Genomic DNA, 56,735 nt, shown 5'->3' on the forward strand with positions numbered 1-56,735 from the left:
AAGGCCTTTTTGCTATGGGCGGTTTTTACCCACTAACCCCGATGGTTGCACACCAGAACCAACACAAAGCCCAGTCTCACGACCGCGCGTTGGTGTTTTTAGCGTGTTAAACAGCCAGTATTAGCATTTATCTGCAGGAAGAGAACTAAAAATCCTGTCATTTCCTCCATTTTCTATCTATATCAAGCCCTTATCTGATGGATTACTGGCTATTTTAACTGGTTTACTTTTGGCCAAACTCTGTTCATGGCGCGCGATTAGGGTTGTATCTCGCTTATAACTCGGTAGAGTAAGGGCATCTTGAGTTTGCCTGTCCCGCGCCGAGTTTGCCGGGTTCCAGGTGTAACTTGGCCAGTTTTTATCAACCTTAAGTCAGTGGTATCGATATGGAACAAGTAAACAAGTCCACCTTCAGCGATGTACTGGAATATGTGCGTATGTCCCGTCGCCAGAACAAACTCAAGCGTGAAATTGCGGATAACGAGAAAAAGATCCGTGACAACCAGAAGCGCGTGCTGCTGCTCGACAACCTGAGCGACTACATCAAGCCGGGCATGAGCATTGATGATGTGCAGGCAATCATCGCCAACATGCGTGCCGACTATGAAGAGCGCGTGGATGACCACATCATCAAGAACGCCGAGCTTTCCAAAGAGCGTAAAGAGCTGAGCACCAAACTGAAGGGCATGAGCTCTCACAAGTAAGCGTTCAGCTTTTGCTTAAAAGACACCGGCCACTGGCCGGTGTTTTGTTATCAGCTCTGATCTCTGCCACTCCTGCAACAATCGGCTCCCCTTTTTAGAATTGCCCTGTTACCATCACTACAAAGCGGTCAATAGTTTCAAGCCATTGACTTGAAAAGACTAAGCTTGAGTGAAACACAATAAATTGCGCAACCATGGTGGGGCTGATATGGGCGCATCAGAACAGACGGATTTGACACAAGTGGCATCTCAAGATTCATCTGTCCAGACCTCGGACGGGAACCCAAAGCGCAAGCGTCGTCCCTGGTGGCGTTGGCTGTTCTGTTTTCTCTTTTTATTGTGCCTGGGGGCGGTGATCGCTCTGGTTGGCTATGAGATGAAAACCTCGAAGCTGCAATCTCAGGAGATCTCCCGCTATGCCGCCAAGCTCACCTATCAGGTCGAGCCAGGCCAGAGCAAGCAGATCGCTTTCCCTGAGGATGGCCCGTTCGACAAGCGGCTCGGCTATGTGCAACTGCCGATGATGCAGGAGCGTTTGCTTCAGCGGGGCTATGAAGTCAGCAAGCAGGTGCATTTCTCCGACGCGCTCTATGACTACGCCAGTCGTGGCTTCTTCGTGCCCTATACCGAGAAGGTGCAGGCTGGCCTGACGCTGCACGATTGCCGCGCAGAACCTTTCTATCAATTCAAGTATCCGACCCATCACTATCCGGATTTTGACTCCATTCCGCCTCTTGTCATCCAGTCGCTGCTGTTTATCGAGAACCGCGACTTGCTGAGCAACGAAGAGCCGTTGGCCAACCCGGCGGTCGACTGGCCCCGTTTTGCCAAGGCCGCGCTCTCTCAAGTGGGCAAGGCGCTCGATATGCAGGATCAATCTGCCGGTGGCAGTACCCTGGCGACCCAGGTGGAGAAGTATCGCCACTCGCCGGATGGCCTGACCCTGTCGCCGACCGAGAAGATCCGTCAGATGGCCTCTGCCAGCGTGCGGGCTTATCGTCTCGGGCCGGAAACCCTCGAAGCGCGCAAACTGGTCGCCTGGGCCTACCTCAACTCGGTACCGCTCTCGGCTGCGCCGGGATATGGTGAAGTGCATGGTCTGGGAGATGGTCTCTGGGTCTGGTTTGGTGCCAATGTCGATGACGTGAACCGTCTTCTGGACCCCGCCCGCAACCAGAACACACCGCTGGCCGAACAGGGGCTTGCCCTGCGTCAGGTCGTCTCGCTGATGATTGCGCACCGCCGTCCCTCTTACTATCTGGCTCAAGGGCGAGAGGCATTGGCTACCCTGACCGACAGCTACCTGCGCCTGTTTGTGCAGGAGGGAATGATCACGCCACCTCTGATGGAGGCGGCGCTCAAGGCCAAGATTACGTTTCGTGACTTCCTGCAGTCCCCGGCTATCACCCGGGTGAACAACAACAAGGGGTTGCAGGTTGCCCGTACTCGCCTGAGCCGTCAGCTCGGAGTACAGCTCTATGACCTCGACCGGATGGATCTGACCGCCGATACCAGCCTCAACATGCCGCTGCAGAACGAAATCTCCCGTTATCTGCAACAGCTGGCCGACCCGACGTTTGCCGCTCAGGTAGGGCTGTTTGGTGAGCGCCTGCTCTCGCCGGAGAAGACCGGCGATGTGCGCTACAGCTTCACCCTGTTCGAGAAGTCGCCGGAAGGGTTCAAGGTGCGGGTGCAGACCGACAACACCGATCAGCCGTTCGATATCAACGAAGGTTCAAAGCTGGAGTTGGGCTCAACCGCCAAGTTGCGGGTGCTGACCACCTATCTGGAGATCGTGGCCGAGCTGCACGACAACTATGCCGGGATGCCGGTCGAGAATCTGCGCAAGCTGGCTGCCGTCTCTCAGGACAACCTCAGCCGCTGGGCCATCTCCTATCTGATGACGGCTCAGGACAAGAGCCTGCCTGTGATGCTGGAAGCGGCGCTGGATCGCAAATACTCCGCCAGCCCCAACGAAGGGTTCTTTACCGGTGGCGGCATGCACACCTTCAACAACTTCCGCCGCGAGGATAACAATCGTATTCCGACGTTGCGTGACTCTTTGCGTGAGTCAATTAACTTGCCCTTTGTACGGCTGATGCGCGATATCGTGCGCTACAGCCTCTACAAGGAGGGCAACCGTGCCCAGTTGCTCAAGGATGACAAGGATCCCCGCCGTCAGGAGTATCTGGCCAAATTTGCCGACAAAGAGGGCCAGACCTATCTGCTGCGCTTCTGGCGCAAATATCGCGGCAAGACTCCCGAGGAGCAACTCGATACCTTCCTCGACGGTCTCAAGCCGAGTGCGGTACGTCTGGCGGCGGTTCACCGCTACCTGATGCCGGAAGCCAGCGAAACCGCATTTGCTGCCTTCCTGGCGGAGCGGTTGCCGCGAGAAAAGCTGAGTGCCAAGCGGATTAATCAGCTCTACGTCAGCTATGGACCGGGCAAGTATTCACTACCGGATCAGGGCTACATCGCCCGGGTTCACCCGCTGGAGCTGTGGTTGCTGGCCTATCTCAAGGAGTTCGACAAGGCCACCTTTGCCGATGCGGTGGCAGCCAGTCGTGACGAGCGGCAAGAGGTCTACAGCTGGCTGTTCAAGACCCGTCATCGCAGTGCCCGTGACAGCCGGATCCGCACCATGCTGGAGGTGGAAGCCTTCCTCGATATCCATCAGCGCTGGGCCAAGCTCGGTTATCCGTTCGACCATCTGGTGCCTTCGCTGGCGACCGCGTTGGGTAGCTCCGGTGACCGTCCGGCTGCACTGGCCGAGCTGATGGGGATTATCCAGAATGGCGGTGTCCGCTCGCCAACCCTGCGTATCGAGCACCTCTCGTTCGCCAAGGGGACGCCCTTCGAGACCGAGTTTGAGCCGCAGCACACCGAGGGTACCCGGGTGATGCCAGCAGAGGTGGCGGCCGCCCTGCGCAGTGCGCTCTCCAAGGTCGTTGAAGGGGGCACGGCAAGACGTATCGCCGGAGCCTTTACCCTGCCGGATGGCACTGTGCTGCAGATGGGGGGCAAGACCGGGACTGGGGATAACCGGATTGAAACAGTGGGCCGTTATGGCAACGTGACCAGCTCGCTGGCGCGCAACCGCACCGCGACCTTCGTTTTCTATCTGGGTGAGGATCACTTCGGTACCCTGACCGCCTATGTACCGGGTAGCCAGTCTGACAAGTTCCGTTTCACCTCGGCGCTGCCGGTACAGGTGCTCAAGGGGATGGCTCCCCTGTTGATGCCCTACCTGCAACCGGGCTCCCATACCCAGTGTCTGGCGAACCAGTGATGCGCACGAATTACCGCTCATCACGCAGATAACTGACCAGAAAAAACGGGGAGGCTGACAGCCTCCCCGTTTTTATTTCCTTATCGGGCGCCGCTGCGCTCGATTGCGATCAGGCATTCAGTACGAACTGCTCGATCACCTGAGCCACACCATCTTCATCGTTGCGGGCAGTGGTGTGCTGGGCGAGAGCCTTGATCTCGTCGGTGGCATTGCCCATCGCAACCCCGAGGCCTGCGTATTCGATCATGTGGCGATCGTTGCCCGCATCCCCGACGCAGATCACCTGATCGGCGGTCAGGCCAAGGTGCTCGGCCAGTGCGGCCACGCCGGTTCCCTTGTTGCTCTGCTTGTTCATGAACTCGAGGAAGAAGGGGGCACTCTGTACCACGGTATAGCGCTCATAGAGCTCTGCAGGCAGTCGCTCGATGGCCCGGGAGAGCTGGGGCGGCTCGTCGATCATCATCACCTTCATGATCTGCTCGTCGGCAGGCAGGGTGGCGAAGTCGATCAGATTGATCGGCATGCCGATCAGGCGAGATTCGTGCTCGGTGTAGGTACTGACACGGGGGCTGATCAGTCCACGGGTGACCGAGAAACCGTGGACGTTCACCTCCAGCTCGTCAGCCAGTCTGGCTATGGCGCTGGCGTCACTGCCGGTCAGCAGCTGGCTGCGGATGATGCGCTGATCGGCAACCTGTTGCACCAGGGCGCCGTTGTAGCAGATGACATAGTCATGCTCTGTGGTGAGGCCGAGCTCTTCCTGATAGCGGCTCATCCCTTCCAGCGGCCGGCCGGAGGCCAGCACTACGGTGACTCCTTTGGCACTGGCGGCCGTGATGGCGGCGTGGGTGCGGGGAGTAATCTGGCCCTGCGGGTTGAGCAGGGTGCCATCCATATCCAATGCGATCAGCTTGTACATCTCTCACTACCTGAGTCTGGCTGGCCCGCCCGGTGGGGCCAAGGAAGTGGCGAGTGTAGCGAAAATCGACGGCGGGATCACGGTCGATGCGGATGGTTCACCTAGCTGTGCCCCTCGTAAGGGGTCATCTCCAGCTGCTCGTCGTGAATAGTCAGGCGGGTAGGGCCTCGGGTGATGGTGACTTTGCGTTTGAAGCAGGCCATCTCGACCTCGATGCCGGAAAACAGATGCTGGGTGGCGATCACCTCCATTTGTGCCATCAAGCTCTGCATCTCTTCATGGTTTATCGTGATCTGTTCGTGGATGAGGGTCAGCTCTGCCAACTGGTGATCCCGGATTGGTTTGAGTTTGCGCAGGGTATCCGGATTGCGTTTATCGCTGGGCAGTTGCAGCAGCCTCATCACCAGCGCCTTGATCTTGTCGAGTTGAGCCTGGCACTCCTGCTGACGAACCTTCAGCTGGATCTCCTGCTCCTTGTGGGTGAAATAGCCACCGAGGATCTGCAACCGGGTATGGTTGGCGGCCTCGGCCCCCAGGCTGGGGGCCATGATGAGACGGTTGGCTATGCTGGTGCCACCCAGCAGGGTGCCTTTGCGCATGCTGCTGTCACCCACCTTGATATCCTGCCCGCTGCGGCTATAACAGTGGCTGAGCTGACTCTGGATCTGGATGTCGCCCCCAGCTTCAAGTTGCGCATACTGGGCGTAGCTGGCGTGGATCTCCCCCTGCGCATTGAGCTGACAGAGGTACTCCCCTTGCTCGTTGCGGCGGCCAATGATGCCGTGGCGAACCGTGATGCTGCCGCCGGCCTCGATCACGCCCCCTTCAATAAATCCACCGATGACGATATCGCCGCTGACCCGCACCTTCATGCCCGGATTGACGTCGCCATTGACGATCAACCCCCCTTCAAAGGTAATGTGGCCGTGACGAACATCTACCTGTTTGACGGTGAGCACCTCATCCACCTTCATGCCCGCTTTCTCCTGACAGGGCAGGCCTGCCCGACCGGCGATCAACAGATCGGGATCGTCGGGGGAGATAAAGGTGCCCTCGCCAGCGCTCATCGGGCTGTCCTTGCCATTCTTGGCGGGCAGCTCCTGGCCTGTCACGGTAAAGCCGGGCACTCCCTGGGTGGCCGGATGACGTCGCATCAAAGGCGCCCCGGCTTTGACGGTGACGATGGAGCCGAGATCCCGCAGGTCGACCTTGCCATGATCCAGTTCCTGTGGTTTGAGGATCCGTTCGGCCGGAGTCTCCACCAGCCGCTCGTAACGGGTGTCCTCACCATTTTGTGCAGGTTGACCACGAGCGATGACCAGCTTGAGCAGGGTGCCGGGGGATGCCTCCCTGGCGGACTGGATGGCGGCGGTGAGCAGTTGCTCACTCACCCCCTGTTTGATTTCGCTGATGGCGATCGCCTCTTTCAGCTGTTCCAGCGTCACATACTTGCCCCCCCAGTCGGCAGTGATCTGGGCGATGGCGCTCATGCGATCCTTCTCCACTATTACGGCGAGTCGGGCATCCTGACGCTTGCCGATGGGGATGGGGTTGGCGGGGACGGGGGCGGCAGGGTTGGTGAGCAGGGTATTGAGCAGGCTGATGGCCTGTTTGATCCCCTCGGGCAGCGGCTGATAGCGGCGACAGTTGGAAGCGAGCAGCAGAGCCTGCACATCCTGTTCCGTGACAGGTTTGGTGAGACCGGCGGCAATCCGCAGGCAGACCAGTTCCATATCGCTTGATAGCAGCAGCCACTCTTTGCTTAACACCGCATCTCCTTGCCTGGTGGGGAGAGGGGCGCTCGGTTTTCCCCTCTACTGTCATTTAATCTCTCTGTGATGAATAAAGCGAGTCGCCAACCCTGAGAGTGGGCAGTATTCAGATATTTCTTCTGAATGGTCAATGAATTGAGGTCGGATCGGTGACAAGAGACGGATAAATCGTGGTCGTATAAATGGCGTTCTGTTCGGTGATGACGCCAAGAGGGATGCCGGAGAGTGACCGGATATATCAGCCAGCGGCATGGCCTGCACGGGCCGGGTGAGGGATTGTGGTTAACCGCCGCGTTGTGTCGTTCTGTCCAGCGTGAGGTACTTGCCGAGTACCGGCTCGTCCAACAGGTGGCGGCGCAGCATGTCGAGGGCGGCAAAGGCGAGGATCTTGCGGCGGCTCTCCGGGTCGGGGTGGCTGACCTTGACTGTCTGACCGATGTGCATGCCATCGGCGCTGAGCAGCAGTGGCACTCCCTCTGGCCCCTCTCGCCCTATGGTCAGTTGCAGGCCCGCATCGGTCGTCGGTAGCTGCGCCAGCTCATCGGCCAGTTGTGTACTGAAGTTGGCCTCCAGCCGGGAATGGCCGTGACAAAGCGCCAGCAGGGCGCCGCCACTCTCTCCCTCCAGCAGAAACAGCGGCCTGCCTTGCAGCAGCGCGAGGATCTGCTGCGCCGGTTCCGTATCTCCGCAGCCAGCCAGCCAGGGGCGGACCGTATCCAGCAGTCGGCGCTCGGCACTCTCCATATCAGCGGCACTGGCGCCGTGGCCGATCAGTTTCAGCTCGATAAGGGGCATGGAGGATCGGTAACCCAGCTCGATACCCATCGGCCAGGGGGCGCCATCCAGCATATCGCTGAGGGCCGACTCCGAGACGCCGAAGGTGTAAAAGCGACGCAGCTCGGTATCGATCTGTGCCCCGGCCAGCTGTTTGAGGCGCGGCAGAATTTGCTCGCGCACCATCTGCTTAAACTCGAACGGCACGCCCGGGGTGAAGAAGAGCTGGCTCTGGCCACTTCGCACCACAAAGCCGCAGGCGGTGCCGACCGGGTTGTCGAGGATCTCGCACCCCTGTGGCAACCAGGCCTGTTTGGCATTGCTTTGTGCCATGGGGCGGCCACGGCTGGCGTAGCGCGCTTCGATGGTAGCGAGCCAGTCGGGGAAGAGGGTGAGTGGCTGGTCAAAGGCCTCGGCGGCAGCCTGAGCGGTCAGGTCGTCGGCAGTGGGCCCGAGTCCGCCACACACCAGCACCACCTCGGCGCGGCTGGCACTCTCTTGCAGCACCGTTTTCAGGTCGGCGAGGTTGTCACCCACCGTCAGGCGATGGCGCACCTGCCACCCCTGTTCCAGCAGCAGAGCGCTGAGCCAGGCCGCGTTGGTATCCACCACCAGACCTGTCACTATTTCGTCTCCGGTACTGATGATCTCGATACGCATGGCAGGCTCCTTGGATTAAACAGGTGGCAATGGTTGGCCTCGGGCCAACACAATCAGGCTTTGTTGTGCTCGAAGTAGTAGCTGATCCGGGTTCGCGGATTGAGGTACTCGAACACGGCGGGCGGCAGCCGTTTGGGGTGGATCACCTTGGCGATCGACAGTTCGGCTTGCTGCAGGTCGATGATGGCGGCTTCCTGACGGGGAATGCGCGGATCGTACACCAGCACCGAGGGGTAGAGCAGGCGGGAAGCGTTGACCGACATCACCAGCCCAACCTGACCGTTGGAGAGTTGCACCACGCTGCCGGGGGGGTAGATCCCCATCAACCGGATCAGCATGCTGAGGTATTCCGGATTGAACTGCGCCTTGCGCTGCTTGTAGAGGCCGCTCAGGGCCGAGTAGGGCACCTTGGCCTGCATGTGGCAGAGGTTATCGTACTCGTTGATCAGCGACACCATCTGGGTGAGCTGATCGAGCTGGCCGCCCTTGAGCCCTTCCGGCCCGCTGCCATCGAGATATTCGTGGTGGTGCAGCACTATCCCCTTCGCTTCCGACGGGAAATCCTTGGCCAGATTGAGCAGATCCAGCCCGTAGCGCGGGTGCTGGGCCATCAGGTTTTGCTCCGGTCTAGTGAGCGGCTCGGTCTTGCGCAGGATCTGGCTCGGGATCTTCAGTTTGCCGATATCGTGGAACAGCGCCCCCATACCGATATGGCGGATCTGGTCGGCAGACATGTTGCACTCCTTGGCCAGCAGCATGCTGAGTACGCTGACGTTGAGGGAGTGGAAGTAGAGGTTGTTGCCATCCTCGCTGTCGGAGACCAGATGGAGCACCATCTCGTCCACCGAGAGCAGCTGTTCTGTCATGGCGTTGACCAGCTCCTGCGCCTCGCCGATGGCATTGAGGGGGCGGGACTGGAGCTTGCTCATCACGCTGCGCACCTGGGCCAGCGACTGCTGAAACTGTTTCTCGCACTGCTGCAGGTTGCGACGATACTGCTGCAACTGCTCGATGCGGCGGTCCTTCTCCTGCTGCATCTGAGCCTGGCGCTGGGCGGCGTCTGCGCTCTCTTGTGGTTGAGGCTGTACCTGATTGAGGGGCTTGGGCGGAACGTCGCTCTTGTCGGGAATGATGGTGACCAGTTTCAGACCGAGTCGGCGGATCAGCTCGATCTCCTCTTCATTCTTGATCTTGAAGCTGGAAAACAGGAACGGGTGTTCGCGCCACCCCAGTGGCAGGGAGACATAGTTGCCGACTTGCAGTCGATCTACGGAAATCTTGATACCGGTCATTATCTTGGATGCAGGGGAGATACTGAGCCGTATGCTAGTCAAAGGCGAGAGTGAATACAAAAGGTATCTGATGACAGGGTGGGAGCTTTATTATAGGCTTCTGGATGTCCAGACATATTTACCGATGCAGTACAGGGAGTAAGCATGCCGATCAAGATCCCGGATCAGTTGCCCGCAGCCGAAGTGTTGGGGCAGGAGAACATCTTCGTGATGACGGAATCCCGGGCCGTCACCCAGAACATCCGCCCGCTGCGGGTACTGATCCTCAATTTGATGCCCAAGAAGATTGAGACCGAGATCCAGCTGATGCGGATGCTCTCCAACTCGCCGCTGCAGGTGGATGTGGATCTGCTGCGCATTGATGACAGGGAGTCAAAGAACACGCCGCAGGCCCATCTCGAGAACTTCTATCACGACTTCGAGCAGGTGCGTGGCAACAACTACGACGGCATGATCATTACCGGCGCGCCGCTCGGGCTGGTGGAGTTCGAGGAGGTGGTCTATTGGCCGCGTATCGTCGAGATCATCGAGTGGTCCCATCAGCATGTTACCTCCACCCTGTTCCTCTGCTGGGCGGTGCAGGCGGCGCTCAAGGCACTCTACGGCATGGAGAAGCAGACCCGTGGCGAGAAGCTCTCCGGTGTGTATCATCATCATCGCCTCGATGAGCACGAACCGCTGCTGCGTGGTTTCGATGACGAGTTTGTCGCGCCCCACTCCCGCTATGCGGCGTTTGATGGCGATTTGATCCGCGCCCACACCGATCTGCAGATTTTTGCCGAGTCAGAAGAGGCGGGGGTTTATCTGGCGGCGACCAAGGATTGTCGTCAGGTGTTTGTCACCGGGCATCCGGAGTACGACGCCCTGACTCTCGATGGGGAGTACCAACGGGATCTGGCGGCGGGCCTTGACCCGGCTATTCCGGTCAACTACTACCCGAATAACGATCCGGGCAAGACCCCGCGCGCCAGCTGGCGCAGCCATGGTCATCTGCTGTTTGCCAACTGGCTCAACTACTACGTCTATCAGCTCACCAGCTATCGGGTGGAGGATATCGGCAAGGTCTTCACCTATGACCAAGGGGGCAAGTAGTCAGTCGCCCAGCTCCAGCCGCTGGGCCAGCTGGTCGAGCCATTGGCGGTGGCAGGCCAGGGTAAACGCCTTGGGTCTGTGGGCCTTGATAGCGGCCATCGCTTCTTGCTGTGGCTGGCCGAGGGTCATCAGCAGCGCGGCGGCGACCAGACCGGTACGACCGCTGCCCCCTTTGCAGTGGATGACCAGATGTTTGCCATCCCCCAGCAGCTCGCGCAGCTGCGGCAGCGCCTGTTGCCAGGCGGCCTCGAAGGCTGCATCGGGGGCCAGATCATCCTCGATGGGCAGGTGGAGCCAGCGCATTCCTTCGTGCTCGACCTGCTGGCCGAGCTGCGCCAGTTCGAGTCGGGTCAACTCGGCGCTCGTCATCAGGGTCACCACCCCGTGGGCACCGGCCAGCCGCAGTTGATCGAGCGCCAGGGTCAGCGGCACCTGCTGGGTGCCGGGGCAGGGGGTCAGCAGCAGCTGACCATCGACACGGGGAACCTCAAGGCTCCAGAAGGGGTGATACGGGTGCATGGCGGATCCTCGCGTGGTGGCCGCAGGGCTGCGGCCGGTGAATGGCGCCAAGGATAGGCGGGGCAGGGGGGATGTCAATGGCCGTTGTGTTTGCCCCGGTTTACGGGCAGAGTCTAAAAAATTGAGCGGTTCAAGGAGTTAAGATGAGAAACCTGGATCAACTGGATTTGGATATCCTGGCCCATCTGTTTCGGGATGCGGGCATGACCAACAAGGATCTGGCCGCGCTGGTGGGCGTTGCCCCCTCCACCTGTCTGGAGCGGGTGCGCAAGTTGCAGCAGGATGGCGTGCTCAAGGGAGCGCACTGCGAAGTGGATTATCAGGCCCTCGGTGGTCACATCCAGGCCATGGTCTCCCTGCAGCTGGCCCGCCACAGCCGGCAGATCATCGATGCTTTCCGCGATGCCATTCTGGCGCTGCCCGAAGTGATCAGTCTGTTCCACATGGGGGGCAAGGATGATTTTCTGGTGCACCTGTGTGTCTCCGACACCGAGCACCTGCGCAACTTCGTCTTCGATCACTTCACCTCCCGCGAAGAGGTGGTGCACCTCGAAACCTCGCTGGTATTCGAGCACAAGTTCAGCCGCTCCCTGCCCTGCTTTCCTCAGCCATAATGGTCAGTGGGCCGACGGTATGGATAGATGGAAAAAACCGCCAGCTGGCGGTTTTTTCCATTCTGCTATGGGTTGAATCTGCACGGGTGGCTCAATTGGCGGCGGTGCGTTCATCCTTGGCCGTCTGATAGAGGCTCTTCTGATAGGCCATGCTGCCCCACAGGGCAAGACCGAGGGCATCCTCCTTCAAGGCGTCCGGCTGCGCCGCCAGGGTCAGCTTCTCGCTGGCACCATCGTAGACATAGCCTTCTGCCGCACGCTCCGGTTGCAGTATCACCACATCCTTGCCGCGCATCAGGGCGAAGTTCTTGTCGTACTGCATGATGGCGCGCCCCGGCCAGTCGGCTGGCATGCGGGTCAGATCCTTGCCGAGCATGGGGTAGTCGGCACTGATCCCCATCAGGGAGAGCAGGGTCGGCGCCATGTCGATCTGGCTGACGATGCGCGGATCCTTTCTCGGTGCAATACCGTCGCCCACGATAACCCCCGGAATATGGAAGCGGGGGATGGGCACCAGACTGGCGCCACCGACCCGGCTGTCGTGATCGGCGATGACCAGGAACAGGGTGTCTTTCCAGTATTCGGACTGTTTCGCCCTCTTGAAGAACTCGCCGATGGCGTAATCCGCATACTTGGCCGCGTTGTTGCGGGTCTGTTTGGGTTGTTCGAACAGTTCGATGCGGTTGTCCGGGAATTCAAACGGATCGTGATTGCTGGAGCTGAACACCAGACTGAAGAAGGGTTTGCCCTCTTTGTGCAGCGACTTGAAGGTCTCGTCGGCCTTGGCCATCAGATCCTCATCGGAGGCGCCCCAGGAGCCCTTGAACACCGGATTGTCGAAATCCTTCTGCTCGACGATGGTGGTGAAGCCATTGCCGAGGAAGAAGCTGCGCATGTTGTCGAAGTGACTCTCACCGCCATAAATAAAGCTGGTGTCGTAACCCCGTTGTTTGAGCAGATCCGCGATGGTGAAGAAGTTGGTCTGGCTCTTGCCGAGTTTGACCACCGACTGTGCCGGGGTTGGCGTGAAGCCGGTCAGTACTGCCTCGATACCACGCACCGAGCGGGTGCCGGTGGCGTAGAGCTGCTCGAAGGCCCAGCCCTGCTGCGACAGGGCGTCGATGTTGGGGGTGAGCGGCAGGCCACCGAGGGAGCCGACAAACTGGGCACCCAGACTCTCCTGCAGCAGGATCACCAGATTCTTCGGTTTACCCTGGAAGCTCGCCTCGTTGAAGGTCTGGCTGGGCAGCAGATCGGAGTTGAAATCACTGGCCGGACGGCCACTCTCCTTGCGCATGATGTCGAGCACCTTCTGCTCGGACATCTTGCCGTAAAACTGGCCGGCATCCTCCTCGGCGCCCATCTGCTTGATGGCAAAGAAGAGGGAGTAGGCGGAGTTGACGGTGAGCGAGTTGACCAACGGATCCTCGGCAAAGGCGACCATGGCCGGGTTCAGGGCGCGGTGGCCGAGACTGGAGCGGGCACCGAGAAAACCTATGGCCAGAATGAGCAGGGCGAAGGCCGGACGCAGATACCAGCGGGGGAAGCTGAGACCACGCACCAGACGGCCACTCAGCCACCAGCCGCTGGCCAGTACGGCGCCACTGAAGAGCACCGCCAGCAGCAGCTCGGCTTTGCGGCCCGCCCACAGCATGGCGAATACCTCTTTTGGATAGATGAGGTACTCCACATAGAGGCGGTTGGGGCGCACGCCATACTCGGTGACAAACGAGGGGGTGGAGATCTCGAGGAACAGCATCAGCCAGAGTCCGACGGTCAGCCAGACACGCATCAGTTGCAGCCAGCCTCGACCGATGGCGTGGGGGCCTGCCAGCAGCAGGGTGAGCATGGCGGGGACACCCCAGACCCAGCAGAGGGTCGCAAAGTCGACCCGGATCCCTTGCAGCAGCATCTCCTGCCAACCGGCCACGGTATCCACCCGTTCCAGTTGCCAGAGACCGAGGGCGATTCGGCTGAAAGAGAGAGAGAAAAGCGCGATCGCGCAGAAGATGGCGAAGGGCCAAAACGGGCCGAGTCGCTGTTTTAGGTCTGTCATGTTTGTTCCTGAATGAGACTGTAAACGTCTGTCCACAGACGTTTTTTTAGTTGTTGTGAGGTTATGACAGATCGAATTGGTTAAGGTTGCATTCAAGTTTGTTAAAAGTCGGCATTAACACATTTATCATCTAAAAATGTGATGTCGCGCCACTAATGAGCACAGAATAATCTGCTGGATAAAATGTGAGCCACAGCGTGTATGGATGGGGAGTTGGTGTTTATAATTGCCGCGAATTATCTCAATCGGAGCCGAAGGGATGCCGGTCTTTATCGATGTCGAGTATGTGCGGGGATGGCGCCTGTTTCTGGTGTTATCGGATGGCACCACGGGGGTGCTGGATCTGACCCCCTGGCGAACCCAGCCGCTGTTTGCAAAGCTGGAGAGCGAGCGTCACTGCGCCCGGGTCTTCATCAACCGTCACCACCATCTGGAGTGGCCTGTTGGCTGCACGCTATCCGCTCATGAGGTCTATCACCTCATCTCTCCCATCGATGAGCGGGAAGCCTTCAGCTAATCCCCATTTTTTGTGAGCCAACGCCAGATTCCTGTTACTGGAATGTTTGCCCGTTTGCCTTTCTGAGCCGACTTGGGTAAAACCTGCGCAACATTTTGCCAACTTGCCTTCGCTTTACCTGACAGAGGCTTGCCGCTTTCGCGCCGCAGGCCTTTTTTGCGGCCTGATGGCAAACCCTTCCCTTGCTGAAAGGTTTGATTGGTTGAATGAAAATAACAAAACAAACAAATACATAAGGAAAATGTATGGCTTGTCATATGCGCACACCCCTTGCCCTGCTGGTTGGTGGGCTCGCCTGTCACGGCGCTGCCGGTCAGGAGTCGGTGCAACAGCTGGACCCCATGGTGGTGGTGGCAACCCGCCCGGCCAGCACACTTGAAGTGACGCTGGATCCCAAGAAGCCCGGTTCCCCCATGCCCGCTGCCGACGGCGCCGGTTATCTGAAGAATGTCACCGGCATGAGCATGGTGCGCAAAGGGGGGCTCGGTGGCGACCCTGTGCTGCGGGGGATGGGGATGTCCCGCCTCAACGTGCAGATGGATGGCGGCATGCTGGCCGGTGGCTGTGGTGGCCGGATGGACCCGCCCACCGCCTATGTGTTCCCCCAATCCTTTGATCGGATCCGGGTGCTGAAGGGGCCACAATCCCTCGAGCAGGGAGCCACCCTGGCGGGAACCGTGCTGTTCGAGCGGGACAGGCCCGAGTTCACCGCACCGGGCCTCAAGGCCGATGCCTCGGCCCTCTATGGCAGTTTTGGCCGCGATGACCAGATGGTTGATATGACGGCGGGCTCGACCGATGGCTATCTGCGCGGTCAGTTCACCCACTCCGACAGCGATGATTACCGCGATGGTCACGGTAACAAGGTGCGCTCTTTCTATCGCCGCGAGAACGGCACCGCCCAGCTGGGCTGGACGCCGGGGGAGCACACCTGGCTGGAGCTCACCGCCGAGCGCAGCAATGCCCGTGCCGCCTATGCGGATCGCACCATGGATGGCCCCATGTTTGATCGCGAATCCTTCGGGCTGAAGCTCAAGCAGGAGCAGATCACCACTCACTGGCAGCGCAGCGAGCTGACCCTGTGGGATAACTACATCGACCACATCATGGACAACTTCAGCCTGCGTCAAAACAGCGGCATGAAGATGCTCTCCAACCCGGATCGCCGCAATACCGGCGTGCGCTGGGCCAACGATATCGCCCTGCCTGCCGACTGGCTGCTGACCGCCGGGTTCGACAGCAATCGGGATCAGCATCGCAGTCGGAGTGGGGTCGACTATGCCACCAAGGATCGCCAGCGCACCCTGCGTTTCGAGCAGCAGGGCGGCTTCGCCGAACTGGGTCGTCAGCAGGGGGCTCACAGCTACAAGGGCGGTTACCGCCAGGATAGGGTCGAGACCACCCGTTATGGCGCCGGTGAACAGACCCTCTACAGCGATACCCTGAGTCTGAACAGCGGGTTTGGCCGCTACGAATATCAGTGGTCGCCACGCTGGTCCAGCTATCTGGCCTGGGGGCAGGCAGAGCGGGCGCCGGATTACTGGGAGCGCAGCAAGGACAGTACCCCGTTCACCCTCAACCCGGAGCGCAGCCGTCAGTGGGATGCGGGGCTGGCTTTGCGCAGCCGCGAGCTGGACCTGACCCTCTCCCTCTTTAGCGCCGACATCAAGGACTACCTGCTCTACAACAGCAAGTCGAACAAGGTGCGCAATATCGATGCCCAGACCCGGGGTGGCGAGCTGGAGGGGCGCTGGCAGTTTGCCGAGCAGTGGCGTCTCGATGGTGGTCTGGCGGTGGTCTATGGCGAAAACCAGAGCGACAACAAGCCGTTGGCCCAGATGCCACCGCTCGATGGCAAACTGGCGCTGGGCTGGCAGCCGGACGAAGCGCTGAACTTCACCCTGCTGGGACGCGCCGTGGCGGCGCAGGAGCGGGTAGATCTCTGGTCCGGCACCGTTGCGGGTCAGGATCAGGGGGAGACTCCGGGCTTCTTCACCATGAACCTGAGCGGCGCCTGGCAGTTTGCCAAAGGGTGGCAGCTCTCGGCCGGAGTGGACAACCTGTTCGACACCTTCTACTACGAGCACCTCTCCAAGTCGGTGCACGCCAGTCAGGCAGGGCTGGGCTACGAGCAGAGCGGCCGCATCCCCGAGCCGGGTCGTTCATACTGGCTCTCTGTCAACTACCGCTTTGCCTCGGCTGGTGTGCTCTAACCAGTTGAGTCAGATAACGTTTTCAGTCACAGACACCGCTGTGTGAGCATCGCTATCATGGTGAAAAACAGGCGTATCAGACGCCTGCTCTCACAGCGGGAACATAACAATGAAACAGGGAACGTTACGCTATGGCGGCCTGCTTGGGGCCGCCCTGTTACTTGCGGCTTGCGGCGGCAGCGGTAGTTCAGGAGGGGAGAGCGCTCCCCCCGTTGTCAATCCGCCGGTCACCCACCCTCCGGTCGCCACGGCCAGTCGTGCCTGCTATGGCGACGTTCAACCCGCCTGCAACCTGCGCATCTATCAGGTAATGGTGGAGTCGTTTGCCGATGGTGACGGCAGTGCCAACTACGGCGTCGGCTATGGCCCCTCCCAGCACAACGGCGATCTGCAGGGGATCATCGATAGCCTCGACCACATCAAGAGTCTCAACGTCAACGCCATCTGGCTCACCCCGGTGTTCGATTCCTGCGCGGGGCAAGGCGGCGATAACAAGCTTGATGCCACCGGCTACTTCGCCTGCGACTTTTTCACCGTGGATCCCAACTTCGGCAGCAACGCCCAGCTGAAAAGGCTGGTGGATGGGGCGCATCAGCGCGGCCTCTACGTCTTCCTCGACGGGGTGTTCGGCCACGTCAACAAGGTGGGGGTGAGCAAGCCTTCACCGGCCGGCTTGCTGCCCGCCCTCAAGAGCGGCGGTGCCGGCTATCCGGGTCAGCTGGTGGATTACAGCCAGCCCCAGAGTCTCGCCTACTTCAAGGAGGTGGCCCGCTACTGGGTCGAGCAGTACGGCATCGACGGCTGGCGTCTCGATCAAGCCTATCAGCTGAGCCTCGATGAGTGGCGCGCCATTCGCCGCGAGGTGGAGCAGGCCAGCGCGGCGCGCAAGGCCGCCGGTCAGCAGTGGGGCACCCTCGGCTACATGGTGGGCGAGGTGTGGAAGGGGGCCGACGAGATCCGCGCCCAGGCGTATGGGTCGAGCGACAATCCGGCACTCTCGTCTGCGTTCGATTTCCCGCTGCGCTACGGCATCCTGCAGGCGCTGGCGGTGGAGGAGTCCGGCAAGGGCGGGCAGGGGGCCAGCGTGCTCGACGCCAGCTGGAACAAGGTGGAGAACTACCCGAACCACGCCATGCCGAACTTGATGCTCGGCAACCACGATCTGGTGCGTTTCGGCGATCTGCTGGAGCGAGGCCACTTCAATCCGGCGGAGTACTGGCAGCGCCACAAGGCCGCCTTCAGCTTCCTCGCTGCCCGCTCCGGCCCCATCACTCTCTACTATGGCGAGGAGTTTGGCGACGAGGTGCCGGGCTTTGCCACCAAGGTAGGCGGTGACTGCGCGGCGTTGGGATTGTGCGACGATCACGTGGCCCGCAGCGACGGCAAGGTGCCCGCTGTCACCGGTTTTGTGCCAAATAGCGAACAGGCTGAGTTGAAAGAGTGGCTTGCCCAGCTGCTGGCGATGCGCGCAGCTCACCCCGCTCTCTATCAGGGAGAGCGAGTCAAGCTGGTGGCCGAGGGTAGTCTCTATGGTGACATCAAGCAGACGGCGGGGGAGCAGATAGTCTACCTGCTCAACCTCTCCACCACGGCGCTCAGCTACAACCTGCCTACGGGCAAACTGCGCAGTGGCAGCGCGCTGGTGGATCTGCAGAGCGGGGAGAGTCTGGCCATTGGCGGCAGCAGCGTGACGGTGGAGATACCGCCCTTGAGCGGGCGTTTCCTGCGTCTGCAATAAGTCAGCCGCAGCACGCTTTGATATGAGAGAGGGCCCCATCGCGGGGCCCTCTTTGTCATTGTGGGCGATAAAGTCATGGCGGGTTATGCGGTGGTCTGGCCCCGGTTTTCTAGCCGCTGGCGGAAGGCGCGGGCCAGTCGCTCGTAGAGATCCTGCGCCTCCTTGTCTTCGATATCGCCGCGGATCCAGGGGTTGTCGACTATCTCCAGCAGCACGCAGTCACGCCCTTGCTGGCGCAAGTCGAGCCCGTAGAGGCCATTGCCGAGCTGATGGACGGCGCGGCGGGCGGTCTGCAGCACCCGCTCCGGCACCTCGTTAAGCGGCAGCGCCTCGATGCGGCTCATGTCGAGAGGGTGCTTGCGGCGGCGAATGCGGTTGCCGGGTTCGGGGCGGAAACGGCGGCAGGCAAACAGCGGCGAGCCGTCGAGAAAGCCGATGCGCCAGTCGAACTCGGCGGGGATCCGGCTCTGCACCAAGAGCAGGGCGGAGCGGCCCAGCCCCTCGTCCAGCAGCCGGGCCAGCTGTTGCTCGTCGCTGGCCATGGCGAGATCGCGCCCCTGTGCCCCGTCAGGCACCTTCACCATCAGTGGCAGGCCGAGCCGCTGCACCAGCTCATCCACATGGTGGCGGCCGCGGCGGGTCACCACCATGGTGGGCGGCATGGGCACGCCGCTGCGCACCATCAGCTCGTAGAGATAGAGCTTGTTGCTGCAGGCGAGGATGGCGCGGGAGCTGTCGATCACCGGCATCTTGAGCTGTTCGGCGCGATGGGCAAATTCGAAGGTGTAGTGGCCGACTGCGGTTTCGGCCCGCAGCCAGAGGGTGTCGAACTCCGGTAGCCGTTCGATGGCCGACGGTGGCAGGATCTCGGCCCGGATCCCCTGCGAGGCGGCAGCTCGGATAAAGCGTTCCAGCGCCAGCCCGTCACTGCTGGCACGGCCATCATCGGGGTCGACCAGAATGGCGAGCTGGTAGAGCGGCGCCGCCTGCTCCTCATCACCGGAGCCCACCAGCGCCTGGGCGTGGTGCAGCATCAACTCTTTCTCGCTCTGACTCAGCTCCAGCGGCGACAGGCTCTGCTGCTGGCGCACGGACCAGCCGTGGCGACCGCGCTTGAGGGTCAGCTCCTGCAGCGGCAACTGGCTCAGGCCGTAGTAATAACGCGCCAGCCCCGCCAGCTCGCTCTGTTCACACTGGCCGAAGATGGCGCGCACTCTAATCCGATCCTCGCTCTGCTGGGCCAGCCACCCTTGTGCCTTGCGCCACAGCTTGGCCGGTGGCTGCTGGGGTTGCAGTCGGCTGATGGCCTGCAGACCCGGCAGACAGTGGTGGCCGCGTGCCTGGGCCAGCAGCGAGCAGTAGTAGCCTGCGCTAAGGTGTTCCAGATTGCGGCAGAGGTTGATGATGCGGGGTCGGCCGCCGGTGGTCGGCACGCCATGTTGCAGATAGGTGCGGGCGGTCAGCAGATAATCGGCATGGCAAGGCCAGTCGCCCAGCTCTTCGACGATGACATAGGTACTCATATTTTCGGCTCCACAGATCAGACTGCCTGAACAGGCAGGATCCCCAGTGGGCTTCGATGCACCGACAAGCACGACAATGGCGCGAGGGGAAACAAGAGGTTACAGTGCCTAATATGACGCCTTGGTAACTTGTGATACAAGTCGCATTTTTGGTGCTGAGGATAAATAACCGAACAAGGACTCCCCGTGTTGACCGTACGTGCGGCCCGAACCGATGATCTGGGCGCCATCGTTAATCTGGAACGCTACTGTTTTCCTCCCGAGGTCGCCTTTGGCCGCAGCCGCTGGCACTATCTGCTGGCCCATGCCAAGGGGCGCACCCTGTTGCTGCTGGACGAGAAACATCAGCTGATGGGCTATCTCTGCCTGCTGGAGCACAGAGGCTGGGATCGGCTGGTCATACAGGCGCTGGCCATCCGCTGGACGGTGCGCCGTCTGGGCTGGGCCCGCCGCCTGCTGGAGCAGGTGATCCACGAGGGCAAGGCCGCTGGCTGGGGGGCGATCCGGCTGGAGGTGGCTGATGCCAACGCTGAGGCGCTGGCGCTCTATCAGGGATTGGGATTTCGTCCCCAGCAGCGGCTGGCGGACTACTATGGCCGCGACCAGCATGCCCACCGACTGGTGCTGCCGCTGGTTAGCGATGAGGAGCGTGAGCGGCGCAGAGTGGCTCGCACTCAGGCTCGTAAGCCGTCTTCACGGGCCAACTGATCATGTTGAACGAGCAGAATCGAGGAGCAGGATGAGCTGCGACAACTGTCTTGCCTCCGCCATCAGGGCCAAGCTGGGGCGCTGTCCGGTCTGCGCCGGCCAGACCTTTGCCATCGGCATGGTCGGCTGGCTGGTCTGGTGGTGGTGTGGCGCCGACACCTCGGTCAACGCCCTCACCGCCCTGCTGTTTGCGCTGGGTGGCTCGGCCCTCTTGCTGCTCCATCTGGCTGTATTTGTCTGGCGCAAGGCGACCGGACGTGAATTGAGCGATGAATAAATCAGATTGGTTTCAACAACATAAATAACAATATCGGTTGAGATAATGGAGGTTCAGATGATAGCAATGGTAACGGGCGCCTCGTCCGGTTTTGGTGAGTCCATCAGCCGCCAGCTGGTGCAGGCGGGCTACAAGGTGATCGGTACCGGTCGCCGCGCCGAGCGGCTGGCCGCGCTGGCCGACGAGCTGGGCGAGCAGTTCCTGCCGCTGGCGTTCGACGTGCAAGACAAGGCGGCCACCCGCGCTGCCATCGCCGCTCTGCCGGCCGAGTGGAGCGAGGTGGATCTGCTGGTCAACAACGCCGGTCTGGCGCTGGGGCTGGAGCCTGCCCACAAGGCGGATCTGGAAGATTGGGAGCAGATGATCGCCACCAACATCAGCGGTCTGACCCTGCTCACCCGCCTGCTGCTGCCGGGCATGGTGGCGCGCAATCGCGGCCACGTCATCAACATCGGCTCCATCGCGGGTACCTACCCCTATCCGGGCGGCAACGTCTACGGCGCCACCAAGGCGTTCGTGAAGCAGTTCAGCCTCAACCTGCGCGCCGATCTGGCGGGTACCGCCGTTCGCGTCACCAACGTGGAGCCGGGCCTGTGCGGCGGCACCGAGTTCTCCAACGTGCGCTTCCACGGTGACGACGCCAAGGCGGCCTCCGTCTATCAGGGGGTGGAGGCGATCCAGCCGGAAGATATCGCCAATACCGTGCTCTGGGTGAGCCAGCAACCGGCCCACATCAACATCAACAGCATCGAGATCATGCCGGTGGCGCAGACCTTCGGCCCGCTCAATATCAGCCGTCGCTGATCGCTGGATTGGCTGAAACGAAAGAGGCTCCCGTGGGAGCCTCTTTGCGTTGGCGAGCCGATTACAGGCTCATGATCTTCTTGAACTCCTCCGGCGAATACTTCTTCTCGGTGCGCTTGGTCAGATCCGTCATCAGCTTGTAGCGCAGCGTTTTGGCCATCTGATAGGTCTGCTCCAACTGGCCATAGGAGTAGTCGGCGGCCAGCCCGATGGCGGTAGCCTTGTCGCTGGCATAGGCCTGCTTCAGGCTCTTGTCGAGCAGGGCCACCTCCTTGTAAAGCTTGCTGCTCTCCTTGCTCCAGACGCCGCGCAGCAGCGGCAGGTACTTGTCCGGATCGGCGCTGGCCAGCGCGGTCAGGCTGCGGAACTGCCAGTAGGCGGAATCATCGGAGTAGCTGTCGCTGCCGGTGCGATAGGGCAGGGGATAGTTTTCCAGGGTGTTGTAGAGCGGCACCATGACCGATTCAGCCAGCACGCCGTAGCTCTGCCAGATCAATCCCTGCAGTTCTTTGGGCATCTCCTTGCGCAGCTGGATGACGTGGGATTCCAGCTGGCGATCGATGCGGATCGGCCGCTCCGCCTTGCCCGCCAGCGGCGTGCCCTCATAGGTGGTGCTCAGCAGCCTGGCCACGTCCGGCACGGCGATGGGGGTATCCGGCTTCATAAAGAGCGGATATTGCGCCTGCCGGGTCGGCTGCGGGTGGCTGGCGGTCAGCATGTTCTGGCCGAGCCACTCCCGATCCACGTTATACGGGTCAGCGATGACCCCGAACGCCTTGGCGAAGTTGAACTCTTTCGGGTCGGCGTTCTCCAGCAGTTTGTGTTCGCGTACAAACTCCAGCAGCTTGGGCGAGTGCAGCACATCGGCGCTGTCGAGATTGACGCCGTGGATGCGCAGGCCGTTGGCCACCATGGCATAGCTGTCGTCCGGCACCCGCACCGCGATCCAGTGGTGGCCGGAGCCGATCTCCATCAGCCAGGCCTCGTTCACATCCGCCAGATAGAGGCTGTTGCCCTCACCGGCGCCATATTGCTCCACATAGCGGCCAAGCAGCTCGACCCCCTCTTTGGCCGTCTTGGCCTGCGGCAGGATCAGGGTGGGGATGATGGCTTCAATCACGCCCTTCTCGATCAGCGGATCGGCTTTCTGGGCCTTGTCGTTGACCTCGGCACTGGTGGTGGCCGAAATGGCGACGTTGAACTCGTTGATGCCGCGCTCCTCGTAATACTTGCCGTCCGGGTCGCTGGCTGTGGCATCCCAGTCACGAATGGCTGAGTAGGCGAAAAACGCCTTTGGCATCGGCACTTCCAGTCCGTTGCCCAGTTTCCAGACCTTGCCCTCGTTCTGCTGCGCGGGCCGGAAGGCGAGGTACTTGTTCCAGTTGTTGACGCCAAAATCCTCGTTTCTGGCGATCATCACGCTGCCATCGGCACTGGCCCCCTTGCCGACGATGAGGCCGGTACAGGCGTCGGCACTGGTGCCAAGCAGGGTGAGCAGGGTGGCGGAGAGAAGACTCAAGGTGTGTTTTTTCATCGTTATGCCCGAAAGGTTGCGGTGAGTGAGAGTCAGACGAGGGGATGAGGTGTGGGGAGGCCGCAACTCCGAACTGGCAGCGGAGCGAGCTCGGCAGATTGGTCTGCCTGTTATTGGTTTGACGAACAGATCATCCATGACACGGCTGGCTGGTTGCGATGTGCGCCAAAATTGTATTCCTGAGTGGTTGTTTGTTTTGTGATCGACGGAGCGTTCCTGCGGTTTATAGGGGGCCGCGTTTTTGAGGCAGCGGTATGTGTCGGAAATTGGGGGGAAAGCAGCGGATGAGTCATGATTCTGACGCTGCGTCGGGGCTGTAACCGCAGGCAAGCTTGCCAGAGCGGGGATCTCGCCCAATCTGACAAGTTGGCCTGTAACTTGCTGGTTTTATTGTCAAAGGTGGGGCCAGACCCCATACCGCCGCATTCAGTCGGCTCGCTCCGGCGGGTCGGCATACAGAACGGGAGTCTTCATGGATATCAAACCCTACAGCCAGCAGCTTGCCCAGAGCGCCTCCAACAACCGCGCCCTCGCCACCCTTAACAGTGCCAGTAGCGGTGGTCAGGGTGGTGGCTGGGAGGAGATGGTCAGCCTCTCCACCCAGCGCATGACCGGTCAGGCCCAGCAGGTGCTCACTTATGAACATCTGGCCAAGAACAGCAAGCTGCCGCCGGCGCTCGACATGAGCTCCGACAAGGGGGGCGTGGTGCAGCAGCTGGTGGACAAGGCACTCGGGTTTGATCGCAAGAAATTCAACGAGATAGAAGACAAACTCAAGGCTATCGCCGACAACAAGAAGCTGACCCCGGAAGAGCGGGCCGAGCAGAGCAAGCCGCTCAACGAGCAGAAAGATGCGATGCTGAAAGAGGCAATGGATCGCCTGACCGGCAAGAAGAGCTCATCCAAAGATGAGGCTAAAACCGCCTGATCCAGTCACTGTTGTGTGAGATACCCGGTCGGCACAGATGGGCCAGTGTCGACCGCCGATGGGCAAACTTCTGCCCCCTCTTTTGACCTCACCTCCCCACAGGCGCACAATGTCCGCGCATTGAGCCAGTCGAGGAGTCCGCCGTGTACAACTTCCAATATGCCAATCCGACCCGCATCTGTTTCGGTGAGGGGCAGATCGCCAGCCTGCCCGAACTGCTCCCGCCCGGCAGCCGGCTGCTGGTGCTCTACGGCGGTGGCAGCATCAAGCAGAACGGGGTGTATGAGCAGTTGACCCGGGCGCTGGAAGGGGTGACGTGGCAGGAGTTTTCCGGCATCGGCGCCAACCCCAGATTCGAGCTGTTGATGGCGGCGGTGGCGCAGGTGAAGCGCGAGCGCATCGACTTCCTGCTAGCCGTCGGCGGTGGTTCGGTAGTGGATGGCACCAAGTTTGTTGCGGCGGCCGCCTGCTACGAGGGGGATGATCCCTGGGATATCTGCGGTAAACAGGCGAGTGTACACAAGGCGCTGCCGATGGGCTGTGTGCTGACCCTGCCAGCCACCGGCTCCGAGAGCAATCCCACCTCGGTGGTGAGCCGCGGGGATGTGAAGGTCTCCTTCAGAAGCTCGCTGGTGCAGCCGCAATTTGCGGTGCTCGACCCGACCACCACCTACAGCCTGCCGCCGCGCCAGACCGGCAACGGAGTGGTGGATGCTTTCGTCCATATTGCCGAGCAGTACCTCACCTTTCCTGTGGGAGGCGAGGTACAGGATCGGCTGGCGGAAGGTTTGCTGCAGGTGCTGGTGGAGAACGGCCCCAGGGCGCTGGCGGAGCCGACCAACTATCAGGTGCGGGCCAATCTGATGTGGGCGGCCAGTCTGGCGCTCAACGGCCTTATCGGTTGCGGGGTGCCGCAGGATTGGGCCTCTCACGCCATCGGTCATCAGCTGACGGCGCTTTACGGGCTCGACCACGGCCAGAGTCTGGCCGTGGTGCTCCCCTCACTGCTCCGTGAGCGGGCGAGCCAGAAGCAGGACAAGCTGGCCCAGTTTGCCGAGCGGGTGTGGCATTCGACCCGCGAGGACAAGGCCCTGCGCATCGAAGAGGCGATCATCCGCACCGAGCAGTTCTTCCAGAAGATGGGATTGGGGACCCGGCTTACCGACTATGGCCTCAGCGAAAGCTGCATTCCGGCGGTCTGCTCCAACCTCAAGCGGGTTGGGCGCACCGCACTTGGGGAGCAGCAGGATATCGACCCGGATCGGGTGGCGCGCATTCTCTCCCGGGCGCTATAAGCCGGCATCGGTTTGTTTCCCTGGCTGATGCATTTTCCCAATTAAAGAGGGCCGCTTGTTGCGGCCCTCTTGCATGACGGGTTAGCCGATCACTCGGTGCGCGCCTTGAGATAACCGGCGTAATCCGGGATCTGTACGCTGAACGCCTGCCGCATATGGGGGCTGTCCATGATGAAATCGGCGGTCGCCTCGTTGGTGGCGACCGGGATGTTCCAGACTGCCGCGAGGCGCAGCAGCGCCTTCACATCCGGATCGTGCGGCACCGCATTGAGGGGATCCCAGAAGAAGATCAGCACATCGATCTTCCCTTCGGCAATCAGGGCGCCGAGCTGCTGGTCGCCCCCCATCGGGCCGGAGAAGAGGCAGGTTATGGGCAGTTGCGCCTTCTTGCCGAGCATGGTGCCGGTGGTGCCGGTCGCATAGAGATGGTGGAGCTTGAGCTCCTCCTTGCGGCGCATCACCCAGTTCAGCAGAGGGGTCTTCATGTTGTCGTGAGCCACCAGTGCCACCCGTTTGTGGGGCGCCATCTCTCGTGCAATCTGTTCCATGGAAATCGTCCGTAGCATTGTTATTGGAAGAGAGCCGTATCCTAATCGAAAGCGGCGCCCGTTGCCTTGCCGGGCGCCGTAACTGTGATCACTTCGACTGTTCAATCCACTGCTTGTTCTTCTGCTCCAGCACCGAGATGGGCAACATGCCGTATTCCAGCACATGGTGGTGGAACGCCTTGAGGTCAAAGTCTCCGCCCAGTGCCTGCTCTGCCGACTCCCGCATCCGGATCAGCGCCAGCTGGCCTGCCTTGTAGGAGGTTGCCTGGCCGGTGTAGGCCATGTAGCGCGGCACCTCGGAGCTGATGTCCCCCGCTCCCAGCGCCGAGTTCTCCTTCATGTAGCTGACGGCCTGGTCGTGGCTCCAGCCATACCAGTGGATACCGGTATCCACCACCAGCCGCATAGCCCTCAGCATCTCCTCGTTGAGGCGGCCGAAGTACTGCAGCTGGTTGTTGAAGGCGGACGATCCCTCGACCTTCACGTCCCCCACCGCCGGATCATAGAGACCGCGCCCCTGATAGAGCCCCATGTCGTGATCCGCCAGGTATTCGGTGTAGAGCGCCCAGCCCTCCGCATAGGCGGTGTAGGAGGCGTTCGCCACGTACTGCGGGAAGTCGGGATCCTTGGCGGCCAGCTCCTGGGCGATGGTGATCTGGAAGTGGTGGCCCGGCGCCGCCTCGTGGGCCAGCAGGGTGCTGATGTTCCAGCTCTGCAGACCATAGGGGTAGTAGGTGTTGAGGAAGAACTGCCCCTTGCGGCCGGTCTGCGGGTTGCCGTCCTGATACCAGGCCACCCCGCCGTATGGCGCATCTTCATAGGAGACGGGCACCACCTCGTAATCCAGCTTGGGAATGGTACGCTCGGCATCGAAGAAGTCAGGCAGCACCAGCGCCGCCTTGCTCTTGAAGGTATTGTACTCCTGCAGTGCCCGCTCATGTTCGGCCAGCGCCTGCTGCTGCGGCCCGCTCAGGGTCGCACCGGCTGCATTGTCCGGGTTGAGGCCGGCGGACCAGACCGCCAGCGGGTTCTGGTAGAAGAAGGCCGGCTCGTTCAGATAGCGGAAGAAGGCGTAAATCTGGCCGCTCTGTTTGCTCTGAGCCACATCGTCGCTGTCACACTTGCCGACGGTATGGCACACCTTGACCATGGCGCCGAAGATCCGCTCCACCTCGCTCAGCCCAAGTGCATGCACCTGCTCCGGCGTCATGTCGGTGGTGGTGTGCTTCTTCAGCAGCCAGCGATACCAGTCTCGCCCGTTGGTCATGCCACAGAAACCGTCGTCACACTCGCCACTACCCAAGCGCACTGCATAGGCGCCGCCATGCTGGTAATCCAGATAGTCGCGCAGCGCCAGATAGCGGGTGTTGATGCTGTCCAGCACCCCCTTGTACTCGCTGCGCAGCGCCTCGTCCGCCTCTCCCGGCAGTTGCTGCCAGCCGAGATAGGCGCCGGCGATCGCCTCCCCATCCAGCTTGCTGTTGAGCTGGGCCAGCAGCCGGTCCACCAGCTCGTCCGGCAGGGTGTTGCCCTGAGCGCTGCCCAGTTCGAACTGGTGCTTCACCTCGGCAAGGTAGCCGTTATAGGCCTTGAGCCAGGTGAGGTGCTCCTGATACCAGGCCTGCGGGGTCATTGTTGTCTTTGCTCGAGTTGCCATTGCAAGTGCCGGCGCTGTGTCTGTACGGTCGAGATCCCGTCGCCATGCTCCATCACCCGGCGTGACCCTGTCGGCCGAGCTGTGCTCGAAATAGTCGAAGCCACTGCTGACGGTGCGAGCCGCTTTGCCGCTGGCAGGGGCTGCTCCGACGTCATCTGCCAGATCCACCACGCGGTTGCGGAAGTGATGGATCGGGATCTGGGATTGGGGTAAATCGTATCCTTCAAGATTGATCTGCAAGTCCCAGCGGATCATGTCGTAGAACAGCCGATCCCGCTCACTTAGCACCGTGGGATCCAGAGCATTCAGTCGTTGGAGCAGTGAGCTGTCGAGTGCTTTGCGCTTGGCGATGCTGGTGGCATCGATGGCAAAACCGTAGGGGTCGAGCGACTGGCTCTCTCGCAGGGCTTCATCCATGGTCTGCATCAGGGATGCCTTGGTGGCTGCGGGATCTGCAGGTGCGTTCGAGCTGTTGTCATTGCAGGCGGCAAGAGACAGGGCAATGGCGCAGGCTAGCGCGAGCTTGTTGGGTAGGAAGTGCATGATGTAGTCCTTTCACATGTTGTTATTGTATGTCCCTGTGAGGGGCCCCAATAGTGCAACTCCCAAGCGTCTGTTTTTGCGATCTGAATAGCAAAAATACGCTTATTTTTCATGCTGATAAGTGGCGTGAAAAGCTATGCAGCCAGACATTAAAAAACCCGCCTGAGCGGGTTTTTTAACCGTTTTTTCATGCCATAACTATTCAGGATGAACCATGGTGCAGTTGCGACTGCTGGTAGTTCTCCAGCCCGATGCGATCGATAAGGTCTAGCTGGGTCTCCAGCCAGTCCACATGCTCCTCCTCATCCTCCAGGATCTCCTGGAACAGGTCGCGGCTGATGTAGTCCTGCACCGACTCGGCGTAGGCGATGGCTACCTTGAGGTCTGGGATGGCATCCATCTCCAGCGAAAGGTCGCAGCGCAGCATCTCTTCGACGGTCTCGCCTATGCGCAGCTTGCCCAGATCCTGCAAATTGGGCAGCCCTTCGAGAAACAGCACGCGCTTGACCAGCTCGTCGGCGTGTTTCATCTCATCGATGGACTCGTGATACTCCTTGTGCCCGAGCGCCTTGAGGCCCCAGTCATCGTAGATGCGGGCGTGCAGGAAGTATTGGTTGATGGCAATCAGCTCATTGGCCAGCACCTTGTTGAGGTGGGCAATGATCTTGGGATCTCCTTTCATCGACAGTGCTCCTTGGTTCGTGCCTGAGGCTTCGATCGTTAGAGCTTAGTCCAGAAAAGTGACAACAAGCGGTCTGGCGAGCCAGCTCGCCTGAGAAAAGGGGTGACCCTGTTGGTGGGTCGCATCAGAAAGAGGTGTCCGGATCAGGCCACTTCGTAGTAGAGCACGGGTTGATCCTGCTCCATCTTGTTGAGTTCGGCGGCGATGATGTCCATGGTCATGCGCACGCATTTGCCACATTGAGCGCCCACTTCGAGCGACTGCTTGAGCTGGCGGAATTCGCTTTTACCTGACTGCACCGCTTTGCGGATCTGGGTATCTGTGATGCCGCGGCACAAACAGACGTACATGATGGTCACCTCTTGTGGAATGAGATGAAATCTAAATGAGAATGGTTCGTAGTGCAAATAACGATTGGTAATAAGATCCCCTGCTTGCCACTGTGCAACCCCTTGGGGACAATGCTGGCAACCAGAGGAGATCACCATGCTCAAGAAACTGTTCAGCGCCCTGTTCGGGGGCGAGCCGACCAAGGCGCCGGAAGTCACACCCACCGAATATGCCGGCTATCTCATCTATCCGGAGCCCATGGCAGAAGGTGGCCAGTATCGGCTGGCGGGCCGCATCACCAAGGAGCTGGACGGCGTGCTGCAAACCCACCGTTTCATCCGCTCCGATCTGTTTGCCAATCCGGCCGATGCCGAGCGTTTCATGGTGCAGAAGGCCCACACCTTTATCGATCAGATGGGGGATCGCATGTTCGAGCCCCGCAAACCGGCTGACAGCCAAGCTTCATGACACTGCAAGAGGTCACCCTGCTGCGCGAGGTGCTGGCCCGCGCCGGTGAACGGCGCCTGATCTGGCTGGAGGGGGAGGAGGCCGAGTGCATTGCCCGCGCTCAATCCCTGCTCGGCGAGACCGTCTTCTGGCTGGGTGCCGGGCCCGAGAGTTATGCCCCGCAACCCGCTGCCAAGGCGCTGCAGCGGCTCGGCCAGGAGTGCGACACGCTGGTATTCAATGCCTTTAGCGGCTTTCACCCCGACGCCTTCGGGGCGCTGGCAGGTACTCTATGCGCCGGTGGCTTGCTGTTGCTGCTGACCCCGCCCAGAGTAGAGTGGCCTTCATGGCCGGATCCTGACCGGATCCGGCTGGTGGTCCAGCCGGAGGAGGTGAGCCGGGCCGGTCACGGCTTTATCGCCCGGCTGGTGCGGTTGCTGGAAGGTGATCCTGCCCTCTCTCTGGATCCGCCGGTTTGCTCGCAGCTGTGGCAACCGCTTGGGCCGGAGCGCAGGCTGAGCTGCGATCAGGCACGGGCACTGCCCGCCATCCAAAAGGTGTTGCACGGTCATCGCCGCCGGCCGCTGGTGCTGAGCGCCGACCGCGGTCGTGGCAAGAGTGCGCTGCTAGGGCTGGCTGCCGCCGAGCTGCTGCGCCAGCAGCCCGCGCTGAACATAGTGGTGACGGCCCCCTCACAAGCAACGGTAGCGACCCTGTTTGCCCACGCCGCTCGCGGGCTAGATACTACGCCTGAACAGCTGACCGGACTGAGCTACTGCTCGCCGGATCGGCTGGTGCACGAGGCGATTAATCCCGATCTGCTGCTGGTGGATGAATCGGCCGCCATTCCGACCCCGCTGCTCGAGGCCATGCTTGCCCGCCAAAGTCGCATCGTGTTTGCCACCACCGAGCACGGTTACGAGGGGACGGGGCGCGGTTTTCACCTGCGCTTCAAACGGGTGCTCGATAGCCAGACCCCGGAGTGGCAGGAGATCCGCCTCTCTGAACCCATTCGCTGGAGTGAGCGTGATCCGCTGGAGCCGCTGATTTTCCGCCTGCTGGGGCTTGATGCCGAAGTGGCAACGCCCTTGCCGCCGACCAGCCCGAGCTGGCGTCTGGTCAGTCAGGAGGTGCTGGCGATCGACGAGGCGCTGCTCAATCAGCTCTTTGGCCTGCTGGTGCTGGCTCACTACCAGACCACGCCGAGCGATCTCAGGTCCCTGCTGGAGAGCCCGGATCTCGACATCCATCTGCTGGAGCAGGATGCGAGCCTGCTGGGTGTGGCGCTGGTGGCGCGTGAAGGGGAGATAGAGCCCGAACTGGCCGAGGCAATCTGGGCCGGTCGCCGCCGTCCGCGCGGCCATCTGCTGCCCCAGTCGCTGCTGGCCCACGCCGGTTTTAAAACGGCGGGGGGGCGCAGCTACGCCCGGGTGATGCGTATCGCCATCCACCCCGAGCTGCACCGGCACGGACTGGGTTCGCTGCTGCTTGGCAAGCTTGAGGAGCACTATCGTCAGATTGGCATCGACTACCTCGGCTCGGCCTTTTCGGCCAGCGCCGACCTGCTCCCCTTCTGGCGCAAGGCAGGACTGACGGTGCTGCGCATCGGCCTGCAACGGGATGCCGCCAGCGGCTGCCACGCAGCCCTGCTGCTCAAAGCGCTGAAACCCGGACATGAGCCCGAGTTGGATCAGTGGCAGCAGCGTTTTGTTCGCCAGCTGCCGACCCTGCTGGCGGGTGAGTTGAAAGGATTGGATCCCGAGCTGGTATGGCAATGTCTGCAAGGCAGCATCGTTACCGCAGCGGAGCTTGGCGAGTTCGAGCGCGATGAGGTTGAGTGCTTTGCCCATCATCACAAGCCGTTTGAACTGAGCCAATGCAGCCTGCAGTTGTGGCTGGCGCGCAATCTGGCTGTGTTGGCTTCACTGACTCCTGACGAGCGTTATCTGCTGATCGCAGCCATCTGGCAATATGCCGACTGGGGAAGACTGGCTGCGAGGTTGCAACTGGCTGGCAAGCCCGCCGCGATCAAGAGTTTGCGGGCGCTGCTGGCGCGTCTCTTGAGTTCCTCTACCACTCGATAGGTTTGCCCTGCCAGTCGAGAAAGCTCAGCTCGCCATCCGGTTGCAGCCGGTTCATCAACTGCACAAGATGCTCGGCTACCAGCTCGGGACTCTGCACATTTCCCGCCGGTACATTGGCGTGAAACGGGCGGGAGAGTTGGGTATCCACGGTGCCGGGATGGAAGGCCAGCAATTTGACGCCGGGGGTCCGCCGGGCCAGCTCGATGGCGGCACACCTGAGCAGCATGTTGAGGGCGGCCTTGGATGCACGATAGCCATACCAGCCGCCCGCTCGGTTGTCGCCAATGCTGCCGACACGAGCGCTGAGAACGGCCAAAGTGCAAGGCTCGCGGCCAAACAGCGGTAACAGCTGGCTGATCCAGCGCAGCGGCAGCAAGGCGTTGGTCTGGTAGAGACGGGTCATGGCATCGAGATTGAGTGCTTCGAGCCGCTTCTCCGGCTGGATTTCCCCCTGATGCAGTATGCCGTTGCAGATCACCACCCGATGCGGTCTCGGTGCCAGCTCCGCGATGTGGGCTACCGCAGTTGCCATCTTCTCATCGCTGTAATCACAACATAGCCAGTGCAGGGCTGGCGAAGAGGATCCTGCTGGTGCGGGCTGACGGCTGATGGCAATCACTGGCCCGACACCCGCCGCCAACCAGTGTGTCACCAGAGCCGCCCCGATACCGCCAGAAGCGCCAACCACGACGACACCTTCACTCATCTCAGGCTCCTTATGAGGGCATGGTGGATTTCACCATCTGCCAATGTTGTCCTGATTGGCAGATACGCTCGTGCCAGCCTGCGGGATCAAGCGGTTAAGGCTGCAATCTTGCCGAGATCCGAGCTACTGGGCGAATTCCATTCCTATACTGAGGGAAAACCGCAGCAGAGTGCTGCCTGCGCAACCAGAACATGAGAGTCACCATGATGGCCAAAGACGGGGAAGAGCGTAAATCCATTCTGACCGAGAGCGGCACCAACGAGCTCGAGATCATCGAATTTCACCTCAAGAAGCAGCTGCCGGACGGGCGCGAAAAGATCGCCTACTACGGGATCAACGTTGCCAAGGTGCGCGAGGTGATCCGGGTGCCGGAGACTACAGATTACCCCAATGCCCAGCGCCACATGGTGGGGGTATTCTCCCTGCGGGATCGGCTGATCCCGCTGGTGGATCTGGCGGGCTGGCTTGGCATCAAAACCAACCCGGATCCCAGCCACAAGGTGGTGATTGTCACCGACTTCAACAAGATGGCCAACGGCTTCCTGATCGACAGTGTCAGCAGGATCCACCGAGTCTCCTGGGAGGATGTGGAGTCCCCCAGCCAGTTTCTGGAAGCGGGTGAAAACGACTGTGTGGTGGCCGTGGTCAGGCGCGATGGCAACCTCATCATGATCCTCGATTTCGAGAAGATCATCGCCGACATCAACCCCGAGCTCAGCATGGAGAAGTACGACGTCACTCAGGACCGCAAGGTGCTCATCGACGATCGCATGATGGCGCTGCGACAGGGCAAAACCATTCTGGTGGTGGACGACTCGGCCTTTATCCGCAAGATGATCGAAACCACCCTGCGCACCGCCGGTTACAACGTGATCACGGCCAAGGACGGGGGAGAGGGACTGGAGATGATGACGGATTTCGATCGTCTGGCCCAGGAGGAGAGAATGCCGGTGACCGGCTTCGTCAATGCGGTGATCACCGATGTGGAGATGCCGCGCATGGATGGCATGCACCTGCTCAAGCGGCTGCGGGATACCCCCTCCTACAAGGAGATGCCCATCGTGATGTTCTCCTCCCTGATGAGCGATGACAACCGCCAGAAAGCACTGCAACTGGGGGCCAACGATACCATCACCAAGCCCGAGATAGGGCGCATGGTGGGGATGATGGATCATATGCTTCTGGGGATTGCCCCACCCTCGCCCGCCAACAACATCTGACCTGCCATTAACTTGCCATTAACTTGCCATTGGCCGGTCGAATTCACTGACCAGTGCCTCAAGCGGCCACTCCTTGCCAAGGGGTGGCCGCGCTGTTTTGGCTGTTTGCTGCGATTCCAGACGCCCCTTGTCTCCCGGATACGATTTGTGTAATGATAATTATTATCATTTGTTGGTGTGAAGCATATGACAGCAACCTGGGTGAAGGGGTGGGTCGAGTCGACCGAAGGTGGCAGCAGCATGAGTCACTGGAAACAGCAGACCCGAGAGGGCAACCGGCTGTTTGACTGCGGCGAGTATCATCAGGCGCTGGCCCATTATCAGCAGGCGCTCTGGCTGGCTCGTCAGCAATTGGTGCAGTGGCATGACGCCGATGAGGCGGTGGCTGTGCTGGTTGTGGCTCACCACAATCTGGCGGATCTGCTGGTGGCCATGACTCTGCCCGATCGCGCCGCCGACCTGCTCTGCTATGTGCACGACTGCCTGCTGGCGACCTGTCACTCCCCCGCTTGCTCCTCTCGCCTGCGAGAAGCCGCGTTGCGCCATACCCGTACAACCCGTGCCGAGTTGCTGACGTTCGTACAGCGCCACGGCAGCCACGCCGGGATCATGCGTTCGCTCGGTCACTGCCTGTGTCAGAGCGAGCCCTCATCCCGGCTCCATTAATCCGAACAGAGGTCATCATGAGCCATACCCTGCCAGCCCTTAACTATGCCTACGACGCACTGGAACCCCATATCGATGCCCTGACCATGGAGATCCACCATAGCCGTCATCACCAGACCTATATCAATAACCTCAACGCCGCACTGGAAGGGGCGCCAGAGCTGGCTGCACTGCCGGTTGAGGATCTGCTGCGCCGCTTCGATACTCTGCCCGCCACCTTGCAAGGGGCGGTACGCAACCATGGCGGCGGCCATGCCAACCACTCCCTGTTCTGGCTGGTGATGAGCCCGCAGGGGGGCGGTGAGCCGGGCGGTGAGCTGGCGCTGGCCATCGAGCGGGAATTGGGGGGATTCGATGCCTTCAAGCAGGCTTTCACTCAGGCGGCTCTGAGCCGCTTTGGCAGCGGCTGGGCCTGGCTGGTGGTGGACAAGGCGGGCAGATTGCAGGTGGAGAGCAGTGCCAACCAGGATACTCCCCTGATACATGGCCATACCCCGATCCTGGGGCTGGATGTGTGGGAGCACGCCTACTATCTCAAGTACCAGAACAAGCGTCCTGACTATATCGCTGCCTTCTATCAGGTGGTGGATTGGGCCGAAGTGGCCCGCCGTTATCAAGCGGCGAGAGGCTGACCTGGTCGCTGGGAATGGGTGTACAGGCTCACCGCCACAACCCGCGCTGTAATAACAAGACCCGCCAGTTGGCGGGTCGTCTGTTTATGGTGTGGCAGTGCTGACGCTGGCGGCTGAAGGGGTCATTGGCAATGTGGGCAAGGCCGTGCTGGGCGTCTTGGTGGTGGTTTGTGCCGCGTGTTTGGCGGGAGTGACCGGCTCAGTCGTTGCCGAGGCAGACGAAGTTGCTGACTCGGTGGCAACCGCGGCAGAGACTGCCGCTGGCTTGGCCTCATCCACCGCCGGTTTGGGCTGTTTGAGGCAGGGTTGCAGACTGCCGATGGTACTTAGTGATTGGCAAGGCACAGGCAGACCGATGGGCACAGGAGCGCCGAGGAACTTGGGCCCCTTGTCCAGCACATAGAGGTCGAGCAGCCCCATCAGGCGGGCAAAGACTTCCCGCACCCGGGTGCGGATCCCCTGATAGGCGCTGGGATCCTCGGCATTGAAGCCGACCGCATCGATACCGAAATGGCGGGCGATGAAAATGGCCCGCTCGTTATGAAAGCCCTGGGATACCACGGTAAAGCGCTCCTGGCCGAACACCTCTTTGGCGCGAACCACTGAGTCGAGGGTGCGGAATCCGGCGAAATCCATATAGATGGCGGAGGCGGGGATGCCCGCCTTGATCAGGGCGCGGCGCATCTGGCGTGGCTCGTTGTACTGCACGGTGGCGTTGTCACCGGAGACGATGATGAAGTCCACCCTGGCATTGTTGTAGAGCTCGGCCGCCGCCTTGATGCGGTATTTGAAGTAGTGGTTGGGGCCGCCACCGGAGAGATATTTGGAGGTACCCAGCACCACCGCAACCCGGTTGTAGGGCACCTTGTCCACCCGATCGTAGGTGTAGTGACGGGCATCCGAGACGATCCACTCGCTGTAGCCCAGCAGCGTGGCAATCAGGGCCAGCAGCAAAACGAGGCAGGCGAGGAGGATCTTGGCAAACTTCTTCATGCGCGGTGCGGTCAGGGTCTGAAGTTGGGAGTGGCTATCGGCATTCTATTACAACTCGGCCGCTGGCGTCAGGCTTGATAACGGGCGGGCACCTCATTCGGGCAGAGGTTGTCGCAGCAGAGGCCGGGAGATCGGGAGGATGAAGAGAGGGGCAGCGGTGGCAGCCCCTCTGGTCGGTGAAGGTTTATCAGTGGGCGGAGTCGTTACCCTTGCAGGCGTCTGACTCCTTGTTGGCTTGCCACCAGGGCAGCAGATCCCGGGCGAGCCACGCCTGATAGGCGTCGCTGTCGTTGGCGATCAGGCGGTCCAGCTCCCCTTCGAAGTCGCTCATCGCCTGCTGCCGATCCGGATTGCGCAGCGCTTGTGCCAGCGCCAGCCAGCTGGCGCCGCGACCGGTATCGTTGAGGAAGCGGTGCACGGTATAGGACCAGGAGTAGACCATCTCGCCACCCTGGTCGTAGTCAAGGTGGAGGATCGCCGCCAGTGTCGGACGCTGGTTGGCGGGGCGATTTGCCACGTTATCCAGACCTCGGGCAAAGCACTGGCCGTGGGCGATGTACTCTGCAATCCCCTCGGCCCACCAGGTAGTGCGGTTGAGCGGATAGTGGCCGAAGCTGCCGTACTGGTTGAAGCGGCCATCCAGATAGTGAACGTACTCGTGGCGCAGGTTCCACACCTGGAAGGCGGGGCGTTTCCACTCCGCCTCATAGGCGAAGAAGCGGGCCTGATTGCCGGGGCGAGCCGGATCCCCCTCGATATAGATGCCGCCATTGTCGGTGGATACGCCAAACAGCGCGCTGCCGTAGCGGCCCCAGTCGGCGGAGGAGTTGAAGATCACCAGCTCCAGCGCCTCGTTGTGATCATCGGCCACCGGTTGCCAGCCTGTCTCCATCTGCTGGTGGAAGCGCTGCTCTTCATCACCCAGCTCGCGGCAGATCCCTTCGGCCTGAGCCTGGGTCAGCTCCTGAGCGCGCAGACGCAGGGTTGGCGAGCAGGTGTGCTCGAACGGCAGAATATCTTCCATGCGGATCGGGGTACAAAGCCCGGCGAACTCGCCACTGACACAGGCTTCGCTGGTGCGATCCGTGTAGGTGAGGTAGTAGCTGGAGAGGGTCAGGGAGACCTCTTCCAACATGGCAGCCGGATGCTGTCCACCCGGGATCAGCCCCTGCTGGCGCATGATGGCGATGACATCGCGATCCAGTTGTTGGCGGTAGGCGATCGCCTTATCCGGACTGATGTGATGGAGGTAGCGCATCATCTGGTAGAGACGGCTATGGGCATCGAGGATGTTGTTGAAGATAAACAGATCCCGTGAGCCATCGCGCTGTTTCCAGAGGGCCAGCTCGCTCAGGCCCAGTTGCAGCAGGCTCTGGCGCAATGCCGCCTCTTGTTGCAGCACAGCTGCGCTGAAGTCTGCCTGCTGACCGTAAGAGGCGCTCTGATCGACCAGATTGAGCAGCTCGAACAAACCATCGGCCCAGGGTTTGTGGCCGTTGATCTGCGCCGCATGTTGCACTGCATAGCCGAACGCCTGGTTGAGCTGGGCCAGCATGGGGGCGGCACTCTGGCGGAAGGCGGCTTGCCCAAGTTGTCCCTGCGCCGCCACGCTCCAGGCTTCCAGCACTGTGCCAGCCTGATCCTGTGGTTCAGCTCCCAGCAGCAATGGGTGGTTGAGCAGATCAATCATCACCCCGGCCAGTGCCCGGGCGGCCTGATCACTCTCTTTACCAACGCCGCCGTGGTAGTTGTGGGCGCGCACATAGTAGAGCAGCTTGTCCATTGCCGGATGGGTTGGCTGGTTGGCCGCCAGCAGAGCACGCATGCCGCGCACCACCGCCATCAGCTTGGTGTCATCGTGGCCGTAATCCGCCTGCCAGGCAGGACTGTTCTGGCCGCTCACGTCGGCTACCAGTTTTGCGGCATCGCTGTCGAGCAGATCCACATCGGGCTGCTCGGGCTCGGAGCAGAGACGACCGTTGGCGCGGCGGCACTCCAGCTGTTCCTCCTTGCTGGCCAGCACGATGGGGCGATTGAGCACCCGGCTCTCCTGCCACGCTTTGCTCTCTGGCAGGGGTTGCCACTCACCGCCTGCGACCGGGTATTGGTAGCCGCTATCTTGCAGCGTTACCTGAACCTCGCTGCCAGCGGGGATCACCTGACGGCAGATGCGATAGCGGATGGTGTTGCTCCCCTCCTTGCGCTCCTGTGGCTCATCACACTCCTGCTGAGGCGTGAGCTGATCCAGCTGCCACTGATAGCGGCGCCAGACGTGGATCTCGCTGACCTGAGCGGCAGCCTGACTACCTGCCACCGGTTGCAGACGGAAAAAGATCTGCTCCAACCGGCCATCCCGCTCACTCGGGGTCTCTTCAAGTACCTGCAACTGCTGCCAATCCTGCGGCTGATAGTGCCACTCCGACTCGGCGCAGCGGCCCTGCGCGTTGAGCTCGCAGCGATCCAGCTCCCTTTCGCTCTGACCTAGGGTGATGGCTTGTGGCAGCGGTAGACGATCCTGCTGCTGGGCGGTCGGCGTGCCCGCCAGTTGCTCCCAGCGACCCTGCTTGAGGCCATAACCAAAGTCATAACTGCTGGCGGGAATGAGCTTGCCCGCCGGAATCCGATCTTCACAGCGCACGAAGCGGATCTGCCAGCCGGCATCTACCTTGAGCTGCGGTTCGCCACACTGTTGCTCGGCCAGAGCGGCGAGATCGCTGCTCTGCCAGTCGAAGCGACGGTAGACCCTGAGCTGCTGATAGGGGGCGTTGCTGCTACGCGCCTTGAGCTCGTAGGTGATCTCGGTGATGCGAGCGGCCAGTTGCCGGCTCGATTCGCCAGTCAGCTGATACTGTCGCCAGTCATTGGGTGAGTAGTTGGCTTGCGCCGAGGATGTAGCCAAAAGCAGGGGGCCTGCCAGCAGCAGCCACCCGGTACCTGAACGGTTCATTTTTATCCCTTTGTTCTTGTTTGTGTATTGTCTTGCGAGTAATCGCAAGGCAATTTAAACAGTTCCAAAGGGATATCAATTGCCAATTAAAAATCAGATAAATCAATAAGATGGTATTTTTTTGAGTCTGATCGAATTATCGTGGGTTGGCGCCGCAGTAAGGACTCACATGTTTCTTTTTTTGTTTTCAAAGAAGATCGGTAAATTGTGAGTCCGATCTCATTCAGCTTGTCGTGCCCGAGTGGTTTGTTGTCGGGCTACCTTGCCCAGCAGTTGGCGAGAGGGCTTGAGATTACCGCCAAGAGCGGGCCAGGGGAGCCAGTGGTCGGGCACCATAAAGCCGGGCAGGGTGCTGCGGATCCAGGCTGCCAGCTCGGAGTCGGGAACCGGCTCGCCGTGCCAGTCGATAAAGGCGGCGGGGCGTTGCCCCCACTCGTCGCTCGGCACCGGCACCACCAGCGCCTGGGCGACAGCGGGATGATCTACCAGTCGCTGCTCGATGGTTTCGGGCTGGATGTTTTCGCCACCCGAGATAAAGAGGTTATCGAGACGTCCCTCTACCAGCAGTTCCCCTGCCACAGTGAACCGCCCCTTGTCACGGGTATGAAACCAGCCTTCGCCATCGAGGGGCAGTTCCAGCTCGCCATCTTGGTAGTAACCGGCAAACAGGGTGGCGCCGCGCACGCAGATCTCCAGCTCCCGGATGCACACCTCCCGTCCCGGTAGCGGTTTGCCAACTACGCCTGCATCGCCGGGGATAGCGGTGCAGACCTGGCTCCCCATCTCGGAGAGACCATAACTCACCTTGGGTTCGAGCCCCATGGCGCAGAGACGGCTCACCAGCGGCTGCGGGATGGCGGCGCCACCGAGCAGCAGCTCGCGCAGGCGGGTGCGAGCGGGATCAAAACCCTCTGCCAGCAGGCGCCAGAGCTGGGTCGGCACCAGCGAGATATGGGTAATGGGCTGCTGTTCAAGCCGCGCCTTGAGCGGCTGACTGCGATCGTCCAGCACCAACGTGGCACCCGCCAGAAAGACCCGAAACAGGATGGCGTAGCCGCCCACATGGAACAGTGGCAGGGAGAGCAGCCAGCCGGACTTCTCATCGAGGGGAATGAGGGTGGCAGAGCCGCGCGCCGAGGCAAGGTGGTTGCAGAGCCGGTGCACCACCGCTTTCGGCGTACCGCTGGAGCCGGAGGTGAGGATCATATTGTTGAGTTGGGTCGATGCCAGCGGCCATGTTTCCTCGCTTGCTGGCAGTTCGTGCGTGAAGTCGAGCAGCAAGGGCTGCCAGTTGCTTGCCGGGATTTCCCCTGCCGACCAGAAGGCATCGGCATCGAGTTGCACCGCCAGCTCGCGCTGCTTTTCGAGAGGAAAGGCGGGGTTGAGCGGGCAGAACACCACGCCGCTGCGCACGCAGGCCCACGCCAGCAGCACATCTTCCAGCGCACCGCGCACCACCGCCGCCAGATGAGCGCCACGACGCACTCCGGCTTGTTCCAGCTGTTGGCACAGGCTGTTGAGGCGAGCATCGAGCTGGCGGTAACTGAGGGGGGAGACTGCGTGGATGGCAATGCGGTTCGGGGCTGTGATTGCCCGGTGGCGTACCGGGCAAGGCGTCTGTTCGGGTGAACGGGAGGGGTCAATCACGGTAATACAGTTGCTCCAGTCGGCTCAGATCCGGTTTGCCATCTTCCCCCAGCAGATTGCCTGCCATCCAGCGGCGGGTATCCAGACCCGGCGCCTGTTCCGGCGCCCATTCGCCCGCCAGATGAAACAGCTGGTTCAGGCCCAGATCCGATTCGAAGCAGGAGGAGATGATCACCTTGAGCCGCAGTTCGCGGGCGCGGGCGATCAGCGCTTCGCAGTTGGCGAGTGAACCGAGCAGGGTAGGCTTGAGCACCAGCGCGCGCAGTTGCGGGATCGGCTCCCACGGCTTGCCTTGTGCCAGCAGCTCGTCCAGCGCCACCGGCATGCCGGTGCGGTTGGCGACAAAGGCGATGTCGGCAAAGTCGGCGCAGGGGTCTTCCAGATACTCGATGCGGTTCGGGTCAAGGTGGCCGCAGAAGGTCCACGCCTCCTCGCGGGTCCAGCCCTGGTTCGCGTCCAGCACCAGCTTGAGGGAGGGGATGCGGTCGCACAGCAGGCGGATCAGCGCCAACTCGTCACGCATCGGGTAGCGTGCCACCTTCAGCTTGGCCTTGCCGGGCGTGCGGTGCAGCCACTCTTTCCAGTTGCGCAGCAGCTCCTGGGGGGAGCCTTGAATGAGGGGATAGGGCTCCGGCAGCGGGTTGCGCTGCTCGGGCCATGTCCGGCGCGCGCAGTCGAGGCCAAATTGCACCGACGGCAGCACGGGGTTCGGGGTGTCGCCGGCGGCCAGGGCCGCCAGCGCGGCAAGGGCTTCTGCCTCTGCCTGTTGCAGGCTCTCTTTCGAGAAGCCGGGCAGGGGGGCGATTTCCCCCCAGCCGTCGTTGATGCGCACCAACAGCCCCTCTCGCGCCACCTCCACCTTGCCGTGAAAGGTCAGGGGCTGGGTAAAAGGCAGTTGATAGCGATACAGGGCGAGTGTCATCAGGGGTTCCGCTTGTATTTGGAGAAGTCGGGGCGACGCTTTTCGTTGAAGGCGTTGCGGCCTTCCTGACCCTCTTCGGTCATGTAGAACAGCATGGTGGCATTGCCCGCCAGCTCCTGCAAGCCCGCCTGACCATCACAGTCAGCGTTGAGGGCCGCTTTCAGGCAACGCAGCGCCATCGGGCTGTTTTGCAGCATTTCGCGGCACCAGCGCACGGTTTCACGCTCCAGATCCGCCAGCGGCACAACGGTGTTGACCAGACCCATGTCGAGGGCTTGCTGGGCATCGTACATGCGGCAGAGGAACCAGATTTCGCGGGCCTTCTTCTGGCCGACGATGCGAGCCATGTAGGAAGCACCCCAACCACCATCGAAGGAGCCCACTTTCGGGCCGGTCTGGCCAAACTGGGCGTTGTCGGCGGCGATGGTCAGGTCACACATCATGTGCAGCACGTGGCCACCACCGACCGCGTAACCGGCCACCATGGCCACCACAGGTTTCGGGCAGGTGCGGATGTCGCGCTGGAAGTCGAGCACGTTGAGGTGGTGAGTCCCCTCGTCATCGCGGTATCCACCGTAGTCGCCACGGATCTTCTGGTCGCCGCCGGCGCAGAAGGCTTTCTCGCCAAAACCGGTCAGGATGATGGTGCCGATCTGATCATCATAACGGGCATCGGCCAGCGCCTGCAGCATTTCTTTGACGGTGCGGGGGCGGAAGGCGTTGCGCACCTGGGGACGGTTGATGGTGATCTTGGCAATGCCATCGTTGGACTTGTGATAGAGGATGTCCTCATAACCGGCGGAGCAATCCTGCCACTCAACCGGAGCGTACAGTTCCGCTTCCGTCATTGCTTCAATCATGTTTTTTTCCTTCTGATCTGGGAGAGTGCAGTTGAGCACCGAGTTGACCACTGAGTTGAGCAATCCCGGCATGTTGAACAGGTGCATACAGTTCAGCTTCCGTCATTGCTTCAATCATGACTCGTCTCTTCTTGTTGGTTGACCCACTCCGCGAGGAGTCGGGCAAAGTTATCAGGCTGATGGGCGTGCAGATTATGGCCGCCATCCAGCACCAAGTGGTTGATTCTGCGATTTTGGTTCGCCAGCTGGCAAGCCAGCTGATGGAATTTGTGATCCCGCTTGCCACTCACATAAGTAACCGGCAGCTGGCTCGCCATGAGCCAGGGGGCGAGATCCGGCTGCTTGCCTAGCGAAGTGGCGCGCAGCATGGTGGCGATGCCCTGACCGTCGTTGCCAAGGCGGCGGGCGATCTGGCGGGCCCGGGCCGCATCGTCAAGATCGGCAAACACCCCTTGCCGGTACCAGTCTGCCAGCACGTCAGCCAGGGGCTCATGCTCGAAACGCTGCGCCCACCGTTCATCGTGCTGGATGCGGGCGGCCCGTTCACTGGCCGGTAGTCCCGGGTTACAGTTCTCCAGCAGCAGCCCCCGGAGCCCGGCGGGCTCGCGGCTGGCGTGATAGAGGGCCAGTCGCCCACCCAGCGAGTAACCCGCCAGCAGATAGCGTTCAATGTTGCGGCTGGCCAGCTCGGTGACCAGCCACTGGTGGCTCTGCTCAAAGTCGCTGACGTTGAGATCGCTATGCTGGCCGTGACCCGGCAGATCGAGGGCGATGCAGTGGATGGCGGGCAGCCGGTCGATCACCGGTTGCCAGTCGCCGCTATCCCCCAGCAGGCCGTGCAGCAGAACCAGCGGTATATTGGCATCTTTATTCGCCACGGATGGCGGCCCCCAGCGCCTTGAGATCATCGGCCACTTGCTCGCTCGGTACCCGGATCTCGATCAAGGTAACGCCATGTTGGAGGGCGGCGCGGTAATCGCGTTCGAACTCGGGCAGGGTGGTCGGCGCCCGATAGGCGAGGCCAAACATGGCGGCAGCATGTTCAAAGCTGAGGCCGTGGGGCAGCCGGTAGTAGCTCTCCAGCAGTTCCCCTTCGGTGGGCACCGGCAACATACGAAAGATGCTGCCGCCATCGTTGTTGAGCAGGATCACCACCAGCGGTCGGCTCGCCTTGCTGAGCAGGGCGAGGCTATTGAGATCGTGCAGGGCGCTGAGATCCCCAAGCAGCAGGGTGGTGGGCTCATCGCTGCCCGGTTCGACCGATTGGGCAAACCCGTAGGCGGTGGCGATCAGGCCATCGATGCCGGAGGCGCCACGGTTGGTCATCACCCGGCTCGGCCCCTTGCCCGTTTCGCCGAGCATATCCATCAGTCGGGCTGGCATGCTGTTGCCGACAAACAGTTGGCCTTCGATCAGGCGGTTGAGGCGATGGCAGACCCCAAGCTCGGAGAAGTGCTCGCAGGCGGCGGCGATCTGCTGGCTGGCGTTGTGTTGCAGCTCGGCCAATGTGTGCCAAGGGGCCCGGGTGGTGACCGGATGGGCCGCAGCAAAGGCGCTGGCACTGCAGAGCAGCCGGTTGCGCAGCCGGTAGTCGGGATCGAGCCGCGCCGGTTGCGGATCCACCAGCCAGTAATCTTGCCATGAATGGTGTTTGATGAACTGGCCGAGCCGCTTGGAGACAAGCCGCGCGCCAAATTGCAGCAGCACCTCGGCGCGGCCCAGCTCGGCGACGAATTCAGGGTCGTTGAGCGCCATATCCATGTGGATGAGGTTGCGGCTATCGAAGCGGATCTGGCTCTGCAGATCTGCCAGCAGCGGCCAGCCGAGTTGCTCCGCCAGCGCGGCGACCGTCTGTGCCTGCTTAGGCTCGGTGATCCGTCCGGCCACAATCACCCCGCGCTTGTGCTGCCACTCGCGCCACTCGGGTTGCGGCTGGCAGGTCGCCTCGCTCTGTTGCCACGGGCTCCATGGCCTCTGCGAGCCGAGCCAGTCACCGAGGGGGGCCAGATAGTCGCCAAAATCCTGATAGTGCTCGCCCGGGTAGAGGGGCTCGGGGTACATGCAGTTGAAGTGCACCACCCCGGGAGTGAGCGCCTGTTTGGCCAGCGCCTGATCCACCGAGCTCAGCACAAACGCCGCCGGAATGGTCGGGGTGGGGCTTGGCAGGTTCTGCTGATAGACGGGGTAGTGGCCGAAGATCCCTTGCTGGTCGATCGCCTGATTGGCGCCGTTGTCGATAAGCTCGTGGGGGCGATCTGCGGATAGAATAATCAGCGGCACGCCGGTGAGCTGGGCCTCTGCCACTGCGGGCCAGAGGTTGGCCACTGCGGTGCCCGAGGTCATGATCACCGCCACCGGCCGGTTGCTCCCCTTGGCTAGCCCGAGCGCCATAAAGCCGAGGCCGCGCTCGTCAAAGTGCAGGTGACGACGAAAGCCCTGATGGGCCGCGGCGGCCATGGTCAGCGGCGCGGAGCGGGAGCCGGGGGCCAGCGCGATGTCGCGCACCCCGAGGCGAAAGAGCTCCTCCAGCAAGAGGGAGGACCAGACGTGGTTGAAGGTGGCGTGCTGGCTCGAAAACGGGGGGCAGGCAAACTCTTCGCTGGCAGGCTCTTTACGGGTGGGCATAGGGGCTCTCGTAGCGTGAAAAGGGTGAATGACTATCCCAGCAGGGAGAGCACATTGGCGATCTTGTTGTCGAGCTCGGCCCACTCGGCGACAGGTTCCGAACCGGCGACAATGCCGGCACCGGCAAACAGGGTGACGCTGCCCGGCTGAATGCGGGCGCTGCGAATGGCGACCGAGAACTCGGACGTCTCCCGACTCAGCATGCCGCAGGCACCGGCGTACCAGCCCCGACCGTAGGGTTCGAACTCGCGGATAAAGGCGAGCGCTGCCTCGCGCGGAGCGCCGCCCACCGCCGGCGTCGGGTGGAGGGCGTCGAGCAACTGCCAGTCGCAGACCCCGGGCTTGATCTCGGCTTCGATATCGCACTTGAGATGTTGCAGCAGCCGCAGTTTGAGAATGCGCGGCTCGGTCAGGGTGGCATCGTGGGTCAGTGGTGCCAGACGGCTCAGGATGTCGGCGTGTACCAGCCGGTTCTCCAGCCGGTTCTTGCTGTCGGCCAGCAGTTCGGCGGCCAGTTGGGCATCCACCTCTTCATCGCCGGAGCGGCGAATGGTGCCCGCCAGCGCCTCGGTAAAGAGGTGGCGATCTTCCCGGCGGTAGAGCCGCTCGGGAGAACAGGCGATAAAGGCCTGCTCGGGGGAGAATTGAAAACCGAAGTGGAAGCAGTCCTGGGCGTGGCGGGCCCACTGGTCGAGCATGGCCCAGGGATTGATATCCGCATCATGGTTCGGACTGGTCAGCACGCTCTCCCGCGACAGCACCACCTTGGGAGTGTGGGCCTGAAAATCGGGGGCGGTGACGCGCTCCACCAGCGTCTGCCACTGGGCGGGGCCGGGGCAATCCTGTCGCTGCCAGGGCTGCTTTTGCAGGGCGGGCAGCGGGGCTTCCGGGCGCAGGGCATCGAGGGCGGCGTCGGCCGCCTGCAGTTCGGCCTCGAGATTGTTTTCATCCAGCCAGAGGTTAAGGCAGAGACTGACGCACTCGCCACGGCGCACCAGCTCGATGCGGGGCAGCACGAAACGGCAGGGGCCAAACCCTTGCCAGCCGGACTGGGCCGGATCAAACGCCAGTCCGCCATAGTAGCGGGGGCTGTCGTCATGATGCTGGTTGGCTGTGTTCATGCACACCTGCTTGATGGCGTGCGGCTCGGTCAATTCATGGATGGCGCCCAGCGCGACATACTCGGGACGAGCCTCTCCACGGGCCTGCCAGTAGATGCGGGGATAGAGGGTTTGCGCCGCGAGCCAGCCCAGAAAGGAGCGGATTTCGATCGCCACTCGCAACCGTACGAAGCCGCTGACGTTGCTGTGACGCAGGGCGTCCAGTTGTTGCTTGATATGGGTCTGAGCCAACATGGATTCTTGTCTGAGCCGGGTAGTAACGAGCGATCCGGTAGCTGGATGCCGTAGGTTTATGCCAAAGGGCGATGATTTCCTATATATTATCTGCCCATTCGTCCATGTAAATCGCCCGCGGGAGCTTCACTCTCCGGGGCCAAGTATACCCAAATCCGGTTCGATAACCCTTAACACGATCAATATCCGATTGTTTGGCCATCACAAAATGACAAATACCTTCTCTGTTTGGTTGCTGGCGGCGCGTTTGCGAACATTGCCGCTCGCCTGCTCTTCCATCCTGCTGGGCTCGGGGCTGGCTGCCAGTCGTGGTGCCTTCGATGGCACCATCATGGCGCTCTCGCTGCTGACCGCCATCCTGCTGCAGATCCTCTCCAATCTGGCCAACGATTACGGCGATGCGGTCTCCGGTGCCGACAACGGTGAGCGGATCGGCCCGCAGCGGGCCGTGGTCTCCGGCCTTATCACCAAAAAGCAGATGTGCGTGGCGATGGGGCTGACTGCGCTGGCGGCGGTGGCCAGTGGCCTGCTGCTGCTGGGCTGTGCCTTCGGTGGCCAGTGGCTGCAGATTTTGGCGTTTGTGGTGCTGGGTGGCGCAGCGATTGTCGCGGCGGTGACCTACACCGTCGGCAAGACTCCCTACGGTTATCGCGGGTTTGGCGACATCTCGGTGTTCCTCTTCTTCGGCCTGCTGGGGGTGCTCGGCTCCTACTACCTCTTCACCAAGACGCTGGAGTGGGATCTGCTATTGCCTGCCACCGCCTGTGGCCTGCTGGCCACCGCCGTGCTCAATATCAACAATGTGCGCGACATCGAGACCGACGCCGCCAGCGGCAAGATCACCCTGGCGGTGCGCCTTGGCCGCCATCGCGCCATCGCCTATCACTGGGTACTGCTGGGGGCAGCGCTGCTGGCGACCATCGCCTTTATCCTGATCCAGCCCGCCAGTTTCTGGCCGTGGATCTTCCTGCCCGCCATGAAGCCTCTCAGCGATGCGGCCAAGACTCTTCGCGAAAGCTACGATGGCGAGGTGCTGACCGGTTCCCTCAAGAAGACCGCCATCAGCGCGTTTCTGTTCAGCCTGCTGCTCTCCATCGGGTTGGCGCTCTCCTGATGAACGACCGGCTTGTTGTTATGTGAAACGGGCTCCCGAGGCGGGAGCCCTTTTTGTGTGCCGATGCTACGCGTTGGTACTGAATCAGTCAGACAGGAAGACTGCCATGCGTGCATCACTCAAACAGAAAATCATTCAGGTATGCCAGCAGAAAATCGCCCAGAAGGGGGAGACGGTCGGGCTCTCCTTTTATGCTTTTTTTGCCAATCGCAATGACGATCCCGATTTGTTGATGGAGGCGGCGACCTGGTGGATCCAGACCCACAAGCTCGATCACTTCGAGAAGGCCAAGAAAATTCTCTTGTTAGTCGAGCAGGAGTGATAGTCGGCAGCGATGAAACAGAGAGGGCTCCCAAGCGGGAGCCCTCTCTGTTGGTTAATGATGTTATTGACTAGCTGGCGCGTGCCACCCTGAGAGGGCGGCGGGAGAAAATCAGGGTATCCAGCAGCCAGAGGGCGACCATGGAGGCGCCCACCAGCGGGAAGGCTATCCCCAGCAGGATCAGCAGGGCGATGGCGCCACGCATCGGCGGGAGTTTGGCAGGCAGCGGCGGCGCGGCGAGACGGCCCTGCGGGCGGCGGCACCACCAGATCCACAGACCACTCACGGCGCTGGCCAGCACCATCAGGCAGATGATCAGCATGGCGAGCTGATGGGGCCAGCCGTAGAGCTTGCCCATGTGCAGCATGACGCCGCTCTCCACCGTCTTGGCGACCGGGCCGTAATCCTGCCAGCGCACATCGGTCAGCACCTTGCCGCTGTATTGATCGATATGCAGGGTGGCGTCGTTGCGCGGATCGTCGGCAAACAGGGCGATGGTGTAGACGCCGGTGGCGCCGACCGGCGGGGTGATGCTGTAACCCGGTTGGACTCTCCGCTCATGGGCGATCTCGACCACCTGTTGCAGCGGGATCCGCTGGCTGGCCATCACAACTCCCTCGTGCTCGCCGTGGTTCATGGCACCGTGATCGTGCCCCTCATCAACAGGCTGCGAGCTGGGCATAGGGGTGTTCTCCACCGCCCAGGGGACGGTCTGCTCGTGGGCCTGATTCAGGGTGCGGGCCAGCGGTGCCGACTTGGGCACCTCGTTCCACATGGCGGCGGGGAAGCGGTTCCAGACCGCGGCAAACTGATCGCCCCAGAAACCGGTCCAGGTCATGCCGCTCAACAGCAACAGCAGCAGGAAACCGGCGCCCCAGAAGCCGACCACGGCGTGCAGATCCCGCCACCAAAGGCGTCCGCGCTGGCTCACTCTGGGCCAGAGGATGCCGCCCACCCCGGGCCCCTTGCGTGGCCACCAGAGGTAGAGACCGCTCAGCAGCAGTACTAGTCCCCAGCCTGCAGCCAGTTCGATCAGCCGGTCCCCCGTGGTGCCGAGCAGCAGGTCGGCGTGCAGGGAGCGAGCCACCGCTTGCAGATTCCACTTGTTGTCCATGTTGCCGAGCAGGACGCCGCTGGCGGGGTCCATAAACAGGGTCAGCTCGCGATCCCCCTGATTGACGATGAACTGAGCGCTCTGATCGGGTGCGACAGGCGGCAGGTATTTACGCAGGCTGGCATCGGGCATGGTCATCATCGCCTTGGCCAGCAGCTGGTCGGCATTCAGGGTCTGGCTGGCGGGGGTGACCTTCATCAGCTCTGGGTACATCAGGTTGTCGAGCTGGGGTTTGAACAGATAGACGATCCCGGTCAGTGACAGCAGGATCAGGAAAGGGGCGACAAAGAGACCGGCGTAGAAGTGCCAGCGCCAGATCCGTTGGTAATGACTCGAGTCCCTGTTTTTCATTGCACATCCTTGTTGGGGTGCCAAACCTTTCGGCAAGTGGAATGTTTGTGGCGGCGCGGATAATAGCAGTAACGTTTCGTTAACTGCAATCACACATCTTGAGATCGATTCGGTGCGGGATGTCGGTAACATGAGGTGCCGACGGTTTGCTGGATAGGATGAGCACGCTTTGGGGAAAGCCTGTTTGCTGCTGGACTTTTCCTTATAAATTATTACCTTGTGGTAACAATTTGCAGGCGATGGTGGTGGTAACGGAATGGGAGCAGTCATGCAGCCACATGGGCAATTTGACATGGAGCGCAGGGGCCAGATGCTGATCTGCCGCCCGAGTGGCCCCTTCAATCTGGCAGGTGCCATGGCCTATGAGGCGCGCTTTCGTCACGAACTGGCCGGTCTGATGGATGGCCCCTGGGGGATTGTCGAGGTCGCGACCGAGTTTGAAGCGGCCGGGCCCGAGGTGCTGGCCCGTTTTCGTCGCCAGTTTGGCTGGTGTGCCGAGAGTGGCTGTCAGTTTCTGGCGGTGGTTTTCGTAGGGGGCTTCAAGCGCTATCTGGCGGATAACATCTTCAAGGGATTGCCCTTTCGGGCGGTACGTTACTTCGAGCAGGAGGCTGCGGCCATCCAGTGGCTGGGGGAGCAGCTCAACATCGCTCCCTGTGAACCTGCGAGCGCTTGACCACCCCGCCCACCGCGTGGACGGGTTTTACTCCAGCTTGATAAACCACTTGTCCCGCTCGTCAACGCAGTCGGGTTCACCCATTTCGAATTCACGACAGATCAGCGGCCGCACCTCGTACATGGATGGGGCACATCATCGTGGTGAGTGTATTCGAGGAGCCTGGTTAATCCAGCTTGATAAACCACTTGTCCCGTTCGTCGACGCAGTCGGGTTCACCCATTTCGAATTCGCGGCAGATCAGTGGTCGCACCTCGTAGATACGGCACATCATGGTGTTGCGGTCGAGGGCGGCGCACCAGCCATCGTCCAGCCGACGCATAACCGGTATCTCGCCATCCCGTTCCAGTACATAACGGTCCGGCACGCCGGTATCGGTAAAGAGCATCACTTCGAGGCGGCAGCAGCAGGCTTCGCAGTTCTGGCAGCTCACATCGGTTTGGATTGCTTGGGTCATGGTGCCTGTCTTGCCGCATGGCGGCATCGGAGATATGAAACAGGCGCCTGTCAGGCGCCTGTGGTCTGGCTAACGACTTGCAAAGAACCTTAGCCCAGTTTGCGGGCGCGGTAGCTGCGACCCTTGATCTTGCCTTCCTGCAACCGCTTGAGGGCGGCGCTCGCCACGCTGCGCTTCACCGCGACGTAGGAGTACTGTTCGGAGATCTGGATCTTGCCCACGTCGGCGCCGGCAATGCCGCCTTCACCGGTCAGGGCGCCCAGAATGTCACCGGCCCGCACCTTGGTCTTGCGGCCTGCATCGATGGAGAGGGTCACCATCTGCGGGGCGATCGGCTTGATGTCGCGGCCGATGCTGTCGAGATCACCCAGCGGCATCGGAGCCTGCTGGTACTCTTCGATAAAGTTGACGCGCTGGGCCTCGTTCGGCTGATAGAGACTCAGGGCCAGACCCTGCTGGCCGGCACGACCGGTACGGCCGATGCGGTGCACGTGCACTTCGGGATCATAGGTCAGCTCGTAGTTGATGACGGCGCCCAGCTCCTTGATGTCGAGACCGCGGGCCGCCACGTCGGTGGCCACCAGAATGGTGGCGCTGCCGTTGGCAAAGCGCACCAGCACCTGATCCCGCTCGCGCTGTTCCAGATCGCCATTCAGCGCCAGCGCCGAGAAGCCCTTGGCGGCCAGATGGTCGGCCACGTCGTTACAGGCGCGCTTGGTGTTGCAGAACACCACGCAGGAGCTGGGCTGGTAGTGACTCAGCAGCCAGGTGAGGGCGTCGAGGCGCTGACCGGCAGGCACTTCGTAGAGCTTCTGTTCGATGGCGCTCCCCTCGTGCAGGGATTCCACGCTCACCTCGACCGGATTGCGCTGCACGCCGCGGCTCATCTGGGCGATCCCCTCCGGATAGGTGGCGGAGAAGAGCAGGGTCTGGCGCTGCTGGGGGGCATAGCTGATGACCCGGTTGATATCTTCGCCAAAGCCCATGTCCAGCATGCGATCCGCTTCATCCAGCACCAGCGTCTTGAGGCCGGATAGATCCAGCGTGCCTTGCTCCAGATGCTTGAGAATGCGACCCGGGGTGCCGACGGCGATGTGGGCACCAAAGCTCAGGGTGGCGGACTGCGGTGCGGTCGGGGTGCCGCCGCACAGGGTCACCAGCTTGACGTTGGGCAGGGCGCGCGCCAGACGGCGGATCTCGGTGGCCACCTGATCCGCCAGTTCGCGGGTTGGGCAGAGTACCAGCGCCTGCACTTCGAGGCGGTTGACGTTGAGCTTGGCCAGCAGGCCGAGGCCGAAGGCGGCGGTCTTGCCGCTGCCGGTTTTTGCCTTGGCGATCAGGTCTTTGCCATCGAGCACCAGGGGCAGGCTCTGGGCCTGGATCGGGGTCATCTGCAGGTAACCCAGGCTGGTGAGGTTCTCTTGCAGGGCGGGGGAGAGATTGAGGCTGCTAAATTCGCTGTTGTTCACAAAAGGACTCTATTTCGGAGAAAACGGGGATGCGCGAGCGCTAAGGCCGCGCATCATACCAGAATGTGGCACCGGATGTGGCGGATTTTTGAACGGCTGGCCATGGGGGGCACATTATGGGGGTATTTGTTGCCAGATTGGTTGTGAGCAATATGTGAAAGGATATCGGGGTAATTATTCAAACATGCATGTAATTATTTATTGCGGATAAACGTTTGCCATTTCTGTTGTTTAAATATAATGGTTGAAAAATATTCTATTGGCGAGTGTGGCATTAAACACAATGTTGCGAAAATGATATCAAGATATTTTGGAGGACCATGAAAATGCCATTTTAATTATGTAATATCATGTTTTTTAATGAATTTGTCGTCGTCAAAGTTGTGCGATTAATATCAGGTTGTTGCGTAATTAATTTAAAAACGTTTGTATTATCCTGCATGCATATTATTACACGGGATTGTGATGACTCTCTGATTTTTAAATGTGCAAATGTCTATGATGGCGCCGGTCGAAAATTACAATTCACTCAGGTGCTACAGGTATGGAATACGTTCACTTTGTGCTCGGACTGGTGATGGTCCTCGCTCTTTCTCTGCTGGCTAACCGCCACAACTGGAGACAGATCAAGCTGCGTTATATCGGCCAACTGCTGGTGGTCGAGCTGGCGCTGGCCTGGTTCATGTTGAACTCGGAAGTGGGTCTGGCTGTGGTGGGTGGCTTCGCGGCCGGCTTCACCAAGCTGATGGAGTTTGCCAAGCAGGGAACCGACTTTGTATTTGGCGGCATGATGAATGAAGGTTCATTTACCTTCTTCCTGATGGTGTTGATGCCCATCGTCTTCATCTCCGTGTTGATCGGTATTCTGCAGTACATCCGCCTGTTGCCGCTGGTGATCCGCGGTATCGGTACCGTGTTGGCCAAGATCAACGGCATGGGCAAGCTGGAGTCCTTCAACGCCATCAGCTCCATGATCGTCGGTCAATCCGAGAACTTCATCGCCCTCAAGAACATCCTGCCGCACCTGAACGAGAAGCAGATGTACACCCTGGCGGCGACGGCGATGTCCACCGTCTCCATGTCCATCGTCGGTGCCTACATGCAGCTGATCGAGCCGCGTTACGTGGTGGCTGCGCTGGTGCTCAACATGTTCAGCACCTTTGTCGTGCTGTCGCTGATCAACCCCTACGAGCCGGACAATACCGTGACCGATGCCAAGGCGCTGGCCGAGGGCGACGAGCACCATACGCCGAAGAGAGAGAACTTCTTCGAGATGCTGGGCGAGTACATCATGGCCGGTTTTTCCGTTGCCGTTATCGTGGCGGCTATGCTGGTGGGCTTTATTGCCCTGATCGCCCTGGTCAACTACCTGTTCGAGCTGGCGTTTGGTGTCAACTTCCAGTACGTCATGGGCTACCTCTTCTATCCAATCGCCTGGATCCTGGGTATCCCGAGTGGTGAAGCGCTGCAAGCGGGCTCCATCATGGCGACCAAGCTGGTGACCAACGAGTTCGTGGCCATGATGGATCTGGGCAAGATTGCTGCCGAGCTCTCCCCGCGTACCGTCGGCATCCTCTCCATCTTCATGGTCTCTTTCGCCAACTTCAGCTCCATCGGCATCATCGCCGGTGCGGTAAAAGCGCTGAACGAAGAGAAGGGCAACATGGTTTCCCGCTTCGGTCTGAAGCTGGTCTACGGTTCAACTCTGGTCAGCCTGCTCTCTGCTGTTATCGCAGGCATCATGATCTGATCCTCTAGTGGCATCTGCCACGGTTTGAGCCCCTGACCTCGTCAGGGGCTTTTTTATTTCTGGCTTACAGGCGCCAGCCGCACCACCAGCCGGCAACCAGCAGGGTGAGGGTGCAAAAGCCGGTTTCGATGGCGCCGCCACTGCGCAGCGACCAGCCCGGCAGGCGGTAACGGCGCTTGATGGGCCAGAAGAGCGGAATGCCCGCCGGGGTGAGCCAGTCCCCCAGCAGATGGCTGAGGTAGCCGACGATCAGGGCATCCTTGACCCCCATGGGCAGGGTGTCCGGCGGCAGGCTCTGGTTCAGCCCCCAGACGGCAGCGGCGACCGCCAGCAGACTGTGGGTGAAACCGCGATGCCCGAACAGCCGCGACAGAGGTTTCGAGATCCACGGCAGTCGTTGCCCCAGCACCGATTTGGGGTGGTCGAGGTCGGGCAACAGGGCGCTGGCCAGCGCGGCAGGGATGGTCTGCCACAGACTGGCATCTGCCAGGGCCGGAGTGAGCTGCAGTTTGTGGGCGATCAGGGTGCAGGTAACGGAGAAGAGCAGGTGCCCTTGGGCGGTCATGATGATTACGGCGTGGACAAGATGGCGGCGCATCTTACCAGCCTGACGGTTGTGGTCAGCTCTTATTTTAAAAATCAGGATGTTACGGCGAAAAAGCGCCCAAATTGGGCGCCTTTATAGCCTATTTATAACTTGCCTTTGACCAGCCACTTGTCGAGGGCGTTGGCGAAGCGCTGCTTGTCGGCGGCATTGAAGGGGGCCGGGCCGCCGGTCTGCACGCCGGCCGAGCGCAGCTCTTCCATAAAGTTGCGCATGCCGAGCCGCGCCTTGATGGTCTCGCGGGTGTAGATCTCGCCGCGGGGATTGAGTGCCTCGCCGCCAGCATCGATCACCCAGGAGGCGAGGGGGATATCACCGGTGATCACCAGATCGCCGGGCTGAACCTGCTGGGCGATGACATGATCTGCCACATCGAATCCCTTCTCCACCTGCTGGGTTTTGATGAAAGGCGAGGGGGGCACCCGCAATCCCTGATTGGCCACCAGGGTGGTGACGATCTGGGCGCGGTGGGCGGCGCGGTAGAGGATCTCCTTGACCGGAATGGGGCAGGCATCGGCATCAACCCAGATGGGCATGGCATGGTTTCCTGTAGTGAACGCGGATGGAAAACGAGAGCTGGCATGTTAACACAGGCCTCCCCTTCCCGGCGCGGGGCTGAGTCGGCCCCGCCTTTGGTGTAAGCTGGGGCCAGCATATGAAACGAGAAGGAGACGAGATGGATCGGGTGCCCGGTGAAGTGATTTATGCCCTGACCCTGGATGGCAAGGGTGGCATGGCGCCGCTGACGGCGGGAAGCGAAGTCCCGGCGGCACATCCCGGCTGGCTGCATCTGGATTACGGCAATCCCGATTCGGCGCGCTGGCTGTTGCAGACCCCTTTGCTCAGCGAGGCGGCCAGGGAGTCGCTGCTCGGCCAGAGCAATCGTCCCAAGCTGGTGCGGATGGGGGAGACGGTGCTGCTGATCCTGCGCGGCATCAACCACAACAAGGATCACAGGCCCGAAGAGATGGTGGCGCTGCGCATCTTCATCACCCCGGATCTCATCATCAGCAGCCGTCGTCGTCCGCTGCTCTCCGAGCAGGATGTCTTCAACCAGCTCAAGCTGGGGGGCGGCGCCGATACCCCGGCCGACTGGCTGGTGGAGATTTGTGATGCCCTGACCGATCGGGCGGGGGAGTTTGTCGAGGAACTGCACGACAAGATCCTCGATCTGGAGGAGATGGTGCTGATGCGCGACATGCCCGCCAATGGCCGCTTGGCGCTGATCCGCAAGCAGCTCATCATGATCCGCCGCTACCTCTCCCCCCAGCGGGATCTGGTGGCGCGCCTTGCCAACGAGAAGATCAGCTGGCTGGATGAGGATGATCGCCGTCGTCTGCTCGATATCGCCGATCGGCTGCGGCGCTGGCTCGACGACCTCGATGCGGGAGTGGCACGCACCGCTGTGCTGGCAGACGAGATCAACAATCTGATGGCGGAGGCGACCAACCGCCGCGCCTACCAGATGTCGGTGATGGCGCTGCTCTTTTTACCTGCCAGCTTCCTGACCGGCCTGTTTGGCATCAACCTGGGGGGCATTCCCGGGGCCGAGAATCCGACCGCCTTCTGGGTCTTCTGTGGTTCGCTGGTGGCGCTGGCCAGCGGGCTGGCTATCTGGCTCAAACATCGGCGCTGGTGGTAAGGAGGCATAACCCATGTGGCAATCAATTGGTCTGACCCTACTGCTGTTGCTGGGGCATACCCTGATCCGGCGGCTGATTCACAAGAGCCTGCTGGCGCTCGGTCAGAGCAGGCAGGTGAGCGAGAACCGGGTGCTCTACGTGGCCCATGTGTTCCACTTCCTGCTCGGCTGTGCCACCTTGCTGGTGCTGGCCGGGGTGTGGGGGCTCGACTTCTCCCGACTGGTGGTGCTCGCGTCCTCCTTCTTTGCGGTATTGGGGGTCGCCATGGTCGCCCAGTGGTCGATCCTCTCCAACATCACCGCCAGCATCACCATCTTCTTCGCCTTCCCCTACAAGATTGGCGACCGGATCCGCATCCTCGACAAGGATGATTCGGTCACCGGCGTCATCACCGAGATCGGCCTCTTCTATGTGCGGGTGCGTGATGACAACGGCGATCTGGTCACCTATCCAGCCAACCTGATCCTGCAAAAGCCGGTCAGAAAGCTGGAGGGCAAGGTGGCGGAGCCGTTGCAACCGGAGTAGCAGGACATTTGCTGCCGGGGGGCTGGGCGTAGCGAGGAGTGATGCTCTGGTGTAAATCCACCACGCCTTCATTCGACACAGGCTATTGTGGATGCGTGCTGCGGCCACAATAGCCAGAACGACTCAACAGTTGGCTCCGCAGCTAGATCTCCTGTTGTGAGAGATCGGCCTGCGGCTTGTGTTGCCAGATTGCGCCGAGCAGCAACTTGAGCAGCAGTCCGGGCGGGTTGTCCAGCAGTTTGCCGGACTCCAGCAGCAACTGGCCATCGGCGCGAAATCCGAGGCTGGCATCTATGGTGCCATCCTCCGAGACCACCTGGATCAGGCCATTGAGGGCGGAGCGCTCACCGGGCTGACAGCGCAGCCGCAGTTCGCGGGGTTCCCCCAGCAGGGTAAAGGCGCGGCTCAGCGGGGGTGAGTCTTCATAATCGGGCCAGTTGAAGAAGTGATACTGTTCGGCCAGGGCGCCAGCCTGCTGGCAGAACTGGTCGAACAGCTGCCCGATCGCCTGATACTCCTGATCGAGTCGTCTTGCCTGCTCTTCAATCCGTTTCATTGCTTACTCCTTGTGTATCCACTTGATCAGACATTGCTTTTCTGACCCCGCGACTGCCG

General features: G+C 61.1%; 52 protein-coding genes. 23 read left to right on the forward strand and 29 right to left on the reverse strand.

Features of this window, described 5'->3' with window-relative positions:
- Positions 1–386 precede the first annotated feature (386 nt).
- Complete coding sequence (gene tmaR, locus G5221_RS09180; RefSeq protein ID WP_005336024.1) at positions 387–704, forward strand: PTS system regulator TmaR; 318 nt, start codon at positions 387–389, stop codon at positions 702–704.
- 208 nt (positions 705–912) lie between these two features.
- Positions 913–3,996 (forward strand): transglycosylase domain-containing protein, encoded by a 3,084-nt coding sequence (locus G5221_RS09185; RefSeq protein WP_421263137.1) that lies wholly within the window; start codon positions 913–915, stop codon positions 3,994–3,996.
- A 109-nt stretch (positions 3,997–4,105) separates the two neighbouring features.
- Here the strand turns inward: G5221_RS09185 and yidA are convergent, their stop codons facing one another.
- The 4 genes from yidA to G5221_RS09205 form a co-directional block, all read right to left on the reverse strand.
- Complete coding sequence (yidA, locus tag G5221_RS09190) at positions 4,106–4,915, reverse strand: sugar-phosphatase (protein WP_421263138.1); 810 nt, start codon at positions 4,913–4,915, stop codon at positions 4,106–4,108.
- Positions 4,916–5,016: 101 nt separating this feature from the next.
- Positions 5,017–6,684: a DUF342 domain-containing protein gene (locus G5221_RS09195; protein WP_421263139.1), complete on the reverse strand. Its 1,668-nt coding sequence runs from the start codon at positions 6,682–6,684 to the stop codon at positions 5,017–5,019.
- Positions 6,685–6,969: 285 nt separating this feature from the next.
- A complete protein-coding gene (locus tag G5221_RS09200; RefSeq protein WP_421263140.1) occupies positions 6,970–8,121 on the reverse strand; it encodes a competence/damage-inducible protein A in 1,152 nt (383 codons plus the stop codon).
- A gap of 53 nt (positions 8,122–8,174) precedes the next feature.
- The gene (locus tag G5221_RS09205) at positions 8,175–9,413 is read right to left on the reverse strand and encodes an HD-GYP domain-containing protein (protein WP_201937853.1); all 1,239 of its coding nucleotides are present in this window, start codon (positions 9,411–9,413) and stop codon (positions 8,175–8,177) included.
- Positions 9,414–9,557: 144 nt separating this feature from the next.
- On the opposite strand from G5221_RS09205, the gene metA reads away from it, so the two are divergent.
- Complete coding sequence (metA, locus tag G5221_RS09210) at positions 9,558–10,505, forward strand: homoserine O-acetyltransferase MetA (protein ID WP_227341866.1); 948 nt, start codon at positions 9,558–9,560, stop codon at positions 10,503–10,505.
- Here the strand turns inward: metA and G5221_RS09215 are convergent, their stop codons facing one another.
- Positions 10,506–11,024 (reverse strand): cyclin-dependent kinase inhibitor 3 family protein, encoded by a 519-nt coding sequence (locus tag G5221_RS09215; protein WP_216980033.1) that lies wholly within the window; start codon positions 11,022–11,024, stop codon positions 10,506–10,508.
- A gap of 143 nt (positions 11,025–11,167) precedes the next feature.
- Between G5221_RS09215 and G5221_RS09220 the strand changes: the two genes are divergently transcribed.
- The gene (locus G5221_RS09220; RefSeq protein WP_005336001.1) at positions 11,168–11,638 is read left to right on the forward strand and encodes an Lrp/AsnC family transcriptional regulator; all 471 of its coding nucleotides are present in this window, start codon (positions 11,168–11,170) and stop codon (positions 11,636–11,638) included.
- A 91-nt stretch (positions 11,639–11,729) separates the two neighbouring features.
- Here the strand turns inward: G5221_RS09220 and G5221_RS09225 are convergent, their stop codons facing one another.
- On the reverse strand, positions 11,730–13,694 hold the full coding sequence (locus tag G5221_RS09225; protein WP_421263141.1) for an LTA synthase family protein: 1,965 nt from the start codon (positions 13,692–13,694) through the stop codon (positions 11,730–11,732).
- Between the two features lie 259 nt (positions 13,695–13,953).
- Here G5221_RS09225 and G5221_RS09230 point away from each other — a divergent pair, with 259 nt between their 5' ends.
- The gene (locus tag G5221_RS09230; protein WP_421263142.1) at positions 13,954–14,211 is read left to right on the forward strand and encodes a DUF2442 domain-containing protein; all 258 of its coding nucleotides are present in this window, start codon (positions 13,954–13,956) and stop codon (positions 14,209–14,211) included.
- Here the strand turns inward: G5221_RS09230 and G5221_RS09235 are convergent.
- Positions 14,208–14,468: a hypothetical protein gene (locus G5221_RS09235; protein WP_421263143.1), complete on the reverse strand. Its 261-nt coding sequence runs from the start codon at positions 14,466–14,468 to the stop codon at positions 14,208–14,210. The genes G5221_RS09230 and G5221_RS09235 overlap by 4 nt on opposite strands.
- Between G5221_RS09235 and G5221_RS09240 the strand changes: the two genes are divergently transcribed.
- Complete coding sequence (locus G5221_RS09240) at positions 14,457–16,424, forward strand: TonB-dependent copper receptor (RefSeq protein ID WP_421263144.1); 1,968 nt, start codon at positions 14,457–14,459, stop codon at positions 16,422–16,424. The two genes, G5221_RS09235 and G5221_RS09240, sit on opposite strands and share 12 nt — an antisense overlap.
- 109 nt (positions 16,425–16,533) lie before the next feature.
- Entirely contained in the window at positions 16,534–18,162 is a 1,629-nt protein-coding gene (locus G5221_RS09245) for an alpha-amylase family glycosyl hydrolase (RefSeq protein ID WP_421263145.1), read from the forward strand.
- Positions 18,163–18,245: 83 nt separating this feature from the next.
- Here G5221_RS09245 and G5221_RS09250 read toward each other — a convergent pair whose 3' ends face one another.
- Positions 18,246–19,685 (reverse strand): RimK family protein, encoded by a 1,440-nt coding sequence (locus G5221_RS09250; RefSeq protein ID WP_236767012.1) that lies wholly within the window; start codon positions 19,683–19,685, stop codon positions 18,246–18,248.
- A 186-nt stretch (positions 19,686–19,871) separates the two neighbouring features.
- Here G5221_RS09250 and G5221_RS09255 point away from each other — a divergent pair, with 186 nt between their 5' ends.
- The 3 genes from G5221_RS09255 to G5221_RS09265 are packed head-to-tail and all read left to right on the forward strand — an operon-like array spanning position 19,872 to position 21,474.
- Positions 19,872–20,393, forward strand: a complete 522-nt coding sequence (locus tag G5221_RS09255) for a GNAT family N-acetyltransferase (RefSeq protein ID WP_421263146.1) — start codon at positions 19,872–19,874, stop codon at positions 20,391–20,393.
- A 31-nt stretch (positions 20,394–20,424) separates the two neighbouring features.
- Positions 20,425–20,670 (forward strand): DUF3624 domain-containing protein, encoded by a 246-nt coding sequence (locus G5221_RS09260; RefSeq protein ID WP_266134723.1) that lies wholly within the window; start codon positions 20,425–20,427, stop codon positions 20,668–20,670.
- Positions 20,671–20,727: 57 nt separating this feature from the next.
- Complete coding sequence (locus G5221_RS09265; protein WP_266134724.1) at positions 20,728–21,474, forward strand: SDR family oxidoreductase; 747 nt, start codon at positions 20,728–20,730, stop codon at positions 21,472–21,474.
- Between the two features lie 61 nt (positions 21,475–21,535).
- On the opposite strand, the gene G5221_RS09270 is transcribed toward G5221_RS09265, so the two are convergent.
- Complete coding sequence (locus G5221_RS09270) at positions 21,536–23,008, reverse strand: C69 family dipeptidase (protein ID WP_421263147.1); 1,473 nt, start codon at positions 23,006–23,008, stop codon at positions 21,536–21,538.
- 472 nt (positions 23,009–23,480) lie between these two features.
- Between G5221_RS09270 and G5221_RS09275 the strand changes: the two genes are divergently transcribed.
- Positions 23,481–23,936, forward strand: a complete 456-nt coding sequence (locus tag G5221_RS09275; RefSeq protein WP_033115559.1) for a hypothetical protein — start codon at positions 23,481–23,483, stop codon at positions 23,934–23,936.
- Positions 23,937–24,079: 143 nt separating this feature from the next.
- Positions 24,080–25,231, forward strand: a complete 1,152-nt coding sequence (locus G5221_RS09280; protein WP_421263148.1) for an iron-containing alcohol dehydrogenase — start codon at positions 24,080–24,082, stop codon at positions 25,229–25,231.
- A gap of 89 nt (positions 25,232–25,320) precedes the next feature.
- On the opposite strand, the gene G5221_RS09285 is transcribed toward G5221_RS09280, so the two are convergent.
- From G5221_RS09285 to G5221_RS09300, 4 genes are all read right to left on the reverse strand, one after another.
- Entirely contained in the window at positions 25,321–25,779 is a 459-nt protein-coding gene (locus G5221_RS09285) for a methylglyoxal synthase (RefSeq protein WP_005363178.1), read from the reverse strand.
- Between the two features lie 88 nt (positions 25,780–25,867).
- On the reverse strand, positions 25,868–27,979 hold the full coding sequence (locus G5221_RS09290) for a DUF885 domain-containing protein (protein WP_139408645.1): 2,112 nt from the start codon (positions 27,977–27,979) through the stop codon (positions 25,868–25,870).
- A gap of 202 nt (positions 27,980–28,181) precedes the next feature.
- The gene (gene bfr, locus G5221_RS09295) at positions 28,182–28,661 is read right to left on the reverse strand and encodes a bacterioferritin (RefSeq protein ID WP_005335967.1); all 480 of its coding nucleotides are present in this window, start codon (positions 28,659–28,661) and stop codon (positions 28,182–28,184) included.
- A gap of 143 nt (positions 28,662–28,804) precedes the next feature.
- Positions 28,805–29,011 carry a bacterioferritin-associated ferredoxin gene (locus tag G5221_RS09300; protein WP_139408647.1) on the reverse strand — a complete coding sequence of 69 codons (207 nt, stop codon included), beginning with the start codon at positions 29,009–29,011 and terminating at the stop codon, positions 28,805–28,807.
- Between the two features lie 136 nt (positions 29,012–29,147).
- Here G5221_RS09300 and G5221_RS09305 point away from each other — a divergent pair, with 136 nt between their 5' ends.
- Positions 29,148–29,459 (forward strand): HlyU family transcriptional regulator, encoded by a 312-nt coding sequence (locus G5221_RS09305; protein ID WP_005354958.1) that lies wholly within the window; start codon positions 29,148–29,150, stop codon positions 29,457–29,459.
- Positions 29,456–31,522, forward strand: a complete 2,067-nt coding sequence (locus G5221_RS09310) for a tRNA(Met) cytidine acetyltransferase TmcA (RefSeq protein WP_421263149.1) — start codon at positions 29,456–29,458, stop codon at positions 31,520–31,522. The genes G5221_RS09305 and G5221_RS09310 overlap by 4 nt, the downstream gene beginning before the upstream one ends.
- Here the strand turns inward: G5221_RS09310 and G5221_RS09315 are convergent.
- Positions 31,509–32,228, reverse strand: coding sequence for an SDR family NAD(P)-dependent oxidoreductase (locus G5221_RS09315; RefSeq protein ID WP_421263150.1), 720 nt, complete (start codon positions 32,226–32,228; stop codon positions 31,509–31,511). The two genes, G5221_RS09310 and G5221_RS09315, sit on opposite strands and share 14 nt — an antisense overlap.
- Before the next feature lie 203 nt (positions 32,229–32,431).
- Here G5221_RS09315 and G5221_RS09320 point away from each other — a divergent pair, with 203 nt between their 5' ends.
- The 3 genes from G5221_RS09320 to G5221_RS09330 all read left to right on the forward strand — a co-directional run bounded on the left by G5221_RS09320 (position 32,432) and on the right by G5221_RS09330 (position 34,746).
- Positions 32,432–33,448 (forward strand): chemotaxis protein, encoded by a 1,017-nt coding sequence (locus G5221_RS09320; RefSeq protein ID WP_100644989.1) that lies wholly within the window; start codon positions 32,432–32,434, stop codon positions 33,446–33,448.
- A 186-nt stretch (positions 33,449–33,634) separates the two neighbouring features.
- Positions 33,635–34,114, forward strand: a complete 480-nt coding sequence (locus G5221_RS09325) for a hypothetical protein (RefSeq protein WP_421263151.1) — start codon at positions 33,635–33,637, stop codon at positions 34,112–34,114.
- Positions 34,115–34,131: 17 nt separating this feature from the next.
- A complete protein-coding gene (locus tag G5221_RS09330; RefSeq protein WP_421263152.1) occupies positions 34,132–34,746 on the forward strand; it encodes a superoxide dismutase in 615 nt (204 codons plus the stop codon).
- Positions 34,747–34,830: 84 nt separating this feature from the next.
- Here G5221_RS09330 and G5221_RS09335 read toward each other — a convergent pair whose 3' ends face one another.
- The 9 genes from G5221_RS09335 to G5221_RS09375 all read right to left on the reverse strand — a co-directional run bounded on the left by G5221_RS09335 (position 34,831) and on the right by G5221_RS09375 (position 46,095).
- Positions 34,831–35,739, reverse strand: coding sequence for an ElyC/SanA/YdcF family protein (locus G5221_RS09335; RefSeq protein WP_421263153.1), 909 nt, complete (start codon positions 35,737–35,739; stop codon positions 34,831–34,833).
- Between the two features lie 187 nt (positions 35,740–35,926).
- Positions 35,927–38,686 carry a collagenase gene (locus G5221_RS09340; protein ID WP_421263154.1) on the reverse strand — a complete coding sequence of 920 codons (2,760 nt, stop codon included), beginning with the start codon at positions 38,684–38,686 and terminating at the stop codon, positions 35,927–35,929.
- A 219-nt stretch (positions 38,687–38,905) separates the two neighbouring features.
- Entirely contained in the window at positions 38,906–40,333 is a 1,428-nt protein-coding gene (gene menE / locus G5221_RS09345; RefSeq protein ID WP_266134733.1) for an o-succinylbenzoate--CoA ligase, read from the reverse strand.
- Positions 40,326–41,255, reverse strand: a complete 930-nt coding sequence (gene menC, locus G5221_RS09350; RefSeq protein ID WP_407957715.1) for an o-succinylbenzoate synthase — start codon at positions 41,253–41,255, stop codon at positions 40,326–40,328. Before menC ends, menE begins: the two co-directional genes overlap by 8 nt.
- Complete coding sequence (gene menB / locus G5221_RS09355) at positions 41,255–42,115, reverse strand: 1,4-dihydroxy-2-naphthoyl-CoA synthase (protein ID WP_042081860.1); 861 nt, start codon at positions 42,113–42,115, stop codon at positions 41,255–41,257. The genes menC and menB overlap by 1 nt, the downstream gene beginning before the upstream one ends.
- Positions 42,108–42,233: a hypothetical protein gene (locus tag G5221_RS09360; protein WP_259265626.1), complete on the reverse strand. Its 126-nt coding sequence runs from the start codon at positions 42,231–42,233 to the stop codon at positions 42,108–42,110. Before G5221_RS09360 ends, menB begins: the two co-directional genes overlap by 8 nt.
- A complete protein-coding gene (gene menH, locus G5221_RS09365; RefSeq protein WP_421263155.1) occupies positions 42,226–43,023 on the reverse strand; it encodes a 2-succinyl-6-hydroxy-2,4-cyclohexadiene-1-carboxylate synthase in 798 nt (265 codons plus the stop codon). Before menH ends, G5221_RS09360 begins: the two co-directional genes overlap by 8 nt.
- Positions 42,983–44,740 (reverse strand): 2-succinyl-5-enolpyruvyl-6-hydroxy-3-cyclohexene-1-carboxylic-acid synthase, encoded by a 1,758-nt coding sequence (menD, locus tag G5221_RS09370; RefSeq protein WP_421263156.1) that lies wholly within the window; start codon positions 44,738–44,740, stop codon positions 42,983–42,985. The genes menH and menD overlap by 41 nt, the downstream gene beginning before the upstream one ends.
- 32 nt (positions 44,741–44,772) lie before the next feature.
- The gene (locus G5221_RS09375) at positions 44,773–46,095 is read right to left on the reverse strand and encodes an isochorismate synthase (protein WP_421263157.1); all 1,323 of its coding nucleotides are present in this window, start codon (positions 46,093–46,095) and stop codon (positions 44,773–44,775) included.
- Between the two features lie 208 nt (positions 46,096–46,303).
- Here G5221_RS09375 and G5221_RS09380 point away from each other — a divergent pair, with 208 nt between their 5' ends.
- Together G5221_RS09380 and G5221_RS09385 are read left to right on the forward strand one after the other, a co-directional pair.
- Entirely contained in the window at positions 46,304–47,209 is a 906-nt protein-coding gene (locus G5221_RS09380) for a 1,4-dihydroxy-2-naphthoate polyprenyltransferase (protein WP_064341726.1), read from the forward strand.
- 106 nt (positions 47,210–47,315) lie between these two features.
- Positions 47,316–47,531, forward strand: coding sequence for a DUF6500 family protein (locus G5221_RS09385; RefSeq protein ID WP_033136028.1), 216 nt, complete (start codon positions 47,316–47,318; stop codon positions 47,529–47,531).
- A 70-nt stretch (positions 47,532–47,601) separates the two neighbouring features.
- Here the strand turns inward: G5221_RS09385 and G5221_RS09390 are convergent, their stop codons facing one another.
- Positions 47,602–48,996 (reverse strand): PepSY-associated TM helix domain-containing protein, encoded by a 1,395-nt coding sequence (locus G5221_RS09390; RefSeq protein ID WP_421263158.1) that lies wholly within the window; start codon positions 48,994–48,996, stop codon positions 47,602–47,604.
- Positions 48,997–49,264: 268 nt separating this feature from the next.
- On the opposite strand from G5221_RS09390, the gene G5221_RS09395 reads away from it, so the two are divergent.
- Complete coding sequence (locus G5221_RS09395) at positions 49,265–49,672, forward strand: hypothetical protein (protein WP_069554668.1); 408 nt, start codon at positions 49,265–49,267, stop codon at positions 49,670–49,672.
- A gap of 166 nt (positions 49,673–49,838) precedes the next feature.
- On the opposite strand, the gene G5221_RS09400 is transcribed toward G5221_RS09395, so the two are convergent.
- Positions 49,839–50,129 (reverse strand): YkgJ family cysteine cluster protein, encoded by a 291-nt coding sequence (locus G5221_RS09400; protein ID WP_005341481.1) that lies wholly within the window; start codon positions 50,127–50,129, stop codon positions 49,839–49,841.
- 89 nt (positions 50,130–50,218) lie between these two features.
- Complete coding sequence (dbpA, locus tag G5221_RS09405; protein ID WP_421263159.1) at positions 50,219–51,598, reverse strand: ATP-dependent RNA helicase DbpA; 1,380 nt, start codon at positions 51,596–51,598, stop codon at positions 50,219–50,221.
- Between the two features lie 544 nt (positions 51,599–52,142).
- Between dbpA and G5221_RS09410 the strand changes: the two genes are divergently transcribed.
- Entirely contained in the window at positions 52,143–53,348 is a 1,206-nt protein-coding gene (locus tag G5221_RS09410; protein ID WP_216952829.1) for a NupC/NupG family nucleoside CNT transporter, read from the forward strand.
- Between the two features lie 64 nt (positions 53,349–53,412).
- On the opposite strand, the gene G5221_RS09415 is transcribed toward G5221_RS09410, so the two are convergent.
- Positions 53,413–53,913 carry a metal-dependent hydrolase gene (locus G5221_RS09415; protein WP_216980260.1) on the reverse strand — a complete coding sequence of 167 codons (501 nt, stop codon included), beginning with the start codon at positions 53,911–53,913 and terminating at the stop codon, positions 53,413–53,415.
- A gap of 125 nt (positions 53,914–54,038) precedes the next feature.
- Entirely contained in the window at positions 54,039–54,488 is a 450-nt protein-coding gene (locus G5221_RS09420) for a YaiI/YqxD family protein (RefSeq protein WP_064339342.1), read from the reverse strand.
- A gap of 140 nt (positions 54,489–54,628) precedes the next feature.
- On the opposite strand from G5221_RS09420, the gene zntB reads away from it, so the two are divergent.
- Positions 54,629–55,594 (forward strand): zinc transporter ZntB, encoded by a 966-nt coding sequence (zntB, locus tag G5221_RS09425; RefSeq protein ID WP_005341467.1) that lies wholly within the window; start codon positions 54,629–54,631, stop codon positions 55,592–55,594.
- A gap of 13 nt (positions 55,595–55,607) precedes the next feature.
- A complete protein-coding gene (locus tag G5221_RS09430) occupies positions 55,608–56,120 on the forward strand; it encodes a mechanosensitive ion channel domain-containing protein (RefSeq protein WP_005354921.1) in 513 nt (170 codons plus the stop codon).
- A gap of 142 nt (positions 56,121–56,262) precedes the next feature.
- On the opposite strand, the gene G5221_RS09435 is transcribed toward G5221_RS09430, so the two are convergent.
- Complete coding sequence (locus G5221_RS09435; RefSeq protein WP_216952830.1) at positions 56,263–56,676, reverse strand: hypothetical protein; 414 nt, start codon at positions 56,674–56,676, stop codon at positions 56,263–56,265.
- Positions 56,677–56,735: the final 59 nt, after the last annotated feature.

The organism is Aeromonas sp. 602200, from assembly GCF_049173895.1.
Taxonomy (GTDB): domain Bacteria; phylum Pseudomonadota; class Gammaproteobacteria; order Enterobacterales; family Aeromonadaceae; genus Aeromonas; species Aeromonas veronii_A.

Excerpts from the sequence above, each read along its gene's own strand:
- G5221_RS09375 (WP_421263157.1), bottom strand. The coding sequence starts at position 46,095 with ATGTTGGCTCAGACCCATATCAAGCAACAACTGGACGCCCTGCGTCAC.
- G5221_RS09410 (WP_216952829.1), top strand. The coding sequence starts at position 52,143 with ATGGAATACGTTCACTTTGTGCTCGGACTGGTGATGGTCCTCGCTCTT.
- menH (WP_421263155.1), bottom strand. The coding sequence starts at position 43,023 with ATGATCTCAAGGCGCTGGGGGCCGCCATCCGTGGCGAATAAAGATGCC.
- G5221_RS09305 (WP_005354958.1), top strand. The coding sequence starts at position 29,148 with ATGCTCAAGAAACTGTTCAGCGCCCTGTTCGGGGGCGAGCCGACCAAG.
- G5221_RS09415 (WP_216980260.1), bottom strand. The coding sequence starts at position 53,913 with ATGACCGCCCAAGGGCACCTGCTCTTCTCCGTTACCTGCACCCTGATC.
- G5221_RS09320 (WP_100644989.1), top strand. The coding sequence starts at position 32,432 with ATGATGGCCAAAGACGGGGAAGAGCGTAAATCCATTCTGACCGAGAGC.
- G5221_RS09315 (WP_421263150.1), bottom strand. The coding sequence starts at position 32,228 with ATGAGTGAAGGTGTCGTCGTGGTTGGCGCTTCTGGCGGTATCGGGGCG.
- G5221_RS09270 (WP_421263147.1), bottom strand. The coding sequence starts at position 23,008 with ATGAAAAAACACACCTTGAGTCTTCTCTCCGCCACCCTGCTCACCCTG.
- metA (WP_227341866.1), top strand. The coding sequence starts at position 9,558 with ATGCCGATCAAGATCCCGGATCAGTTGCCCGCAGCCGAAGTGTTGGGG.
- G5221_RS09330 (WP_421263152.1), top strand. The coding sequence starts at position 34,132 with ATGAGCCATACCCTGCCAGCCCTTAACTATGCCTACGACGCACTGGAA.
- menB (WP_042081860.1), bottom strand. The coding sequence starts at position 42,115 with ATGATTGAAGCAATGACGGAAGCGGAACTGTACGCTCCGGTTGAGTGG.
- G5221_RS09435 (WP_216952830.1), bottom strand. The coding sequence starts at position 56,676 with ATGAAACGGATTGAAGAGCAGGCAAGACGACTCGATCAGGAGTATCAG.
- G5221_RS09185 (WP_421263137.1), top strand. The coding sequence starts at position 913 with ATGGGCGCATCAGAACAGACGGATTTGACACAAGTGGCATCTCAAGAT.
- G5221_RS09275 (WP_033115559.1), top strand. The coding sequence starts at position 23,481 with ATGGATATCAAACCCTACAGCCAGCAGCTTGCCCAGAGCGCCTCCAAC.
- G5221_RS09395 (WP_069554668.1), top strand. The coding sequence starts at position 49,265 with ATGCAGCCACATGGGCAATTTGACATGGAGCGCAGGGGCCAGATGCTG.
- G5221_RS09250 (WP_236767012.1), bottom strand. The coding sequence starts at position 19,685 with ATGAGTACCTATGTCATCGTCGAAGAGCTGGGCGACTGGCCTTGCCAT.
- G5221_RS09300 (WP_139408647.1), bottom strand. The coding sequence starts at position 29,011 with ATGTACGTCTGTTTGTGCCGCGGCATCACAGATACCCAGATCCGCAAA.
- G5221_RS09200 (WP_421263140.1), bottom strand. The coding sequence starts at position 8,121 with ATGCGTATCGAGATCATCAGTACCGGAGACGAAATAGTGACAGGTCTG.
- G5221_RS09220 (WP_005336001.1), top strand. The coding sequence starts at position 11,168 with ATGAGAAACCTGGATCAACTGGATTTGGATATCCTGGCCCATCTGTTT.
- G5221_RS09290 (WP_139408645.1), bottom strand. The coding sequence starts at position 27,979 with ATGCACTTCCTACCCAACAAGCTCGCGCTAGCCTGCGCCATTGCCCTG.
- G5221_RS09360 (WP_259265626.1), bottom strand. The coding sequence starts at position 42,233 with ATGATTGAAGCAATGACGGAAGCTGAACTGTATGCACCTGTTCAACAT.
- G5221_RS09325 (WP_421263151.1), top strand. The coding sequence starts at position 33,635 with ATGACAGCAACCTGGGTGAAGGGGTGGGTCGAGTCGACCGAAGGTGGC.
- G5221_RS09230 (WP_421263142.1), top strand. The coding sequence starts at position 13,954 with ATGCCGGTCTTTATCGATGTCGAGTATGTGCGGGGATGGCGCCTGTTT.
- G5221_RS09245 (WP_421263145.1), top strand. The coding sequence starts at position 16,534 with ATGAAACAGGGAACGTTACGCTATGGCGGCCTGCTTGGGGCCGCCCTG.
- G5221_RS09265 (WP_266134724.1), top strand. The coding sequence starts at position 20,728 with ATGATAGCAATGGTAACGGGCGCCTCGTCCGGTTTTGGTGAGTCCATC.
- G5221_RS09235 (WP_421263143.1), bottom strand. The coding sequence starts at position 14,468 with ATGACAAGCCATACATTTTCCTTATGTATTTGTTTGTTTTGTTATTTT.
- G5221_RS09310 (WP_421263149.1), top strand. The coding sequence starts at position 29,456 with ATGACACTGCAAGAGGTCACCCTGCTGCGCGAGGTGCTGGCCCGCGCC.
- bfr (WP_005335967.1), bottom strand. The coding sequence starts at position 28,661 with ATGAAAGGAGATCCCAAGATCATTGCCCACCTCAACAAGGTGCTGGCC.
- G5221_RS09240 (WP_421263144.1), top strand. The coding sequence starts at position 14,457 with ATGGCTTGTCATATGCGCACACCCCTTGCCCTGCTGGTTGGTGGGCTC.
- menC (WP_407957715.1), bottom strand. The coding sequence starts at position 41,255 with ATGACACTCGCCCTGTATCGCTATCAACTGCCTTTTACCCAGCCCCTG.
- G5221_RS09420 (WP_064339342.1), bottom strand. The coding sequence starts at position 54,488 with ATGCCCATCTGGGTTGATGCCGATGCCTGCCCCATTCCGGTCAAGGAG.
- G5221_RS09400 (WP_005341481.1), bottom strand. The coding sequence starts at position 50,129 with ATGACCCAAGCAATCCAAACCGATGTGAGCTGCCAGAACTGCGAAGCC.
- G5221_RS09380 (WP_064341726.1), top strand. The coding sequence starts at position 46,304 with ATGACAAATACCTTCTCTGTTTGGTTGCTGGCGGCGCGTTTGCGAACA.
- menD (WP_421263156.1), bottom strand. The coding sequence starts at position 44,740 with ATGCCCACCCGTAAAGAGCCTGCCAGCGAAGAGTTTGCCTGCCCCCCG.
- G5221_RS09260 (WP_266134723.1), top strand. The coding sequence starts at position 20,425 with ATGAGCTGCGACAACTGTCTTGCCTCCGCCATCAGGGCCAAGCTGGGG.
- G5221_RS09285 (WP_005363178.1), bottom strand. The coding sequence starts at position 25,779 with ATGGAACAGATTGCACGAGAGATGGCGCCCCACAAACGGGTGGCACTG.
- G5221_RS09225 (WP_421263141.1), bottom strand. The coding sequence starts at position 13,694 with ATGACAGACCTAAAACAGCGACTCGGCCCGTTTTGGCCCTTCGCCATC.
- G5221_RS09430 (WP_005354921.1), top strand. The coding sequence starts at position 55,608 with ATGTGGCAATCAATTGGTCTGACCCTACTGCTGTTGCTGGGGCATACC.
- G5221_RS09340 (WP_421263154.1), bottom strand. The coding sequence starts at position 38,686 with ATGAACCGTTCAGGTACCGGGTGGCTGCTGCTGGCAGGCCCCCTGCTT.
- G5221_RS09385 (WP_033136028.1), top strand. The coding sequence starts at position 47,316 with ATGCGTGCATCACTCAAACAGAAAATCATTCAGGTATGCCAGCAGAAA.
- zntB (WP_005341467.1), top strand. The coding sequence starts at position 54,629 with ATGGATCGGGTGCCCGGTGAAGTGATTTATGCCCTGACCCTGGATGGC.
- yidA (WP_421263138.1), bottom strand. The coding sequence starts at position 4,915 with ATGTACAAGCTGATCGCATTGGATATGGATGGCACCCTGCTCAACCCG.
- G5221_RS09335 (WP_421263153.1), bottom strand. The coding sequence starts at position 35,739 with ATGAAGAAGTTTGCCAAGATCCTCCTCGCCTGCCTCGTTTTGCTGCTG.
- G5221_RS09390 (WP_421263158.1), bottom strand. The coding sequence starts at position 48,996 with ATGAAAAACAGGGACTCGAGTCATTACCAACGGATCTGGCGCTGGCAC.
- G5221_RS09215 (WP_216980033.1), bottom strand. The coding sequence starts at position 11,024 with ATGCACCCGTATCACCCCTTCTGGAGCCTTGAGGTTCCCCGTGTCGAT.
- G5221_RS09205 (WP_201937853.1), bottom strand. The coding sequence starts at position 9,413 with ATGACCGGTATCAAGATTTCCGTAGATCGACTGCAAGTCGGCAACTAT.
- tmaR (WP_005336024.1), top strand. The coding sequence starts at position 387 with ATGGAACAAGTAAACAAGTCCACCTTCAGCGATGTACTGGAATATGTG.